This window comes from Streptomyces oceani, assembly GCF_001751245.1.
GTDB classification, from domain to species: domain Bacteria; phylum Actinomycetota; class Actinomycetes; order Streptomycetales; family Streptomycetaceae; genus Streptomyces; species Streptomyces oceani.
On sequence record NZ_LJGU01000127.1, the window covers coordinates 534,683 to 578,064 of the forward strand.

Below are 43,382 nucleotides of genomic sequence, written 5' to 3' on the forward strand. Positions count from 1 at the left end.
GAGCCATACCCGCGGGTCGCCGCCCTCCCCGGGGCGCGCCCCCATGCCCTGAGCGCCTCGCCCGTCCGTGGGTCGCCAGCCCTCGTACGTACGCCGCCGGTTGACCGGATGACCGAACGGGTCTGCCGGTCGGCCGCCGGGTCAGCCAGACTGTCCCCGCCCACCCCTCGTCGGGGTCCCGGGCCGGGCCCGCCCGCGGCCCCGGCCACGGTGCCCGGCCGGGCCGGCACGGAACACCACCGCGCGTGTGAACCTCCAGGAGGATGCGTTGTCCGATCTCGCCACTCTGACCGCGACCCAGTTGCTCGCCGGATATGCCGCCGGGGACTTCACCCCGCTCGACGCCACCCGTGCCGCGCTCGCCCGCGCCGAGGCCGCGCAGCCCGTGCTGAACGCCTTCGTCCGGATCAACCACGAGGAAGCCCTCCAGCAGGCCGAGGCCAGCACCGAGCGGTGGCACCGTGGCGCGCCCGAGGGACTGCTGGACGGCGTGCCGGTCACGGTGAAGGACATCCTGCTGCAGCGTGGCGTGCCCACGCTCAAGGGCTCCTGGTCCGTGGCGGAGCAACAGGACTGGCGTGAGGACGCCCCCTCGGTCGCACGGGTGCGCGAGCACGGCGCGGTGCTGCTGGCCCGTACGACCACCCCGGAGTTCGGCTGGAAGGGCGTCACCGACAGCCCACGGCACGGAGCGACGGGCAATCCGTACGATCCAGCGCGCACCTCGGGCGGCTCCAGCGGGGGTGGCGCGGCGGCCGTCGCGGTCGGCGCCGGACCGCTCAGCCTGGGCACCGACGCGGGCGGCTCGGTGCGCATCCCCGCGTCGTTCAGCGGGATCTTCGCGTTGAAGCCGACCTACGGGCGCGTGCCGATGTATCCGGCCAGTGCCTTCGGCACCCTGGCACACGTGGGACCGATGTCCCGGGACGCGGCGGACAGCGCGCTGCTGCTCGATGTGATCTCCGGAGCGGACGCGCGGGACTGGTCCCAACTCGGCCCGGTGCGTGGCAGCTTCCGGGACGGGCTGGACGAGGGGGTGGCGGGGCTGCGGGTGGCGTACTCGCCCACTCTCGGCGGACAGGTGGACGTGGCGCCGCAGGTTGCCGCCTCGGTGCGCCGCGCGGTGGACCGTCTCACGGCCCTCGGGGCCCGAGTGGAGGAGGTCGATCCGGATCTGCCGGACCCGGTCGAGGCGTTCCACACGCTGTGGTTCAGCGGAGCGGCCAGGATCACCGAGGACTTCACCGCCGAGCAGCGGGAGTCGATGGACCCGAGGCTGCGTGCCGTGTGCGAGGAGGGCGCGCGGGCCAGCGCGCTGGACTATCTGGCCGCGGTGGACGTGCGGATGGCCCTCGGCAAGCGGATGGGCGACTTCCACCAGACGTACGACCTGTTGGTGACCCCGACCATGCCGCTGACCGCCTTCGAGAAGGGCCTCGAGGTGCCGGCCGGCTCCGCACCGCCGCGCTGGACGAGTTGGACACCCTTCACGTACCCGTTCAACCTCACCCAGCAGCCCGCCTGTTCGTTGCCCTGTGGAGTGGACTCCGACGGCCTGCCGATCGGCGTCCAGTTGGTCGGCGCCCGGCACGCGGACGCCCTCGTCCTGCGGGCGGCGCACGCGCTCTACGGGGCGGGCGCCGCCGACATCCCCGACCCGCCGGAGCTTACGCTCGCCGGTAGTTGAGGGTTTCGCCGATCGCGCCGGCGCGCCAGAGGTCCTGGCAGGCGTCGGCCATCCGGTCCAGGCCGTCCACGACGGTGCCCCAGACGATGCCGGGCACCCAGCCGGCGTCGCCGTTGATCAGCAGGTTGTTGCGTTCGTAGAAGAGCGCCAGGTCGACCACCGTCTTACGGCCCTGGTGCGCGGCCTCGGTCTCGTAGCCGTACGAGGCCGTGGCCAACTGCGTCTCAGTGAAGGTGAAATAGCACAGATCCCCCGGAATGGGCGTGATGGTGGGATTCTCCAGAGGCGGCTCCTCCGGTGCGAACGGCGGGACCAGGGCGTAGATCTCGTTCCGGGCGTACTTCGCGTGATAGACGTCGCCGCCAAGCGGCAGCGCGTCCCACACGGCCGCGCAGGTGACCGGCGCGCGGTCGTCCAGCAGCTTCGCGGTGCAACTCACGCCACGCTTGTCCAGGGACACTTCGATGAATCGGTCCGGCATCATGCCTCCCAGGGCTGGTCGCCTACGTGTCACGCGCTCCGGCACACGACGCACGGTGCCGTACGCAAGGCGCGGCCGGACGATGTCCGACCCCGGGACGCCTTCCACCGCCGAAGCGCTTTACGGACTCTCGGCCAGCACCGACGGCCGCCCGCGAGTCCGTTCTCCCATGCGGCGGCCAGCGTATTGCATCACGCGCGGCCACACGCTGAACTGCTCGTCGATCAGCGGATTTCCGGGAGCCGTTGGCCCAGGAACGAGAGGAGCGGAAGCCGGCCGCTCGCGCTGGGGGCGCGGCATTCTTCGCTGTCGGTGACGCCCGAACAACAATGCGCTCGCACACGAACGGAACGTGTCAGTCCACACCTGCGGGATGCCAAATGTGCCGAGTTGGACATAGGCGCGCTTGTCCGGATGGATTGCGGAAGGTTTCCTCGCCCGAGATCGGTGGTCAATACCGTGACGACTGGATCAAGTGCTAGAAACGACCCGCATAACTCCGTCCGGTCTGGGTAGCCGCGCGGCTATGGCTCCACCACTGAGGGCGAGTACGCCATTCAACGGAAGAGGAATCAGTCGCCGCTCGCTGTTCGCGGGTGCGGCGGCGCTGGGTGCGTTCGGTGTCGTCGGATGCAGCAGGGCGCCGGAGGAGGGAAAGGTAGAGGGGGGCGATCTCCTGGAGCGGCTTCGAGATAAGGGAACCGTCCGCGTCGGCATCGCCAGTGAGCCTCCGTTCGGCTACATCAACGACGAGGGTGAGGCGACCGGAGAAGCTCCGGAGATCGCCAAGGTCATCTTCAAGCGTCTCGGGATCTCCGAAGTGAAGGCGATTCCCGTGGAGTTCGGTGCGCTCATCCCCGGGCTCAAGGCACAGCAGTTCGATGTGGTATCCGCGGGAATGTACATCAACCCGACGCGGTGCGCACAGGTGCTCTTCGCCGATCCGGAATACATCATGAAGGACGCCTTCATCGTGAAGAAGGGCAATCCGCATGGCATCAAGACATACAAGGACGTGAAGAAGAAGGGTCTGCGGATCGGTTCCGGCGAGGCGTACGCGGAAATCGCCTACGCCGAGTCGTACGGCCTGGACGTGAAGATCTACCCAGACCAGGTCGCCGGTCTGAGCGCGGTGAAAACCGGCCGGATCGACGCCTTCGCGGGCACCAACGTCACGGTCGAGACCGTGGTGAAGGGCAAGGCGGCGGTCGACGCCACCGAGGCGTTCCAGCCCATCGTGGACGGCGAACCGGCCTACGGGGCCGGAGGCTTCGCGTTCCGACTCTCCGAGAAGAACTTCCGTGACGAGTTCAACAAGGAGCTGCACAAGCTCAAGCGGAACAACTACGAAGAGTTGCTGGAAATCGTGAAGCCCTTCGGGTTCGGCATGACGGAGATGACCGACATGACGGCGAAGGAGCTGTGCGGCTGATGATGACATCAGGCATGTTCTGGACGTGGTTCCTTCCGGGAATCTGGGTCACCATCCAGGTGACCATCTACAGCGCGGCGCTCGCCGCCGCCGTCGCCTTCATCGTCGGCCCTCTGCGGACCTCCAGGTTCTGGATCGTGCGCTTCCTCGCCGGCACCTACTTCGAGATCTTCCGCGGCACCTCGGCTCTGGTGCTGATGTTCTGGATGTTCTTCGCCCTGCCGCTCTTCGGCTGGCAGCTCGTGCCGATGTGGGCCGGCGTGAGTGCCCTGGGCCTCACCTACGGGGCGTACGGCTCGGAGATCGTGCGCGGCGCGCTCGCCGCGGTGGATCCGGCACAACGCGAGGCCGGCATCGCCCTGAGCTTCACCCGGTTCCAGCGGCTGCGCCGGATCGAACTCCCGCAGGCCTGGCCGGAGATGATCCCGCCGTTCAACAACCTGCTGATCGAACTGCTGAAGGGCACGGCCCTGGTCTCGGTCATCACGGTGGCCGACATGACCTTCGCCGGAAACCTCGTACGGCTGGGCAGCAACGAGAGCGCCCCCATCTACACCCTGCTGCTGGTGCTCTACTTCGTCATCGCCTTCGTCCTCACCCGCGGCATGCGGGTCGTCGAACGGCACGCCAAGGCCAACATCGGCCAGGCGCCGGAGAAGCAGCCCGGCTTCCTGAGCCGCAAGCTCAGCGCACGCGGTGAGAGCGCGCAGGCCGGCACCCAGTCCGCGGGAGGTATCGGATGAACAGCTGGGATTGGTCGAACGTCGACACCTTCATGCCCCGGTTCTGGGACGGACTGCTGGTCACCCTGCAGGCCCTGGTCCTGGGCACGCTCATCGCCTTCAGCCTCGGGCTGGTCTGGGCCATCGCCCAGCGCTCCGAGAACACGTGGATTCGCTGGCCGGTGACCGCGGTCACCGAGTTCATCCGGAACACGCCCCTGCTGGTGCAGCTCTTCTTCCTGTTCTACGTGCTCCCCGAGTGGGGCCCGGCGATGAGCCCGCTGACCACCGGCATCATCGGCCTGGGGCTGCACTACTCGACGTACACCGCCGAGGTGTACCGCGCGGGCATCAACGGCGTGCCGATCGGCCAGTGGGAGGCCGCCACGGCCCTCAACCTGCCGAAAACGCGCACCTGGACGGCGGTCATCCTGCCGCAGGCCATCCGCCGGGTGGTGCCCGCCCTGGGCAACTACGTCGTGTCGATGCTCAAGGACTCGCCGATGATCGCGGTCATCGGCGCCTTCGAGATGCTCGGCGAGGCCCAGGCCTACAGCAACGAGACCTTCACCACCGAGGCCATCACCATCGTCGGGGTCGCCTTCATCTGCATCGCCTACCCGGCTTCTCTTCTGATCCGAGTCCTGGAGCGTCGTCTTGTCCAGTGAGAACAGCCTCTCGAAAGAGGACCAGAACCCCGCTGTCGACGGCAGCGAACTCATCCGGTTCGACTCCGTGACCAAGCGCTTCGGCAGCAACGTCGTCCTGGACGAGATGGACTTCACCGTCTCCTCCGGGAAGCACGTCACCCTGATCGGGCCGTCCGGCTCCGGCAAGACGACCATCCTGCGGCTACTGATGACGCTGCTGAAACCGGACGATGGCACCATCAAGGTGGCCGGCGACTACCTCACGCACGAGGAGCGCGGCGGCCAGCTCGTCCCCGCCAGTGAGAACCACGTGCGCGAGGTGCGCAAGAAGATCGGGATGATCTTCCAGCAGTTCAACCTCTTCCCCAACATGCGGGTGCTGCGGAACGTCACCGAGGCCCCGGTGCACGTGCTCGGCGTGCCCAAGGAGCAGGCCGAGGAGCGGGCCCTGGAACTCCTGGAGATGGTCGGGCTCAGCGAGCACGTCAACAAGTATCCGACCCAGCTCTCCGGCGGCCAGCAGCAACGGGTCGCGATCGCCCGCGCGTTGGCCATGAAGCCGCAGGTGCTGCTGATGGACGAGGTCACCTCTGCCCTGGACCCGGAGCTGGTGGCGGGCGTGCTCGACGTCCTCCGGGACATCGCGCACACCACGGACATCACGATGCTGTGCGTCACGCACGAGATGAACTTCGCCCGGGACATCTCGGACGACGTGCTGATGTTCGACGCGGGTCGGGTGATCGAGTCCGGCGCCCCGGAGAAGATCTTCTCCGATCCGGAACACGAGCGGACCCGCGAGTTCCTCAGCGCCGTGCTGTGAGTACGAGCCGCCCGCGGCGCTGAGCCGCCGGGGGCGCCACCGGAACACCCGGGACACCCTGGGCGTACGGAATCGGGAGCCCTGCCGTACGCCCGCACCGGTCCCTCGTGGCCCGGTCACCCACGAACGGGTGACCGGGCCACATCCGTCAGTGGCATATGCCGATGAGGCCAACACCCGGCCACCGGACCCCGCCTGACCGCTATGGTGAGAAGCGAGCACGTGTGACCCACGGGTCACGAGGCAGCGGGTCACGACGAAACGGTCACAACCTCCAGGGGGACACCGTGGCGCTCAAGCCGGAATCCACGGCGCCGTTCCACTCGGTGCGGTACGCACTGCGCGCACTCGAGGCGGTCGCCGGACACCGGGACGGCGTGTCCGAGGCACGGCTCGCCCAGGTCACCGAACTACCGCCCGGACAGCTGTCCAGGCTGCTGCTGATGCTGCGCCGGGAGGGCTACGTGACGCAGCTGGCCGACGGCAGCTACACGGTGGGCGAGACACTCCTGCTGCTGGGCAGCAGCGGCGACCGCGATCGGGCGCTGCGGGAGCGGCTCGATCACACCCTGGCCGAGCTGCGGGACACCCTGGGCGCCGCCGTCTATCTCAGCCGGTACACGGACGGCGAGATGGAGGTCATGCACTATTCGGACAGCCCCAGCACACCCGTGGTGAACGAGTGGGTGGACTTCCGTTCCGCCGTGCACGCCACCGCGATCGGCAAGTGCCTGCTCGGCCAGCTGGACCACGACGGCCGCAAGGACCACCTCACCCGGCACCGTACGGCCCGGCTCACCTCGCGCACGATCACGGACGAGCGCCTCCTGCTGAACTCCCTGGACCAGCAGCCGGCCACGGTGCCGGTGCTGGACCTCCAGGAGTACGCCGTCGGCACGGTCTGCGCGGCCGTCCCGGTCACCGCGGGCTCCGCCGTGGGCTGTCTGGCGCTGTCCCTCCCGTTGGAGGCGGCGCACCGGCTGCGGAGCGCCGCCGAGACGCTCAACCAGCAGGCCGCGCCCGTGATGCTCTCGCTGGCGATCTGACGAGGCACGCCGCCGCTCCCGCCGGTACGCACCCGCGCCGGGCCGGTACCGGTGGCTGGTACGGCTGGACGGTACGGCTGGCTGGTGGTCGGGAGCACTCCTCACCGGCCGGTAGCATGGAGGGGCAGCGGGCGCCGCTAGCTCAGTTGGTTAGAGCAACTGACTCTTAATCAGTGGGTCCGGGGTTCGAGTCCCTGGCGGCGCACCGAGACGGAAGGCCCTCGCGTGGGTTCACGCGAGGGCCTTCCGTACGCACGCGCCCGTACCTCCGCGTGCCGCCGCGAGCGCGGGCTCAGTCCGGGACGATGCTCTGGACGAAGGTGTGCCGGGTGACGGTGCTGGCCTTCAGCCCGGGGAAGTTCTGCACCCGTTCCCACTCGTCTGTGGGCGAGCCGCCGTCGCCCGGTCCGGCCAACCACTCGACGTGCGCCTGCTCACTCTCCCACTCCGCGTAGTTGAGGACGCGGGTCCCGTCCGTACTGACGTGGAACTGCGCTCAGATACCGCCAGGATGCGGCTTCGGGTCGCTGTCCAGTGCCGTGTACACGGCATCCACCCAGGCGCGCTGGCGCTCCGCGTCGGAGTCCACGAACTCCACCTCGACGGTGACGATACAACCGGCATGGCGTGCCGGGTCGTTCGCCGACTCCGGGGCGCCGCCCCGGTAACGGGTGTAGAGGCCCAGCCCCAGCCGTTCGGCCTCCGGCACCGCGGCGAAGATCTCCTCAAGGCGCTCGTCCCGCTGGTCTCGCTGGAAGTCGCGCAGCGCCCGCTCGTCGGCCCACTGTGAGTAGTGCATCAGGGTCCGGCCGTCGTTGCTGGCGTAGAGGTTGTACGAGCGCAGGTCGGGCGTCGGCCAGGGCCGCGAGCGCCAGGCCCGCGCGATGGCCTCGAGCGTCGCGGACTGCCGCTCCGGACTGCCCACGTGCCAGCGACTGAAGGCCGCGAGGCCCACGTCCGTACGGTTCGGGCGGGGCAGGGTGTGCACAACGGCGGTCATGAGGACTCCTTGAGGAGACGGTCTCTGCTGTCGCCCCTCATCCTGCTTCTTCAAGTCTGGTTGAAGTCAACGGTCGTCGAGTGACCGGTGCCGCGCGAGCACGGCTCGTGCCGCGAGGTGCCGTGCCGGGCGCCTCGCCGATGCGGCCTTCCCCCGCCTGCCGCGGACCCCCGGGACCATCGGCCACCGGGGGTCCGGACCGCTCAGAACTCCACGTCGGCGCAGGAGTAGAAGGCGTTACCGGTGTCGTCGACGTTCCACACCGCGAAGATGAGGTGGCGTCCCGACTTGTCCGGAAGGGTGCCCGTGTGGCTCTCCTCGGGCTGAGGCCGCTCGCCGTTCATGGGCACCGTCAGGAAGGGCTTCGCCTCCAGGTCGGCGCGAGTGAGCTTGCTGCTCGGGTCCCAGCCGTCCTTGGTGACGTAGTACTGGTAGTCGGTGGTCGAGTGCATGGCGGTGTTGGTCCAGGTGAAGGTGTGCTCCGCGCCCGCGGTCAGCTTGGTGGTCGGCCACTCGCCGTTCCGGGGGTCGTCCAGCTCGGCAAAGCCCTCGTTGCCGCCGGCGCACAGCAGGCCGTCCTTCGGCCCCGCGGCCGGGAAGCCCTTGGGGCCCTCGACGCTCTGCGGTTCGTGCTGGATGGCCCCGCAGCCGCTCACGGTGCCGTCGGCACAGTAAGCCTGGCGGCTCGTCGGCGAGGAGGCGTAGCCGTGTGCCTGGGCGGTGCCGGTGGTGGCGAGGATGCTCGCCCCGGCGACTCCGAGCACGGCCAGCGTGGTGCTGATTCTCTTCCGCATTCCTGCTCCAGGTGAGAGTGGGGGTGTCAGCGCGCGAAACATGAAGACAGCCCGGCCGGTTGGACCAGGCTGGCCAGTTGGTCCAGACCAGTTACGAAGCTAGCTCGCCACTCTGGTCATGTCCAGACCAATGACGAACCGACAGGCGACCGTGCCGGCACGCCGCTCACCACGCAGCCCGGACGGCTGAATCCGCACCGCCAGACGGGCCGTACACGGCCGCACTTCCGCGAACCGCCTCCACATATCGACAACACTTCCCGCACAACCATGAATCCAGAACAACCCAAAACCGGGTCAAACCTCCCTGTGCACCCTTGCGATCACGCCCTTTCCCGGAGACCGTGCCGTAGAGTTGGCACGTCCCGACGAGATGCGGGAGCAGCGGCAGCACCCCACACATGCACAGCGAGTCGGCACGGCATGGAACCAGGCCCGGTGTTCTCTCGTCTCGGCGGGTATCGGCGTGGAACACCGTCGTTCCACTGCCGAGGGGGAGACGGCGTGGGTGAGAGCGAGACGCGTGTAGCACGCGTGGGGGGATGAAGCATGACCTCGATGCCCGACGGCACCGAACGGCCACCGGACGCCCAGGACCCGGCCCAGACCACACGGCTGCGAGTGCCTCGTGTCCAGCGCCAGGGCGGCGGGCCGTCGCTCGGTCGTGGGCTACGCTGGCCGCGCAAGGCTCTGCCTCGCTACGACTACGAGCACTACAGCCGACTCGCCGGGCCGCTCAGCCAGCCCGAGCCGAACAAGCCCTATCGGGTGGCGTACCGAAGCCTGCTCGCCGACGAACCGCACCGGTTCCGCGCGGCGTTCCTCCTCTGCCTGGCCCCCCTGCTCTCCGCCGGCCTGTTGATCTGGCTGATGCAGCCGCAGCACTGGACCGAGCGGGACAGCGGCGAGGTCTCCGACCTGGTGCTGAAGCTCGACATCGTGATGCTGGTCGCCATCGGCCTGATCGAGCTGTTCCGCACGATGAACGTCATCTCCAACTCGCACGCCACGCTGGTCGCCAGGGACCCGATCCCGGTGGTGCCGGAGGCCGACACCAAGGTGGCCTTCCTCACCTCGTTCGTCCCCGGCAAGGAACCGATCGAGATGGTCACCAAGACCCTCGAGGCGGCCGTACGCATCCGGCACCGCGGTCTGCTGCACGTCTGGCTGTTGGACGAGGGCGACGACCCGGAGGTGAAGGAGGTCTGCCGCCGGCTGGGCGTGCACCACTTCAGCCGTAAGGGCGTGCCGCACTGGAACCAGTCGAAGGGCGCCTTCCGGGCCAAGACCAAGCACGGGAACTACAACTCCTGGCTGGACGCGCACGGCGACGACTACGACTACTTCGCCTCCGTCGACACCGACCACGTGCCGCTGCCCAACTACCTCGAGCGCATGCTCGGATATTTCCGGGACCCGGACGTCGGCTTCGTCATCGGCCCTCAGGTGTACGGGAACTACGACAACTTCGTCACCAAGGCGGCCGAGAGCCAGCAGTTCCTCTTCCACGCGCTGATCCAGCGCGCCGGCAACCGGTACGACGCGCCCATGTTCGTCGGCACCAGCAACGCCGTGCGCATCAAGGCGGTCAAGGGCATCGGCGGCCTGTACGACTCCATCACGGAGGACATGGCCACCGGCTTCGAGATGCACCGCGCGAAGAACCCGGTGACGGGGAAGAGGTGGCGTTCCGTCTACACCCCGGACGTGCTCGCCGTCGGCGAGGGGCCGAACGCCTGGACGGACTTCTTCACCCAGCAACTGCGCTGGTCCCGGGGTACCTACGAGACCATCTTCAAGCAGTACTGGCGCGGGATCTTCACCCTGGGTCCGGGCAAGCTCTTCAACTACACGATGTTGATGATCTTCTACCCGATCTCCGCGATGAACTGGATTCTCGCCGCTGTCAGCTGTGCCCTCTTCCTCGGACTCGGCGCCTCGGGCGTGCAGATCGACCCGACCGTCTGGATGATGCTGTACGGCAACGCGACTGCCCTGCAGATCGGCCTGTACGTCTGGAACCGCCGGCACAACGTCTCACCGCACGAGCCGGAGGGCTCCGGGGGGCTGGCCGGAATGCTGATGTCCGCCCTGTCCGCGCCGATCTACGCGCGCTCGCTCTTCGACACGGTGCTGCGACGTAAGAGCAAGTTCGTCGTCACCCCGAAGGGGGACTCGGCCAGCCCGGACACGCTCTTCGGGACCTTCCGGGTGCATCTGCTGTTCATCGTGATCTTCGGTGGCTCGCTGGGCGGGTCCTTCTATTTCGGCCACGATCACCCGGCGATGCTGACCTGGGCGACCCTCGCCATGCTCATCACCGCCGCGCCCATCATCGGCTGGCGCGTCACGCTCAGACACGAACGCAAGAAGCGCAAGCATGGCCGAAGCGGATCAGCGGGGGCAACGGGCCCACACCCGGACGTGGAGCGGCTCCAGGAGCTGGACGCCTCGAAGGAACCTGCCGGACCACCACCACAGCCCGGCACCGGCGCGCACCGCCCTAGCTGGTCCACCACCGCAGATTCGACCATGCACTCCGCATTTGGGGGACGCGAAAGATGAAGTACCGCCCGAGCCGTCGCACCCGCCGCCTGGCGATCGGTGCGGCGGCGGTTCTCGTGCTGGCGGGTTTCAATGGCCCGGCGTTGTACAACTTCGCCTCGGAGGAGTACCACGACTACAAGATCAACCAGCCCGAGTACAAGGCCGAGAACGGCCAGTGGGAGATCGTGGACATCCCCGAGGAGTTCCGGATCAACACGATCCACGCGGCTCTGCTACACACCGGCAAGGTGCTGCTGGTGGCCGGGTCCGGGAACGACGCCAAGATGTTCGACGCGGGCACGTTCCGTACGGTGTTGTGGGACCCGAAGAAGAACACCTTCAAGAACATCCCCACTCCGGCCGACCTCTTCTGTGCCGGCCACACCCAGCTCCCGGACGGCAAGCTGCTGGTCGCCGGCGGCACCCAGCGCTACGAGACCCTCGAGGGTGACGTGGAGAAGGCAGGCGGTCTGATGATCGTCTACAACGAGAATCCGGACAAGGCGAAGACCCTCAAGAAGGGCACCCGCTTCACCGGCAAGAAGAACGGCAAGACCTTCGTCGCGCAGAACAACATCCTGGTGCCGCGGGCGGAGAAGAAGATCGACCCGCAGACTGGCGAGGCCACCGTCACGCCGAGCAGTTCCCGGGTGTACGTCGAGGCGCCGAAGAAGGGCAAGAAGCACCAGACGGGTGCCCAGGACCAGTACCAGGTCAGCGGCCTGAAGGGCCAGGAGAAGGAGAACATCTACGGCATCGCGCAGAAGTTGTCCTTCGACAAGAAGGACTTCCAGGGCATCAAGGACGCCTACGAGTTCGACCCGGTGGCCGAGCGCTACATCACGGTCGACCCCATGGGCGAGGCACGCTGGTATCCGACCCTCACCACGCTCGAGGACGGATCGGTGCTGTCGGTCTCCGGGCTGGACGAGATCGGCCAGGTCGTGCCGGGCAAGAACGAGATCTACGATCCGCGGACGAAGAAGTGGGAGTACCTGCCCAAGACCCGCTTCTTCCCCACCTACCCGGCGCTCTTCCTGGCCCGGGAAGGCAAGATCTTCTACACCGGCTCGAACGCCGGCTACGGTCCCGCGAACAAGGGCCGTACCCCCGGGATCTGGGATCTCAGCACGAACGAGTTCACCAAGGTGCCCGGGATGAGCGACCCGGACATCCTGGAGACCTCCATGTCGGTGCTGCTCCCCCCGGCCCAGGAGCAGAAGTACATGGTGCTCGGTGGCGGCGGCATCGGCGAGAGTCGCAAGTCGACGAACAAGACCCGCATCGTGGACCTCAACGACAAGAACCCGCGGTTCAAGGACGGCCCCGAGCTGTACGCCGACGCCCGCTACCCGACCAGCGTCATCCTGCCCAACGACAAGGTGCTGACCACCAACGGCTCGGACGACTACCGCGGACGCAGCGACAGCAACATCCTCAAGGCCAGCATGTATGACCCGGAGAAGCGGGAGTTCGAGGATGTCGCGGACCCGCTGGTGGGCCGCAACTACCACTCCGGCGGCCTGCTGCTGCCGGACGGCAGGGTCATGACCTTCGGCTCCGACTCGTTGTACGCCGACGAGGCCAACACCAAGCCCGGCGAGTTCGAGCAGCGCATCGAGATCTACACGCCGCCGTACCTCCACCAGGACGGCGAGCGGCCGCAGCTGAAGGACACCGGGAAGACCCGGGAGACGGTGAAGCTGGGTGGCAAGGCGAAGTTCAGCTCCAAGGACGCGAAGTCCATCGAGAAGATGCGACTGATCCGCCCCGGTTCCTTCACCCACGTCACCAACGTCGAACAGCGCTCCATCGCGCTGGACTACAAGACGACGAAGGACGGAGACATCACGGTCACCCTCCCGGACGACCCCTCGCTGGTCCCCCCGGGCTGGTACATGGTCAACGCCGTGGACGACAAGGGCGTCCCGTCCAAGGCCGCGTGGGTGAAGGTCCCGGTCGATCCCTCGGCGGATAAGCACCAGACCACGGAGGAGCCGCCAGCGGTCCAGCCCGGCGCCTGAGTGTGCGGTGCGCGCCCGCCCCGGGCGCGTACCGCCACCGTCAGTGCCCCCGAGCCCCGGAGTGCTTACCGGGTTCGGGGGCACTGACGCGCTGTTCGCCCGCTCTCGTACGTACGAGGAGCCGACCGCGTCCCCACGGGGCCGCGGTCCAGGGCGACTCGGCGGTCGGGTACGCCTTACCAGGCGGCGTTACGCGCCAGCTCCAGGGCGTACTCCGGATACCAGGCGCCCGCCTTCGGTCCGCCCTTGCACTCGCCGTCCGACTCCCCCGGGCGCTTGATCCAGAGGAAGGCGTCCACGGACTTCTCGCCGGTCTTGCTCGTCGGCTTCTCTCCCAGCCCGCGCCCGGGCGGGTTGCACCAGGACTCCTCGCCGGTGCCCTTCGCCGGGCCCTTGCCGTTCCGGCTGGTGTCGATCACGAACGATTTGTTGCCCACCATCGCGGAGAGCTTGCGGCCGTAGGCGATGTTCGACTCGGTGGACTGGTAGTTGGAGACGTTCAGCGCGAAACCGTCCGCCTTGCCGATGCCCGCGCGGTTCAGCGGCTCGACCAGGCCCCCGGGATCGCGAACCCAGTCCGGGTTGCCGGCGTCCAGGTACACCTTCGTGTTCGGCATCGAGCTGAGCTTGCCCACGGTCTCGTTGAGCAGGGTGTAGCGCTCGTCGTGGAACTGCTGGGGGGTGCAGCCCTCCTGCAGGAGGTGCGGCAGCGAGTCCGGTTCGACGATGAACGTCGCCTCGCGGTCCCCGACGCCCTGGACGATCTTGTCGACCCAGGCACGGTACGCGTCCGCGCTCTCGGCCCCACCCTGGGAGTACTGCCCGCAGTCCCGGTGCGGCAGGTTGTAGAGCACCAGCAGCGCGCTGCGGTCGGCCTTCTCGGCGGCCTTGGTGATAGAGCGGGTCTCCTGCTCGGGCGTCTCCACCCCGATCCAGTCGGCGGTCGGCTGGTTCGCGATCTTCTCGATCAGCTTCGCCGACTTGTCGTCGCCCTGCTCGCGGTACTCCGCGACCTGCTTGGCCGCGCTACCCTTCGGGTTGACCCAGTACGGCGTGTTGTTCGACTGCGGGACTTCCTTGTCCCGGTCACCCTCGCCTCCTGAGGAGTCGTCTGAGGAGGACGAGAAGCACCCGGAGAGCACCATGATGGTGGTCACCATCGCGCCGCTCATCGTGAGACGGGCGCGTGCGGATCGGCGTGCGCGAACGGTGCTGGTGGTGCCGTGCATCCACTCCCCCTTGGAGACGACCTCGGGCCCGGACTTGACCATCGTTACACAGTCCGGCCCGCCGCCGGAAAACTTGTCGTTCACCTGTTACTCCGGTTGTCGGTGACCTTGGGGGCAGAAGTACGGCCATTCCCGAGTCTGTTGCGAAGTCCCCGCCCCGGTTACCGTACCGGGCCCGGGTGCCGAGGATCATGCCTGCCGAGTGCCGGTGAGGTACGCCGAGACCAGCACGTAGGAGGAGTACGCGTGCCGCCGCCGATCGTAGTCACCACCGGGCGAGACGAGCAGCAACTCGGCGCGTCCCTCCTCCTCGGCCGCCGACCGGTATCGCCGGGCGTCGAACCGCGCACGTCGCACCACCTCCGTGGACTCGACCATGAACTCGGTGACCACGCCGTCGGAGCCGGTGACCTCGACCGCCGTGCCGGGCCGCGCCCTGCTCAACGGGAAGAACACGGCGTGCCGCCGTGCGGTGTCCACCCGGCCCGCCAACATCGCCACGCCACGCGCCCCGGGGACCGTACCGCCGCGCCGCCAGCTCACCTCGTCCGCGTCGGGGGGCGGCCTGGGCGGACTGGCGTCCTCCGCCCCGGCTTTCCCGGGCACGACGGGAGCGCGCACTCCGAGCGCGTCGATCGCCAACCGTACGGGGCGGGTCGAGGAGTTCACCGGGTCGTGCGCGTACGGCATCGGCCGGTCGTCGGCCGACCGGTCGTCGGCCGACGCCGCGGTCGCCGGTGATCCGGTCGCCGGTGAGCGGACGGACTCGCCGCGGCCCGCACCGCTGAACGAGGTGATTTCCCACCCCCACAACCACAGCGTCAACAACACCACCGCCCATACCAGGCCGGTGACCAGCCACCGGCGCTCCCGCGACCCCGGGTCGCGCCCAAACCGCTCAGCTGCCACGGCGTCGGCCGGCCGCCGCGGCGAAGAGGACCGCGCCCAGGGCGAGGGTCAACCCCGCCTCGCCCGCCACCCCGTCGCGCTGCCGCCGCTGGTCCGTGCGGGGTGCGGGGCTGTGCTGGCCGGCTGGCGTGGCGTGGACGAGGTCCGCCGCCAGCGTGCCGGCCTCCGCGCCCGGCACCGTTGCCCAGGCCCCCGGCCCGGTGCGCTGCCCCGCGTGCCCCGACCCCGCTACCTGCGCCGCCTGGGCCGCCTGGGCCGGCAGCGCGCACATCCCCAGCAGGACCGAGACCGCGCAGGCGCACCCGACGGCCCGCGTCGCGCGCCTGAGGGGGCCGCGGGCCGGTTCCACGGCGCGGGAGGAGGGCCGTACGACATGCTGCTGTGCTGGACGGGACATGGGTACCTCCGGGTCGCTCCACCGAAGATCCCGCAGGCGCTCCGCCCCACGGAGCGGGACAGCCCGGAATGCTCCATTCGGCCCGTCCGCGCGACCCGGACGGCTGACCATCGGCGACGGGCCACCGGCGACGCGCTGACCAACCGGCCCGAACACCCCACTCCCTGACCGACCTACACCCGGTCGACCAGGTCAGCGATGGAGTCCACCACCGTCGAGGGACGGAAGGGATGCCGGTCGACCTCCTCGGGCCGGGTGAGCCCGGTCAGCACGAGGAAGGTCTCCATGCCGGCCTCGAGTCCGGCGAGCACGTCGGTGTCCATCCGGTCCCCGATCATGGCGCTGGTCTCGGAGTGCGCTCCGATGGCGTTCAGTCCGGCGCGCATCATCAACGGGTTCGGCTTGCCGACGAAGTACGGCTCGCGCCCCGTCGCCTTGGTGATCAGCGCGGCCACCGACCCGGTCGCCGGCAGCGCGCCCTCGGTCGACGGACCGGTCTCGTCCGGGTTGGTGGCGATGAACCGGGAGCCGTTGTTGATCAGCCGGATGGCCTTCGTCAGCGCCTCGAAGCTGTACGTGCGCGTCTCGCCCAGCACCACGTAGTCCGGCGCGTGGTCGGTCAGCACATACCCGATGTCGTGCAGCGCCGTCGTCAGGCCGGCCTCGCCGATGACGTACGCGGTGCCGCCCGGGCGCTGCTCGTCCAGGAACTGGGCGGTGGCCAGCGCGGAGGTCCAGATGTTCTCCAGGGGGACCTCGATGCCCATCCTGGCCAGCCGCGCGTGCAGGTCCCGGGGGGTGTACATGGAGTTGTTGGTCAGCACGAGGAAGGGTCGGGCGGACTCCCGCAGACGCTGGATGAATGCCTCCGCACCGGGGACCGGAACCCCCTCGTGCATCAGCACACCGTCCATGTCGGTGAGCCAGGACTCGATCGGCTTGCGCTCTGCCACGTGACGGCTCCTGACGCGTGTGGTGGTGACGAATCCGTTCCGGCGTGGGAACGTCCCGGCCCCGCGGTCCGCGACGTTCCCCGTTCAGCGTAGCCGGGCGTGCGGACAGCGCATCCACGGCTGCTCCGCTCGGCGTTGGGACGCGTACGGGCGCGGGCGTCGTACGGAGCGCCGGCGCGGGAGTCGGCCGAACGGGCCCGAGTGGGCCCGAGCGCGCGCCATGCCGTGTGCGAGAGTGGGCGCATGCACGCAGCGCCCAATGACCTGCGGGTCGGGTTGATCGGCTACGGCCTGGCTGGTTCCGTCTTCCACGCTCCCCTGATCGCGGCCACCGACGGCCTGACCCTCGACGCGGTGGTGACCTCCAGTCCGCACCGGCAGGAACAGGCCCGCGCCGAACACGGCCCGCGGCTCCGTACGCTGGCCAGCGCGAACGAACTCTGGGCGCGCGGCAGCGACCGGCCGGACCTGGTCGTCCTCGCCTCACCGAACCGTACGCACGTCCCGCTGGCCCGGCAGGCGCTGACCGCGGGCGTCCCGGTCGTCGTCGACAAGCCGCTGGCCGGCACCGCGGCCGAGGCGGCGGAGCTGGACGCGCTGGCCACCGACCGGGGGCTGCTGCTCTCCGTCTTCCAGAACCGCCGCTGGGACAACGACTTCCGTACCCTTCGGGCGCTCCTCGAACAGCGGGCCCTCGGCCGGGTGCTGCGCTTCGAGTCGCGTTTCGAGCGCTGGCGCCCGCAACCCAGGGGCGGCTGGCGCGAGTCGGGAGATCCGGCGGAGATCGGCGGGCTGCTCTACGACCTGGGCAGTCACCTGGTCGACCAGGCGTTGACGTTGTTCGGACCGGCGGAGTCGGTCTACGCGGAGTCGGACGTGCGGCGTACGGCCGCCGAGGCGGACGACGACACGTTCCTCGCGGTCACCCATCGCGGCGGGGTGCGCTCGCACCTGTGGATGAGCGCGACCGCGGCACAACTCGGCCCGCGCTTCCGGGTGCTGGGCAGCCGGGCGGCGTACGTGAAGCACGGGCTGGACCCGCAGGAGGCGGCCCTGCGGGCGGGCTCCCGCCCCGGACACGACGACGCGCCCTGGGGCGTGGAGCCGGAGTCCGCCTGGGGCACGCTCGGGACGCTGGAGGGCACCGAGCAGGTGCCCACCCTTCCCGGGGCCTATCCGGACTACTACGCCGGGATCGCGCGGGCGCTGCGCGAGGGTACGCCGCCGCCGGTCACCGCCGCCCAGGCGACGGCCGCGCTCCGGGTGATCGAGGGCGCGCGCCGCTCCGCCCGGGAGGGCCGGACGGTGCGACTGGCCCTCGGCGACGGCGGGTCGGACCGACCGGACCAGCCCGACCAACTGGCCCAGCCGGACCAGCCAGGTCAGGCGGCGCGTAGCTCCTGACGCTGCCGGCCGAGCCCGTCGATCTCCAGTTCCACGACGTCCCCGGCTCGCAGGTAGGGCTTCGGCTCGGGATGTCCCATCGCGACGCCGGCGGGCGTCCCGGTGTTGATGACGTCTCCGGGATAGAGGGTCATGAACCAGCTGAGGTAGCGCACCACCTCGGCCACCGGGAATATCTGCTCGGCCGTGCTGCCGTCCTGGCGCAGCGTGCCGTTGACCCACAGCCGGAGCCCGAGCGTCTGCGGGTCCGCGATCTCGTCCGGGGTGACCAGCCAGGGACCGAGGGGGTTGAAGGTCTCGCAGTTCTTCCCCTTGTCCCACTGGCCACCGCGCTCCAGTTGGAACTCACGCTCCGAGACGTCGTGCGCGACGGCGTAGCCGCCGACCGCGGCCAGCGCCTCTTCGTCCGTCTCCAATCGACGGCTGGTACGCCCGATCACGACGGCCAACTCCACCTCCCAGTCCGTACGCACGCTGCCGCGCGGCACGAGCACCGGGTCGTGGGGGCCGACCACCGTGTCCGGCGCCTTCATGAAGAGGATGGGCTCCGTAGGGATCGGAGCGCCGGTCTCCCGGGCGTGGTCGTGGTAGTTCAGGCCGATGCAGACGATCTTGCCGATCCGGGCGAGTGGCGGCCCGAGGCGCGTGCCCGGCTCCACCACCGGCAGGTCACCGGCCGCCGCCCGGGAGGCCGTACGCGCCAGTGCGGCGTCGTCCGCGAGCAACGCGCCGTCGACGTCCGGCAGTATCCCGGACAGATCGCGCAACGTACCCGTTTCGTCGAGCAGTGCCGGGCGCTCCGTCCCCGTCGTTCCGACACGCAACAGCTTCACCATGAGTCTCCAAAGAGCTGGCCCGCGATCCCCGGTGGATCAGCGAGCGGCGTTCAGTGCGGTGCGTCGCAAGGCGAAGAGTCGTCCGCATACCGGGCGTACGTGGGCGACTCGACAACGCAGCGAGGTGCCGTGCTGAGCGACGCGAGCCCGCCGGGGACTGCGGGACAGCCCTACGGTCGTGGGCTCGAGTCGGTACACGATGGGGACGGCCATCGAGCCTGCGTCGATCGATGCTCCAGGCTCGGTGATGGACGCGCAACGGGGTGTTCAGGAAGTGGGACGGCCGCCACCGGGCGGCGAGCGACCGTCCGACCGGTTCGGCCGCGCCCTACCGGCTCGGCCGACTCCGGTCAGGCGCCGAGCAGTTGGGCCAGGGTGTGGATGGTCAGGCCCGCCAGCGCACCCACCACCGTGCCGTTGATCCGGATGAACTGGAGGTCACGGCCGATGTTCGCCTCGATCTTGCGGGAGGTCTGCTCGGCGTCCCAGCCCGCCACGGTGTCCGTGATCAGACCGGTGATCTCGTGCCGGTAGGTGGTCACCACATACACGGCCGCGCCCTCGAGCCAGGAGTCGACCTTGCCCCGCAACCGGGCATCGTGGGACATCCGGTGGCCCAGTGAGAGAAGGGACGTACGGGCACGCACCCGCAGTTCGCTGCGCTCGTCCTCGGCCGCCGCCACGATCATGGCGCGCACCGAGGACCAGGCGGAGTCGATCAGCTCCTGCACCTCGGCCCGGCCCAACACCTCCCGCTTGAGCCGCTCGACGCGCTCCCGGGTCGCCGGGTCCGCGCGCAGGTCCTGTGCGAAGTCAGCGAGGAAGCGGTCCACCGCGCCGCGCGCCGGGTGGTCCGGCATGTCCCGCATCTCGGTGGCGAACCGCAGGAGTTCCCGGTACACCCGGTCGCCGACCTTCCGGTCCACGAAGCGCGGGGTCCAGCCCGGGGCCCCTCCGCTGACGGCCTCCATCACCGAGTCGCCGTGTGTCTCCAGCCACTCGCAGGCTCGTACGCACACGAGGTCCACGAGCCGACGGTGCCCGCCGTCGGCGACGATCTTCTCCAACATGGTGCCCAGTCCCGGTGCGATCTCCTGGGAGTTGGCGCGCCGGGTGATCGCCTCGCCCACCACGGCCTGCACGTCGGAGTCCCGCAGTACGGTCAAGGCACCGCGCAACGCGGTCGCCAGCTCGTCGGTCACCCGGTCCGCGTGTTCCGGCTCGGCCAGCCAGGCGCCCAGTCGGCTGCCGATGCCCACGCGCCGCAACCGCTCGCGTACGACCTGGCTGGACAGGAAGTTGTCACCGACGAAGTCGCCGAGGCTGCGGCCCAGTTGGTCCTTCTTCGTCGGGATGATCGCCGTGTGCGGGATGGGCAGCCCGAGTGGTCGCCGGAAGAGCGCGGTGACCGCGAACCAGTCAGCGAGCGCGCCGACCATCCCCGCCTCGGCCGCCGCGGCCACGTACCCGGCCCAGGAGCCGGCGCCGGCGTGCTCCGCCCAGGTGGCCAGCGTGAAGATCACGGCCATCGCCACCAACGCGGCGGTCGCGATGGACTTCATACGGCGAACGCCGCGCTGCTTGGCCTCATCGGCGGCGGTGAACGCCCCGGGGCCGCGTGTGAATGCGGTCACAGCACCTCCGCCCCCGGAGGCGATTTCGCCCGAATATTTCTGTTTCATCCTGCTCCACCTGGTCGACCCGCCTCTGCACATTGTCCCTGTAGGTCCCTGTAGGCGTGCCACACGGAACGGTTGACGGGGTCTCTGGCGTCTGTACGTGCGGGAGCCCGCGTCAACCGTGGGATCATGTCATTCGCCGACCGCCCGTAGCCCGGGCTTCGTCTGCCCGAGGGGATTCACCGAGCATGACCAGGAACATGGGTTATGCCCTGCTGGCCGGATTGGCCGCTGTCGTCGTGCTGGTCTCGACCGCGATATTCATCGGGGTCGGCGGCACCGGAAGCGGGGCCGAGAACACCTCGCATCCAGGCGGCGAGGCGGCGCCGGCCTCCTCCGCCGACTGGGTCGGCACCTGGTCCGCCCCGCCCGCCGCGGCGGAGCCGCACACCCGTAAGGGCTTCCCGGACACCTCGATCCGGAACGTCGTGCACACCTCGGTGGGGGGAAGCCGCGCCCGTATCCACTTCTCCAACCTCTTCGGCGAGGCACCGCTGACGATCTCGCACGCCACGGTCGCGCTCGCCGCGGCACCGAGCAGCCCGACCGCCGCCACCGGCAGTATGCGGACCCTCACCTTCGGCCAGAAGCGCTCCGTGACCATCCCGGCCGGCGGCAAGGTCGCCAGCGACGCCGTGTCGCTCAACGTGCCGGCCGCGGCCGACCTGCTGGTCACCTCGTACAGCCCGGACAAGTCGGGCCCGGTGACCTACCACCCCTTCGCCCGGCAGACCAGCTACCTCGCGCCCGGCGACCAGGCCGACTCGGTGCAGGGGCAGTCGTACACCCAGCAGAGCCCGTACTGGCGGTACATCACGGCGGTGGACGTCTGGAGCACCGAGGCGACCGGCGCGGTCGCGGTGCTCGGTGACTCCCTGACGGACGGCATCACCTCAAGCCCCGGCGCCAACCGGCGGATGACCGACTTCCTCGCCGAACGCCTGCGCACGGAGCGCGGCGCACCGCGCTACAGCGTGCTGAACGCCGGCATCAGCGGCAACCGCATCCTCTACGACGGCAACAAGTACGCCCCGAACAACGGTCCCAGCGCGATCAGACGCATCGACCGGGACGCGCTGTCCCGTACGGGCGTACGGACCGTGATCATCGAGTTGGGGCTCAACGACCTGCTGAAGCGACCTCGCCAACTGAACGCCGACCGAATCGTGTCGGGCCTGGAGAACCTCGTGCGGCAGGCACACGCGGCGGACGTACGCGTCATCGGCGGCACGCTCACCCCGCTGGGCAGCCACCAGGGCTTCAGCCAGCGGTTGAACGACGTACGGCAGGAGATCAACCAGCGAATACGCTCGGGCGAGATATTCGACGCGGTGGTGGACTTCGACGCCGCGCTGCGCGACCCCGCCCAGCCACAGCGGCTGCTTCCGGCGTACGACTCGGGCGACGGACTGCACCCCAACGACAACGGCTACCGCGCCATGGCGGAGGCCATCGACCTCAAGCGGTTGAAGGCGGACGCCCCGGCGGACCTCTGACCCGCACTCGCGCCCGCCGGCACGCGCCGTCCGCGCCAGCGCACGCTCTTCCGCTCCGGCGCCCGCGCTGCCACGCCGACACGCGCTCGCACCGCCACTCTCCGCTCCCACCGGGTCAGCCGGGCACGCTTCGCCACGACCTCCGCACGCCCCGCGACCGAGAGCCACCGGCTTCCGCGTCGCTCGACCTCCGGACCATCGACGCCGGCCGACTCCGCGGCACCAGGGGAATTAGGCTGTGCTCGGACGCATCCATTTGCCTCGCTCACCCGTCTTGCTTGTAGCACTGCCGTGTGAAGCCGGTCGGCGAGACTCCCGTGTGTGCTTTCCCTTGGCCGCGGTCACCACGGGCAGGTGACCGCGACTCCCGGGAGTCGCATCCGATACGCCGCGCGTTCGGACGGGTGTGCCCGTGCGCCGGCGGGCGGCACGGACGATGTGACAGTAGTTTTGTGGGCGTACGACACGAATCGCCCGGCGGTGGACGAGGAGTGCCAACAGATGAGCGACTCGATGGACGACGACACGACAGGGCCCCCGCCGGCACAGTCGCCCGCCGCGGGCGGTTCCGGACGACGACGCACCGGCTGGCGACGGCTGATCCCGACCTGGCGTATCACGCTGGGCTCCGCCCTCTTCGTCGTACTGGTCCTGTCCGGTGGCCTGGTGGTCGGATATCTCCTGGTGGACATCCCGGAGCCGAACAAGGCCGCGGCCGCCCAGAACAACGTGTACCTCTATTCCGACGGCACCCAGATCGCCCGGGACGGCGAGATCAACCGGGAGAACATCCCGCTCCAACAGATTCCGAAGACCACCCAGCGCGCCGTGCTCGCGGCGGAGGACCGGGAGTTCTACAACGAGTCCGCCGTCGACCTCACCGCCATGGCCCGCGCCGGCTGGAACATGCTCACCGGCGGCGACAAGCAGTCCGGGTCCACCATCACCCAGCAGTACGTCAAGAACTACTACCTGACCCAGGACCAGACGCTCACCCGCAAGGCCAAGGAATTCTTCATCGCGCTGAAGCTGGACAACGAGGTCAGCAAGGACGAGATTCTCAGCGGCTATCTCAACACCAGCTACTTCGGCCGCAATGCCTACGGCATCCAGGCGGCGGCGCACGCGTACTACGGCAAGTCGGCCAAGGAACTGACCACGGCGGAGAGCGCCTATCTCGCCGCCGTGGTCAACGCACCCAGTTCGTACGACACCGAGGTCGCCCCGGAGAACAAACCGCGCGCCATAGCCCGCTGGAACTACGTGCTGGACGGGATGGTCGAACAGGGCTGGCTCACGGAGACCAAGCGGCGGCAGATGGACTTCCCGGAGCCCGGGCCGATCAAGCCGCCGAACGCGCTCTCCGGCCAGCGCGGCTATCTCGTCGAGGCGGTCAAGAACTACCTCACGGAAAACGACATCATCGACGAGCAGCGGTTGCGCGCCGGTGGTTTCCGTATCACCACCACCATCGACAAGGAGCAACAGCAGCACCTCGTGGACGCGGTGGACGAGCAGCTCATGTCGCAGCTCAGCGACGACCGCGAGGTGGACTCGTACGTCCGGGCGGGCGGCAGCTCCATCGACCCGAAGAGCGGCGAGGTGCGGGCGCTGTACGGCGGCAAGGACTTCGTCCAGCAGTACGTCAACAACGCCACCCGCCGCGACTACCAGGTCGGCTCCACCTTCAAGCCGTTCATCTTCACCTCCGCCCTGGCCAACAACTCCACCACCCAGAGCGGCGAGCCCATCCACTCGGACACCGTCTACGACGGCACGAGCGGACGCGAGGTGATCAGCGACGGTCAGCCCACGGACTACTCCCCGGACAACGAGGACCACAAGGACTACGGCCGGATTCCCGTGAGCACCGCCATGGACAAGTCGGTGAACGCCGTCTTCGCCCAGATGGGAGTCGACGTCGGCCCGCAGAAGGTCAAGGACACCGCCATCGACCTGGGCCTCCCCAAGGAGACCCCGAACATGCCCGCGGACGGCTCGATCGCGCTCGGCGTCTCCACCGCCTCCACCCTGGACATGGCCGAGGCATACGCCACCCTCGCCCGGCACGGCTCCCAGCGTGATCACACGCTGGTCAAGAAGGCCACCCGCGGCGGCGAGGTGATCAAGCTGCCCGAGCGGGAGGCGGAACGCGCCGTGCCACGTGAGGCGGCGGACGCGACCACCGCCATGCTGAAGGGTGTCGTCGAGCAGGGCACCGGCACGGCCGCGCAGTCCGCCGGACGGCCCGCGGCCGGCAAGACCGGCACGGCCGAGGAGGACCGTGCCGCCTGGTTCGCCGGCTACACCCCGGACATGGCGACGGTGATCAGCGTGATGGGTCAGAACCCCGAGGGCGGGCACGAGCCGCTCTACGGCGCGGCCGGCCTGCCCCGGATCAACGGTGGTGGCTTTCCCGCGGAGATCTGGGGCGCGTACACCGCGGCGGCCCTGGAGGGTGAGCCCGTCAAGGAGTTCGACCTCGATGTCAGCCCCTCGGAACCAACCGTCCCCCCGTCCGCGCCGCCCACCGAGGCGCCCTCGGACACGCCGCCCGACAGTGGGGAACCGCCGCCTGGGCCGCCCACCGACGAGGAGCCCAGCATTCCGGAGGAGCCCAGCCCGCCGGACGAGCCCACCGAGGAGCCCAGTGGTCCGGGCATCCCGCCCACCGGCGGCATGGAGGGCGGCACGACGGACGGCCCCACCGGTGGCACGGACGGCGGCACCATAGGCGGGCCGGGCGGCGACACCGGTACGGGCGGCACCGACGGCGGTACGGACGGGGGCACCACAGGCGGGCCCGGCGGAAACACCAACGGCACCGGCGGCACCACGACGGGCATCGACGGCGGCACCACGATGGGACGGCGCGGCAGCTGACCCCTGGGTCGCGTCGAGGGCCCGGCCGAGCCGGTCCGGGTTGGCCCGGCCGGCGGGTCAGGCCCGGCAGGTCAGGCCGAGAGGCTTTGCTACCCTTCAGGAGACCCGACGAGACGCGCCGTACCGGGCCGAGAAAAGACGACGCACCCCGCAAGTGCTCACTCACGGAGGTGCCGTCATGGCCTGGATTCTGCTCACCATAGCCGGTCTGCTCGAGGTCGGCTGGGCGATCGGACTCAAGTTCACCGAGGGTTTCACCCGCCTGTGGCCCAGCGTCTTCACCGTCCTCGGCTTCGCCTCCAGCATGTACCTGCTCGCGCTCGCCACCCGTACGCTGCCGATCGGCACCGCGTACGGCGTGTGGGTCGGCATCGGCGCGGTCGGCGCGGCGGTCATCGGCATGCTGGTGCTCAACGAGCCCGCCACCGCCGCGCGGATCTTCTTCATCTGCCTGCTGCTGGTCGCGCTCGTCGGGCTCAAGATGACCTCCGGTCACTGAGCCGACGCCAGGGCTCGGAAGGCCGACGGGCCCCACCGTTTCGGATACCCGGAGGCGTCCAAGGGTCCCCGGAGGCGCCGAGGGTGTCCAGCGACGTCTAGAGGTACAGGCCCGTCGAGTCCTCCGAGCCCTGCAGTCGCTCCGCCGCCACCGCGTGCAGGTCCCGCTCCCGCATGAGGACGTACGCGACACCCCGCACCTCGACCTCGGCCGTCTCCTCGGGGTCGAACAGCACCCGGTCCGCCGGCTCCACGGTGCGTACGTTCTGCCCGACCGCGACCACCTCGGCCCAGGCCAGCCGGCGCCCGACCGCGGCGGTCGCCGGGATGACGATGCCGCCGGAGGACCGCCGCTCGCCGTCCGGGGTGTCCGTACGCACCAGCACCCGGTCGTGCAGCATCCGGATCGGCAGCTTGTCGTGCGGGGGCGAATCACGCGCGGGGGTCTGAGAGCTCACCGCACGACCGTATCTCAGCCCGGCCACCAGGCGGACCGCGGCGGGAGCGGAACGGCGTCCCGCGTACGGCCGGGTAAACCGGGTCAGCCGGGAGCGCGCCCCGGCCCGGGGTGTCAGCCGCGCCGCCGCCGTGCGCTGAGCAGCGCCACGCCGCCGACCGCCACCACGGCCACCGCCGCCAGCGGCACGACCCGGTCCATCCGCACGGCGCCGCTCTCGTCGACGAACCGCGCCCGTGCGTCCGAGACCGCGCCGTTGGCCGAGACGTACGCCCGGCCCAGGGTCCGGTCCACGCTCGCGGCGACCCGGGCCTTGGCATCTCCCATGATCGTCTTGGGGTGCACCCGGACGGCGATCTCATCCAGCGCTACGGCGAGTTCCTGCCGCCTGCGGACGATGTCCGCCTCGATGTCCACGGGAGTCCTGGCATCCGACACCGCGCGCCTCCGTCACTGTTCCGCGTCATCCTGCGATCTGGGGCTGGTTCTGGGTCCAACCGCTGCACAGTCTGTCAGCTCGGGCCCTCTCGTGTGCCACGGCACCCCCGAGAGAGCGGTCCGCCGGGGCCCGTAGGCTCGATCCCTACCGCCCGATCACCCCTCAGGAGCGATGATGAGCGAACGACTGACACCCGGCGACACCGCGCCGGCCTTCACCCTGCCCGACGCCGACGGCGAGCCGGTCTCGCTGTCCGGTTACGCCGGGCGGAAGGTCATCGTCTACTTCTACCCCGCCGCGCTGACGCCGGGCTGCACCAAGCAGGCATGCGACTTCACCGACAACATCGAGCTGCTCGCCAAGGCGGGTTACGCCGTCGTGGGCGTCTCGCCGGACAAGCCGGAGAAGCTCGCGAAGTTCCGGCAGCGGGAGAACCTCGACATCACGCTCGTCAGTGACCCCGACAAGGGGGTCATGACGGAGTACGGCGCCTTCGGCGAGAAGAAGCTGTACGGCAAGACGGTGACGGGCGTCATCCGTTCGACCGTCGTGGTGGACGAGCAGGGCACGGTCGAACGCGCCCTGTACAACGTCAAGGCGACCGGCCATGTCGCCAAGCTCATCCGGGATCTGGACATCTGACTCCGCTCGCGGGCGAGCTCGCGGCCAGTACGCCTGGCGGCCTCACGGCACGGAATCACCGTACGGGTGGGCCCACCCTGATTCGGGAGCCTCGTTCGCGGTACACATCTGCCATGCAGAGCGAGGCCCCCGACCCGGCCGCATTCAACAGGCACCGCAATCTGTTCCGAGCCGTCCAACGCCGTCTCCAGCCCAAGGTCCGCCGTAGCGACATCACCGTCACCGACGAACGGACCGTCAAACGCGCCGTCACGGCGGCGGCAATCGGCAACGCGATGGAATGGTTCGACTTCGGCATCTACGCCTATCTCGCCGTCACCATCGGCAAGGTCTTCTACTCCGGCGCGAGCGACGGCGTGCAGACCCTCGCGTCCTTCGGCACCTTCGCCGTGTCCTTCCTCGTACGCCCCCTCGGCGGCCTCTTCTTCGGGCCGCTCGGCGACCGGGTCGGCCGGAAGAAGGTCCTCGCTCTCACCATGATGCTGATGGCCGCCGGCACCTTCGCCATCGGGCTCATCCCCAGCTACGCGGCCATCGGCGTCTGGGCGCCGATCCTGCTGATCGTGTGCCGCCTCGTACAGGGCTTCTCCACCGGAGGCGAGTACGGCGGCGCCGCCACCTTCATCGCCGAGTACTCCCCGGACAAGCGCCGTGGCTTCTACGGCAGCTTCCTGGAGCTCGGCACTCTCTCCGGCTACACGATGGCGGCCGGCATCGTACTGATCCTCAGCACGCTGCTGGGCGACGCCGGCATGGAGTCCTGGGGATGGCGGGTGCCGTTCCTCGTCGGTGGGCCGATCGGGGTCATCGGTCTGTACCTCCGAGTGAAGCTCGACGAGACTCCGGCGTTCAAGAAGCAGGAGGCCGAGCGGACGCAACCACGTCGTCCGGAGGCCCGCGGCGACCGGGAGTCGACGTCCCAAACGGCCGAGGGCGAGGGCCCCCACCTGTCCGAGGAGGTGCCGCAGAAGGAGCTGAAGGAGATCTTCGGCACGCACTGGCGCACCATGCTGCAGTGCATCGGTTTGGTGGCGGCGTACAACGTCGGCCACTACATGCTGCTGACCTACATGCCGACGTACGTGAAGGAGAACCTCGGCCGGGAGGAGTCGCTGGAACTGGTCTCCGCGATCATCACCATGCTCGCGATGATGACGGTCATCATCCAGATCGGGCGCCGTAGTGACCGGGTGGGCCGGAAACCGATCCTGATGACCGGAATGATCGGCTTCCTGGTGGTCACCATGCCCGCGTTCCTGCTCTTCCAGCTGGGCGGCAACCTCACCATCCTGCTCGGGATGCTCCTGATCGGGGCGTGCCTGGTCTGTCTGCTCGGCACCATGTCCGCCACGCTGCCCGCGCTGTTCTCCACGGAGGTGCGCTACGGCTCGCTGGCGATCGGCTACAACCTCTCCGCCTCCCTCTTCGGCGGTACGACCCCGCTGGTGATGGAGGCGCTCGTGGACGCCACGGGCAGCAGCCTGGCACCCGCCTTCTACACGTCCGGGTTCGCCGTCATCGGGATCATCTCGGTCGCCAGCCTCCGGGAGACGGCCCGTAAGCCGCTGGACGGTTCGCCGCCGTCCGTCGCCACGCAGGCGGAGGCGGAGGAGCTGGCCCGGGAACAGGCGCCCACACCCAGGTTCTGAGCGTTCCGATAGGCTCACCCGGCCGGCTGAGGACGGTTAGTATGGCGGCGGCATGCGGCCGTGATGGAACAGGTAGACATGCCGGGTTTAGGTCCCGGTGGGGTTGATCCCCCGTGAGGGTTCGAATCCCTCCGGCCGCACCACGCGAGTTCGTGGGTCGGGCGCGGTCGTGTGCCGGCTCGGCCCCGTACGGACGCGGTTACCCGCGGCGGCTCAGTCCAGCAGCTCGCGCAGATGCGGCACGAGCGCGCGGAAGGCACGGCCACGGTGGCTGATGGCGTTCTTCTCCTCCGCACTCAACTCCGCGCAGGTGCGCCCCCGTACGAACTCCGGCGAACCATCCGGCTGCAGGATCGGGTCGTAGCCGAATCCGCCGTCCCCGGCCGGAGAGTGCCGCAGCGTGCCGGTGAGCCGCCCCTCCGCGACGCGCTCTGTCCCGTCCGGCAGGGCGAGTGCGGCGGCGCAGGCGAAGTGGGCGGCGCGGTGCGCGTCGTCGATGTTCGCGAGCTGGCCCAGCAACAGGTCCAGGTTCGCCCGGTCGTCCCCGTGCCGGCCCGCCCAGCGGGCGGAGAAGATGCCGGGGGCGCCGCCCAGTACGTCCACGCAGAGCCCGGAGTCGTCCGCGATCGCCGGGAGACCGGTCGCCGCCGCGAGGGCGCGCGCCTTCAGCAGAGCGTTCTCGGCGAAGGTCACGCCGGTCTCCCGGACGTCCGGCACCTCGGGGTAGGCGTCCGCTCCCACGAGTTCACGGTCGAGCGACTCCGCGCTGAGGACGGCACGGAGTTCGGTGACCTTGTGGGCGTTGCGGGTGGCGAGGATCAGGCGCTGGCTCATGGCGCACGATTCTCGCAGGCGGCGGCTCGAGCCGGCTGGCTCGGGTACTCAAGCGCTCGGGCGTGCGAACGCCCGGGGGCCCGGTTCGCTCCCGGTCAACGGGGGGCGGCTTCCGGTCAACCCGGCTTGCAGACCTTTGTGATCTCGTCGGCGGCGTCCACCACGGGCCCCACGTCCGGGTCTCGGCCCTGGTCAAGGTCCTGGTGCACCGAGTCGACAGCCTTGTTCAGTTTGCCCACCGAGGCGCTGAGGTCGCCCTCGTCCGTCTCCTTCTCCAGCTTGTTGAGGTTCTTCTCGATCTGGTCCAGGGCGTCCCTGGCCGCGGCGGGGTCCTCGGACGAGCCTGAGACGGCCTCCTGTAGGTCGTTCACCGTCTCCGATATCGTCACGGCGGTGTTGGCGCAGTCCAGCGCCTTGTCCAGGGCTCCGCAGCCGGCCGTGAGTCCGACCGTGAGCGTGACGGTGGCGGCGGCGGCTGTACTGACCAGGATGCGACGCACGAGAAGGTCCCTTCGGATGCGGACGGACATACGGACGTGGAGCTGGGTGCCCGGTCAACTCCTCCCCGAGCACGGGCGGTTGCGCGTGCCGGGCCGACCGGGCCGCCGGACGGGCCGCACGGCGTGACGCGTGCGGCCCGCACTTCCTCAGACGCGTGGAGTGCGAGCAGAGTTGCCGGTGCGGGTCCGACCGGACGCGCGGGCACCCCCACTCGCCCCGCCGAGCGCGCGTGCGGGCTTGACCGGCCTGATACCCCGCCTACTCGGCGGCAAGCGCCGCGCGTTGGGCGTCGTCCAGCCGCGCACAGCCCTGGACGGCCAGGTCCAGCAGCTCGTTCAGTTCCGTACGGGCGAACGGCACCCCCTCCGCCGTGCCCTGCACCTCGACGAAACGACCGTCGTCGGTGCAGACGACGTTCATGTCGGTCTCGGCCCGTACGTCCTCCTCGTAGCACAGGTCGAGCATCGGCACCCCGCCGATGATGCCGACGCTGACCGCCGAGACCGCGCCGGTGAGCGGCTGCGCCTTGGCCCTGACGAGCTTCTTGCGCTGTGCCCAGTCGATGGCGTCAGCCAGCGCGGCGTACGCGCCGGTGATCGCGGCGGTACGGGTGCCCCCGTCGGCCTGCAGGACGTCGCAGTCCAGCACGATGGTGTTCTCGCCCAGAGCCTTGAAGTCCACGACCGCGCGCAGCGAGCGCCCGATGAGGCGGGAGATCTCGTGCGTCCGTCCGCCGATCTTGCCGCGTACGGCCTCCCGGTCGCCGCGGGTGTTGGTGGAGCGCGGCAGCATGGAGTACTCCGCGGTCACCCAGCCCGTACCGCTGCCCTTGCGCCAGCGTGGCACTCCCTCCGTGACGCTGGCGGTGCAGAGGACTCTGGTGTCACCGAAGGAGACCAGGACGGAGCCTTCGGCGTGCTTGCTCCAGCCGCGTTCGAGCGTGACGGGACGCAGCTGGTCTGGTGTCCGCCCGTCGATGCGGGGAACCTCGGATTCTGACATGAGGAGGAGCCTAGACGAGCGGGCCGTCCGTCGTCCTCCCGCGCTGCGCGGCTTCGCCGGCGGGCGGCTGCGAGCGCCGGGAGGCGACGGCGGGGCCAACGGCCCGTCGGTCACCTCCGGTTCGGGACGTGGATCCGTTCGGCGGCCGGCCCGGCCCCGACGGCCACGGCTGAATCCCCGTCAGAGCATGTCCTCGATCTCGGCGGCGACGGGGTCCGCGTCCGTCCCGATCACAACCTGGATCGCCGTGCCCATCCTCACCACGCCGTGTGCCCCGGCGGCCTTGAGCGCGGCCTCGTCGACGAGCGCGGCGTCGCCGACCTCCGTACGCAGCCGGGTGATGCAGCCTTCCACCTCTTCGATGTTGTCGATGCCGCCGAGCCCGGCGACGATCTTCTCAGCCTTGCTGGCCATGTACTTCTCCCGGTCTGGAACGCTTCGGCGCTGACGGTGGCCAGAGCCCGGACAACGGTAGTCGACCCGCGTACGGCGTGCGCGCCGCACCCGCGGCCACCCCACGCGCGCCCGGCCGGTGGAGCAGGCACCACCGGCCGACTCGTGTGGTCCACACCACTTGAGAGGATGGGACGGCGCATTCCGTAGACCACCGTGATCGTGCTAGGAATGGTCTAAACCACTTAGTGGATTAGACCATTATGCCACGGCCACGTCCCACACCCGGCGGGGGCCCAAGCGTCATCAGGAGGGAAGTCGTGTCCAGCACCAATCCTTCGGCGAGTGCCGACGGAAAGAAGCGCGGCGCGGGCGCCATGGCGGTCGCCCAGCGGATCGGCCGCAGCCTGATGCTGCCGATCGCCACACTGCCGGCCGCCGCCCTGATGCTCCGGCTGGGCGAACCGGACATGCTCGGGCGGGACAACTTCCCGGGCTTCCTGAACCGTATCGCCGAGTTCCTGGGCGCCGGCGGCAGCGCGCTGCTGGACAACCTGCCGCTGCTGTTCGCCGTCGGTATCGCGGTGGGCTTCGCCAAGAAGTCGGACGGCTCCACCGGGCTCGCCGCGGTGGTGGGCTACCTGGTCTTCAAGAACGTCCTCGAGGTGTTCACCGACGACAGCCTGCCCAAGGAGGAGCAGGTGGTGGACGGCAAGATCGTCGAAGTGGCGCCACCCGTGGACGCCGGCGTACTCGGCGGTATTGTCATGGGCATCGTCGTCGCGCTGCTGTATCAGCGCTACCACCGCAAGAAGCTGCCCGACTGGCTGGGCTTCTTCGGCGGTCGGCGCCTGGTGCCGATCCTCTCCTCCTTCGCCGGCCTGCTGATCGGCGTCGCCTTCGGCTACGTCTGGCCGGTCCTCGGCACCGGTCTGCACAACTTCGGCGAGTGGCTCGTCGGCTCCGGCGCGACCGGCGCGGGCATCTACGGAGTCGCCAACCGCGCGCTCATCCCGGTCGGCATGCACCACCTGCTGAACTCCTTCCCCTGGTTCCAGGCCGGCTCCTTCGAGGGCGAGAAGGGCGACATCGCCCGCTTCCTCGCCGGAGACCCGGAGGCCGGGCAGTTCATGACCGGCTTCTTCCCGATCATGATGTTCGCCCTGCCCGCCGCCTGCCTCGCGATGTACCACTGCGCCCGTCCCGAACGGCGCAAGGCCGTGGGCGGCATGATGTTCTCGATCGGGCTCACCGCGTTCGTGACCGGTGTGACCGAGCCGATCGAGTTCACCTTCATGTTCATCGCGCCCGTTCTGTACGGTATCCACGCGATCCTGACCGGTGTCTCCATGGCGCTGACCTGGGCGCTGGGCATGAAGGACGGCTTCGGCTTCTCAGCCGGCGCGATCGACTTCCTGTTGAACCTGGGCATCGCCACCAAGCCCTGGCTGCTCATGCTGGTGGGCCTGTGCTTCGCGGTGGTCTACTACGCGATCTTCCGCTTCGCGATCACCCGGTTCAACATCCCGACCCCGGGCAGAGAGAGCGACGAGGAGATCGCGGAGGAGGACAAGGCCCAGTACAAGGCGTGATCCGACGTACGACCGCGGCCGCACGCGCCGCGCCCGAGCGGCCGCGGGCTGCTGTACNTCCCCTGGTTCCAGGCCGGCTCCTTCGAGGGCGAGAAGGGCGACATCGCCCGCTTCCTCGCCGGAGACCCGGAGGCCGGGCAGTTCATGACCGGCTTCTTCCCGATCATGATGTTCGCCCTGCCCGCCGCCTGCCTCGCGATGTACCACTGCGCCCGTCCCGAACGGCGCAAGGCCGTGGGCGGCATGATGTTCTCGATCGGGCTCACCGCGTTCGTGACCGGTGTGACCGAGCCGATCGAGTTCACCTTCATGTTCATCGCGCCCGTTCTGTACGGTATCCACGCGATCCTGACCGGTGTCTCCATGGCGCTGACCTGGGCGCTGGGCATGAAGGACGGCTTCGGCTTCTCAGCCGGCGCGATCGACTTCCTGTTGAACCTGGGCATCGCCACCAAGCCCTGGCTGCTCATGCTGGTGGGCCTGTGCTTCGCGGTGGTCTACTACGCGATCTTCCGCTTCGCGATCACCCGGTTCAACATCCCGACCCCGGGCAGAGAGAGCGACGAGGAGATCGCGGAGGAGGACAAGGCCCAGTACAAGGCGTGATCCGACGTACGACCGCGGCCGCACGCGCCGCGCCCGAGCGGCCGCGGGCCGATGGACGGGCGGCCGGCGGCCGGCGTACGAACCGCCGACCCGCCAGCTCACCACTCGTACACGGCTCCCGGGCGGGCCAGTTCGGTCGGCCCGCCGAAGACCGCCTTGGCGTCCCGTAGGTTCACCTGACCGTCCGTCCAGGGCGGGACATGGGTCAGCACCAGCCGACCGACCCGGGCACGCTCGGCGCACTCGCCGGCCTGACGTCCGTTCAGGTGCAGCTCGGGCACGTCCTCCTTGCCGTGCGTGAAGGACGCCTCGCACAGGAAGAGGTCCGCGTCCACGGACAACGTGTCCAGCCTGGAACAGGGACCGGTGTCACCGGAGTAGACGAGCGTCGCGCCCGTGGCCCGCTCGGTGACCCGGAAGGCGTAGGCGGTCACCGGATGCACGACGCGTTTCGTACGGATGTCGAACGGGCCCAGCGGGAAGTCCGGCTCGGCGGCCAGACTCCGGAAGTCGAAGACCTCGCTCATGGCGCGCTCCGAGGGCACGTCGTCATAGGCCGTGGTCAGCCGTTTCTCCGTGCCCTCCGGCCCGTACACCGGAATGGCCGGGCAACGGCCGCCCTCGTGCCGGTAGTAGCGCGCGACGAAGTAGCCGCACATGTCGATGCAGTGGTCGGCGTGCAGGTGACTGAGGGCGACGGCGTCCAGGTCGTACAGGCCACAGTGGCGCTGCAGCTCGCCGAGGGCGCCGTTGCCCATGTCCAGCAGCAGTCGGAAGTCGTCGGCCTCGACGAGGTAACTCGAACAGGCCGATTCCGCGGAGGGAAACGATCCGGAACAGCCGACGACGGTGAGCTTCATCGAGCGGGGACCTCCGTGGACAGCGACCGATGGGGCTTCCCCGCCGGGCGATGGCTGGGGTTTTTCGAGCGTAAGCGGCGGGCGGCGCCGTGGCTCGCCCTGAGGCCGTGGTGTGGGCGGAATCACCAGCGCGAGGTACGGTCGGCAGCCGGGAACACTCGCACTGTCATCCGGTAGCGAGCCGTGTGCTCGTGGGACGTGGGTGAAGGAGGGTCCCCGGGCCGAGGGGAGCGCGGTGTGCTGCGCCGACGATCGGCAACGCGGCGGGGGCGGGCGTGCCGCACGCTCCGGAACAGACAGGGCTTCTCACACGCGCCATGGGAGCTGGCTTGGACACCTGGTGGTGGATCGCGCTGGGCGCGGTGATGCTGCTCGCCCTGACGGCGACGCTGGTGGACGGCGCCGGACGGCTCGCCCGTCGCCGGGACCGGGGCGATGGGCGGGTGCGCGCCGCCCGTACGGTACGCCGCCCGCCCGGGGAGGCCGAGGGAGCCGGGCAGGCCGAGGGGGCCGCACCGCCGCGCACAGGGGAGGTGCCCTGCCCGGGCGAGATCTGGACCGGTGTACTGCCGACGGGCTCGGCGCCGGCGGCAGATTCGCCGGCGGCCGGTGCCGCGCCGGCGGCGCGCGGGGACGGCGCCTGCCTGGTACTGGCGGTGGGCGCGGACGCGGTGCGCGCCGTGGTCGTGCTGACTCCCGGCGGTGGCGCCGCCCTGGACACCTCCGCGAAACCGGACGGGGTCGCCGAGCTCGCCGGACTCGACGGCCTGGCGCGCGCGGAGCGGCTGGCGAGCGACACCGTGCTCACGGTGCCCTGGGCCGACCTGCGACAGCGGGTGGGCGTGGTGGACCCGGCGCTGTGGGACCGGGTGCGGTACCTCGCCGGTTGAGCCGGCCCGGCACCCCGTGGAGGTCGCCGGGCCGTCGGTGCACCGCTGGCACCGGTCAGGCCCGGGACCCGTGGACTCCGATGCCCGAGCCAGTCAGGCCCAGAGCTGCCCCTGCAGGGCCTCGACCGCGGCATCCGTCGTGGGCGCGGTGTAGGCGCCGGTGGAGAGGTACTTCCAGCCGCCGTCCGCCACGACGAAGACGATGTCCGCCTGCTGCTCCGCCCGTTGGGCGCGCCGGCCCACGCCCAGCGCGGCGTGCAGCGCTGCGCCGGTGGAGATCCCCGCGAAGATGCCCTCCTCCGCCAGGAGTTGCCGGGTACGGGTCACCGCGTCCTCGGAGCCGACGGAGAACCGCCCGGTCAGCACGGACTCGTCGTACAGCTCGGGCACGAAGCCCTCGTCGAGGTTGCGCAGCCCGTAGACCAGGTCGTCGTAACGCGGCTCGGCCGCGACGATCCGCACCTGCGGCGACTGCTCGCGCAGATACCTCCCGACGCCCATCAGGGTGCCGGTGGTGCCGAGACCGGCCACGAAGTGGGTGACGGAGGGCAGGTCCGCCAGGATCTCCGGGCCGGTGCCGAGGTAGTGCGCGCGAGCGTTGTCCGGATTGCCGTACTGGTAGAGCATCACCCAGTCGGGGTGCTCGGCGGACAGCTCCTTGGCGACCCGCACGGCGGTGTTGGAACCGCCCGCCGCCGGCGACGGGATGATCTCGGCGCCCCACATCGCCAGCAGTTGGCGGCGTTCCTCGCTGGTGTTCTCCGGCATCACGCAGACGATCCGGTAGCCCTTGAGCCGGGCTGCCATGGCGAGGGAGATGCCGGTGTTTCCCGAGGTGGGCTCGAGGATCGTACGCCCCGGAGCGAGCCGTCCGTCCTTCTCCGCCTGCTCGATCATGTGCAGCGCGGGCCGGTCCTTGACCGAGCCCGTCGGGTTCCGGTCCTCCAGCTTGGCCCAGAGGCGCACGTCCTCGGAGGGGGACAGCCGCGGCAGGCGGACCAGCGGGGTGTTGCCGACGGCCGCCAGCGGGGAGTCGTAGCGCATCAGCGCTGGCTCACGCGTGCTGCTTCGCCCCGGGTGGCGTGCTGGGCGGAGCCCTGGGTGGATCCCTCAGCGGAGCCCGAACCACCGGCCACGGCGGGCAGGATGGTGATGCTGTCGCCGTCGCTGAGCTCGGTGGAGATGCCGTCCAGGAAGCGGACGTCCTCGTCGTTGAGGTAGACGTTCACGAAGCGGCGGATCTGCCCGTCGTCGACCAGCCGCTCCTGGATGCCCGCGTGCCGGGACTCGAGGTCGGAGAACAGCTCGGCGACGGTGCCGCCGTTCCCGGAGACGGACTTCGCGCCGTCGGTGTACGTACGCAGGATGGTCGGGACGCGGACATCGATGGCCATGGGAGTACTCCTGTGGGAAAGAAGGCGGGCGGAACCGGGACGTACGCCGCGGCTCAGACGCGGTCGGCAGGGACTGCCCCGCGGGGACACGTCGCGCCAGCGATGCGGCAGAGGTCGACGTGCAGCCGCTCCGCTCCGCGTCCGAAGGCTCCGAGGAACCCCGAGGCGGAGCGCGGCGAAGCGGGCCGGACGCCCGGGTGCTTCTCGGAGGCGCTCACGTCAGGGACAACCATGAGCGCATCGTATCGATTCCCGCGAGGCGAAATCCGCCGGCATCCCAGGATGCGGACATCACCGTCTCATCCACGCCCCCAGCGCCGGCGGACACCGGCCTCAGCTGTCGTAGGACGGCACGATACGGACGTCCTCCTCCGTGACCACACCGTCCACGATGCGGTACGAACGGAACGGCGCGGGCCCCTCCTCGCCGCCGCACTCCGCCGTGGAGACCAGGACATAGTGCGCGCCCGGCTCCATGGCCAGCGAGATGTCCGTACGGGAGGGGTACGCCTCGGTGGCGGTGTGCGAGTGGTAGATGACGATCGGCTCCTCGTCCCGGTCGTCCATCTCGCGGTAGAGCCGCAGCAGGTCGCTCGAGTCGAACTCGTAGAAGGTCGGCGAGCGGGCGGCGTTCAGCATCGGCACGAAGCGCTCCGGCCGGTCGCTGCCGGCCGGGCCGGCGACCACCCCGCACGCCTCGTCCGGGTGGTCCTGGCGGGCGTGCGCGACGATCCGGTCGTGCAGCTCCTGGGTGAGAGTCAGCATGCCCAGAGCATAAGCCGGGCCCGGCCCGGGACCCGAGAGTGTTCGGATCGCGGACCGGGCCCCGGACAGGACCGTTCGGCTCGGGCGTCAGGCGGTTCCGGCGGACGACGCGTCGCCGTCGGTCGTACCGACCTTGCCGCTGGCCGACTGCTCCGTGCCCTGGGCGGCCCAGCTGGCCTCGATCGCCTCCTCCGACTCACCGGCGTCCCGGCGCCGGGTGTACTCGATGACCTTCTTCAGCTCCTTCTTGACGACCGGCATCAGGAAGTAGAGGCCGATGATGTTGAACAACGCCGCCGCGAAGAGCGTCGCGTCCGAGAGGGACACCAGCGTGCCGAGCGACAGCATGGCGCCCATGATGACGATGAAGCAGAAGCAGACCTTGTAGATCGTCTCGGAGGTCTTGCCCCCGCCGAAGAGGTAGGTCCAGCTCTTCATCCCGTAGTAGCTCCACGTGATGAGCGTGGAGAAGGCGAAGAGGATGACCGCCACCGTCAGGACGGACGGGAACCACGGCAGCGCGGTCTCGAACGCGTCGGAGGTCACCGAGATGCCGTTGCTGGTGCTGTCGTCCACCGCCTTGCCGGCCGCCGCGTCGTCGCGCAGCTGCTCGTACATGGGGCCGCCGGCGATGACGATGGTCAGGGCGGTCATGGTGCAGACGATCACCGTGTCGACGAACGGCTCGATGGTCGCCACCAGGCCCTCGGTCGCCGGGTGCTTCGTCTTGACCGCCGCGTGCGCGGTGGGGGCGGAGCCGATGCCCGCCTCGTTGGAGAACGCGGCACGCTGGAAGCCGACGATGAGCGCGCCGATCATGCCGCCGGCGACGCCCTCGGGGTTGAACGCCTCGCCGACGATCGTGCCGAGCGCGCTGGGTACGTCGCCGATGTTGAAGCCGATGACCGCCAGACAGGCGGTGACGTAGATGACGCCCATGGCCGGGACCAACCGACTGGTCACGTTTCCGATCGCGCGGATGCCGCCGAGGAGAACGAGCGCCACCATCACGGCGGCGATGACCCCGAAGAGGAGCGAGCCCCCGGAGCTGCTGAAGAAGCTGTCCTCGTCACCCGTCACGGTGGTGAGCTGCTCCAGCGACTGGTTCACCTGGAAGAGGTTGCCGCCGAAGAACGTGAATCCCAGGATCATGATGCAGGAGCAGTACGACAGCACCTTGCCCAGTCCGGCGTACCCACGCTCGGCCATGCCCTTGCGGAGGTAGTGCATCGGACCGCCGGACACCGTGCCGTCCGCGTGCACTTCCCGGTATTTGACCCCGAGGGTGCATTCGACGAACTTGGTGGCCATACCGAGGACTCCGCAGAGAACCATCCAGAACGTCGCGCCGGGACCGCCGATGGAGACGGCGATGGCGACACCCGCGATGTTGCCCAGCCCAACCGTCCCGGAGACAGCCGAAGTAAGGGCCTGGAAGTGCGTGATCTCGCCGGGTGCGTCCTTCTGCTCGTACTTGCCACGCACGAGTTTCAGTGCTGTCTTGACGTATCTGAACTGGACGAATCCGAAATACGCGGACAGAATAATACCGGCGGCGACCAGCCAGCCGACAATCAACGGGAAGTCTGTGCCGAAAAGCGGCACGGCGTAGAAGACCACATCACTCAGGAACGTCGAGATCGGTTCGACGAACTCGTTGATGCTCTCGTCTACCTGGTCTGTCCAGGAGTCATTTGCCATGAATACCTCAGGCTAGGTGGCCGCGGGAACGGATTGACACATTCCCGTTCGTTCAGCGGACGCTTCAGTTCAGTTATCTTGATCGTGGTGCAGGATTCTTGCACGGGGATCTACGGGCGTCAGGTGTCAGGGGCCGCACGTTAGCGTCACAGCAAGGTAACGGGCCCATTTTTCCGGACAATTGAGACAGTCATCCCGGCACATCACGACCTCTGGCACCACATGCGCATATCTCCCCGTTCAGCGCACGCGGACCGCCCACCGCGGAACGACGCGTCCCGCGACGGCGCGGCGGTCCAGCGGCGGTCGGCTCAGACCGACAGCGTCTCGATCAGGGTCTCCTGCAGCGCGCCCAGCCAGAGGTAGGCCATCACCATGGGCTTACGCGGATCGTCGTCCGGCAGCGCGTACAACCCGCCGCCGTCGTCCTCGTCGGTGACCTCCAGCCGGCTGCCGATCGCCAGCCGTAGGTCGTTCAACGCGCCGAGCCACTGCCGGGACTCGTCGCCGTCCAGGGTGAGCACCGCGCCACCGTGCGCGCCCACGTCCAGCCCGTCCAGCTTCCGTACGACCACGAGGGCGTCCGCGCGCTTACGGGCGCGCAGGTCGTTCTCCGTGTACCGGCGGAAATCGGCGGAGGCGGCGTGTGTCTCCTCGTCCACCCGGCCCGGGTCGACGTCCGGCCCCTGGTAGGCGTCCGGGAGCAGCCGTGCGAGCGCCGGGTCCGAGGGCGGCTCACTGGGGCCCTCTGTGAAGAGCGCCGCCAGCGGGTCCTCGCCGTGCGCGGGCTCCTCCCCCGGGCCGAGCAGTTCCAGCAGCTGGACGGCGAGGCTGCGCAGGATGGAGATCTCCACCTCGTCCAGTGGTACGGCCGCCCCTCCGTCGCCCGTCGCGGTGAACTCGGCCGCCATCAGCGCTCCTGGGTCAGGGTCGCCCACAGCCCGTAACCGTGCATCGCCTGCACGTCACGCTCCATCTCCTCGCGGCTGCCGGTGGACACCACCGCGCGACCCTTGTGATGGACGTCCCGCATCAGCTTCTTGGCCTTCTCCTTCGGATAGCCGAAATAGCTCTGGAAGACGTAGGTCACGTAACTCATGAGGTTCACCGGGTCGTTGTGCACGACCGTCGCCCAGGGGACGTCCGGTTCGGGCACCTCGACCGGTACCTCGCTGGACTCCGGACGCTCGATCTCCGTGGGTGCGACACTCACGCCTCCCATGCTGCCACCCCGGGGGTGCCAGCGCGCAATCGGCCGCCGTACGGCACCCCGACCGGCCGAGATCCGACGCATATCGTCACCCTGACGAAATCTGGGATAGGATGACCGCATGAACACAGCGGATCTGGAACTGCCGGTGTCCGTGCCGTCCACGGCGCTCTTCACCGACCAGTACGAGCTCACGATGCTGCAGGCGGCGCTGCGCGGCGGCACGGCCGGACGACGCTCCGTCTTCGAGGTCTTCACCCGACGCCTCCCGGAGGGCCGCCGGTACGGCGTCGTGGCCGGCACCGGGAGGGTGCTGGACGCCGTGGAGAACTTCCGCTTCGACCCGGAGATCCTGGAGTTCCTGCGCACGCAGCGGGTGGTGGACGAGACCACGCTGGACTGGCTCGCCGACTTCCGCTTCCGTGGCGACATCCACGGCTACCCGGAGGGCGAGGTCTACTTCCCCGGCTCCCCGATCATGCGGGTCACCGGCACCTTCGCCGAGTGCGTGGTGCTGGAGACGGTGATCCTCTCCATCCTCAACCACGACTCCGCCGTCGCCGCCGCCGCGTCCCGGATGGCGGTGGCCGCCGGCGGCCGGCCACTGGTCGAGATGGGCGCCCGACGCACGCACGAACTCGCCGCGGTCGCCGCCTCCCGCGCCGCGTACGTCGGCGGGTTCGCCAAGACCTCCGACCTGGCAGCCGGCTTCCGATACGGCATCCCCACCTCCGGGACCAGCGCGCACGCCTTCACCTTGCTGCACGACACCGAGCGAGACGCCTTCCAGGCCCAGGTCGACTCCCTGGGCAGCGACACCACGCTGCTGGTCGACACGTACGACATCGCCGAGGCCGTCCGAACGGCCGTCCAGGTCGCCGGGCCGGAGTTGGGCGCGGTGCGGATCGACTCCGGTGACCTGCTACTGATCGCCCACCGGGTACGGCAGCAGCTCGACGAGTTGGGCGCGCGCCAGACCCGGATCGTGGTGACCAGCGACCTGGACGAGTACGCCATCGCCTCGCTGGCCGCCGCGCCGGTCGACTCGTACGGCGTGGGCACCCGGTTGGTGACCGGCAGTGGGCACCCGACCTGTTCGATGGTCTACAAGCTGGTCGCGCGCGCGGACAGCGACGCGCCGGACGCCCCGCTGCGGCCGGTCGCCAAGAAGGGGCTGGGCGGCAAGTCCACCATCGGCGGGGCGAAGTGGGCCGCCCGGGGGCGGGACGCCGAGGGCATCGCGGAGACCGAGGTGGTGGGCGGTGGCGAGGTGCCCGAGCATCTCCTCGACGCCCAACTGCAGGTCCCGCTGGTACGCCAGGGGGCGGCCGTCGCCCGGGAACCGCTGGACGCCGCGCGTGACCGGCACCGGGCCGCGCTCGCCGGGCTGCCGCTGTCGGCGGCACAACTCTCCCGTGGCGAGCCGGTGCTGCCGACGGAGCACCGGTGACCTGACGACGACCTGACGACGACCTGACGACGACTGCCGAGGGATGGCCACCGGCGCCCCGGTACGGGACTGGACCGGCGCTGGACCGGCGCTGCCGTACGGGACGGTTCGGTACTGACGTACGGGCGCGCCGTCGGAGCACGTCGTCTAGTCTCGGCCGTGGTGGCTGGTACGCCGCCACGCGCCGGCCGCACGCCTGGTGCTGTGGCCCACCAGCGTCCACGGCTGTCCGTACCGCCGAGCCGGAGCGTACGACGCGGAGCGCGCGTGGCTCCCGCACACGCCCCCGCACCGCGCCTCCGCACCGCACCGCAGCACCAACCGCCCAACCCCCAACCCCCCAACCCGCTTCCAGCCGAAAGGTGTGCACCATGCACCGGGCACTGATCGTCGTTGACCTGCAGAACGACTTCTGCGAGGGCGGCAGCCTCGCGGTCGCGGGCGGCGCCGACGTCGCCGCCGCCATCACCGAACTCATCGGCAACGCCACCGCCGGCTACCGCTATGTCGTCGCGACCCGGGACCGCCACATCGATCCGGGCGCGCACTTCTCCCGGCAGCCGGACTTCGAGCACTCCTGGCCCGCCCACTGTGTGGCCGGCACCGAGGGCGTCGGCTTCCATCCGAACTTCACCCCGGCCGTGGCCTCCGGGGCGCTGGACGCCGTCTTCGACAAGGGCGCGTACACCGCGGCGTACAGCGGCTTCGAGGGCGAGGACGAGAACGGTCGCTTGCTCGCCGACTGGCTGCGGGCACACGAGGTGCGCGAGGTCGACGTGGTGGGCGTCGCCACCGACCACTGTGTACGGGCCACCGCGAGGGACGCCGCGCGGGAGGGGTTCCGGACCCGGGTGCTGCTTGACCTGACCGCGGGAGTCGCCCGGGACAGCACCGAGCGCGCGCTGGAGCAGCTGCGGGAGACGGGCGTGACGCTGACAGGCGAGCCGGTGCTACGGGCCGCCACCGGCTGAGCCCGCGCGACGCTTCCGCCCCTCTGCCGCTACGGGCGACATGTCCGCGGCCCGCGCCGTACGGTCCAGGAGCCCCGTACGATCCACCGGCCGCGTACGGTCCAGGAGCGCCGTCGTCAGGCGGTACGCCGCGACCGTGGCCGGTGTCGCAGCAGCGCGGCGATCGGATGCCAGGACTCGGTGTCGTCTCCCGGCGAGGCCCGCCAGACCAGCCCCTCCGGGTGATGCAGCACCGCCGTGATCTCGTCCGGGGTCGGCGGCTCGGCGTTGCCCCGGAGGTAGACCGCGCGCAGCCCGAGATTCCGCAGCCGGGTCAACGCGCGAGCGCGGTTCGCGGAGTGCACGAGCACTCGCACCCGGGGCTCCACCCGACCGTCCGCGCCGGCGCGTGCCGCGCCACCGGTACTCGCGGCCCGTACGGTGTGCGGCTCGTCGGCGTGCGCGGACCAGCGGTGCCGCTCCGGCTCCTGGCGCCCCACGGCAGCCAAGGACCGGCGTCTCCCGGGTGCGGCCCCGCCCGGACCCGGGCCGGCGGG

The 43,382-nt window shown here is 69.7% G+C and carries 43 protein-coding genes, 2 tRNA genes, 1 pseudogene and 1 riboswitch; of the genes and pseudogenes, 21 read left to right on the plus strand and 25 right to left on the minus strand.

Features of this window, described 5'->3' with window-relative positions:
- The first annotated feature begins 268 nt into the window (after positions 1 to 268).
- On the plus strand, positions 269 to 1,687 hold the full coding sequence (locus AN216_RS15500; protein ID WP_070197333.1) for an amidase: 1,419 nt from the start codon (positions 269 to 271) through the stop codon (positions 1,685 to 1,687).
- On the opposite strand, the gene AN216_RS15505 is transcribed toward AN216_RS15500, so the two are convergent.
- Positions 1,668 to 2,168, minus strand: coding sequence for a DUF3830 family protein (locus tag AN216_RS15505; RefSeq protein WP_070197332.1), 501 nt, complete (start codon positions 2,166 to 2,168; stop codon positions 1,668 to 1,670). The two genes, AN216_RS15500 and AN216_RS15505, sit on opposite strands and share 20 nt — an antisense overlap.
- A 526-nt stretch (positions 2,169 to 2,694) precedes the next feature.
- On the opposite strand from AN216_RS15505, the gene ehuB reads away from it, so the two are divergent.
- From ehuB to AN216_RS15535, 6 genes are all read left to right on the plus strand, one after another.
- Positions 2,695 to 3,600, plus strand: a complete 906-nt coding sequence (gene ehuB, locus AN216_RS15510) for an ectoine/hydroxyectoine ABC transporter substrate-binding protein EhuB (protein WP_070197231.1) — start codon at positions 2,695 to 2,697, stop codon at positions 3,598 to 3,600.
- On the plus strand, positions 3,600 to 4,343 hold the full coding sequence (gene ehuC, locus AN216_RS15515) for an ectoine/hydroxyectoine ABC transporter permease subunit EhuC (protein WP_070197334.1): 744 nt from the start codon (positions 3,600 to 3,602) through the stop codon (positions 4,341 to 4,343). The genes ehuB and ehuC overlap by 1 nt, the downstream gene beginning before the upstream one ends.
- On the plus strand, positions 4,340 to 4,990 hold the full coding sequence (gene ehuD / locus AN216_RS15520; RefSeq protein WP_070197232.1) for an ectoine/hydroxyectoine ABC transporter permease subunit EhuD: 651 nt from the start codon (positions 4,340 to 4,342) through the stop codon (positions 4,988 to 4,990). Before ehuC ends, ehuD begins: the two co-directional genes overlap by 4 nt.
- A complete protein-coding gene (ehuA, locus tag AN216_RS15525) occupies positions 4,980 to 5,795 on the plus strand; it encodes an ectoine/hydroxyectoine ABC transporter ATP-binding protein EhuA (RefSeq protein ID WP_070197233.1) in 816 nt (271 codons plus the stop codon). Before ehuD ends, ehuA begins: the two co-directional genes overlap by 11 nt.
- Positions 5,796 to 6,082: 287 nt before the next feature.
- A complete protein-coding gene (locus AN216_RS15530; protein ID WP_070197234.1) occupies positions 6,083 to 6,841 on the plus strand; it encodes an IclR family transcriptional regulator in 759 nt (252 codons plus the stop codon).
- 131 nt (positions 6,842 to 6,972) lie between these two features.
- Positions 6,973 to 7,046: transfer RNA gene (locus AN216_RS15535), tRNA-Lys, on the plus strand.
- A gap of 87 nt (positions 7,047 to 7,133) precedes the next feature.
- On the opposite strand, the gene AN216_RS30875 is transcribed toward AN216_RS15535, so the two are convergent.
- The 3 genes from AN216_RS30875 to AN216_RS15545 form a co-directional block, all read right to left on the minus strand.
- Positions 7,134 to 7,256, minus strand: a complete 123-nt coding sequence (locus AN216_RS30875) for a hypothetical protein (protein WP_338059250.1) — start codon at positions 7,254 to 7,256, stop codon at positions 7,134 to 7,136.
- Between the two features lie 81 nt (positions 7,257 to 7,337).
- Complete coding sequence (locus AN216_RS15540; protein ID WP_338059251.1) at positions 7,338 to 7,841, minus strand: antibiotic biosynthesis monooxygenase; 504 nt, start codon at positions 7,839 to 7,841, stop codon at positions 7,338 to 7,340.
- 203 nt (positions 7,842 to 8,044) lie between these two features.
- The gene (locus tag AN216_RS15545; protein ID WP_070197235.1) at positions 8,045 to 8,635 is read right to left on the minus strand and encodes a lytic polysaccharide monooxygenase auxiliary activity family 9 protein; all 591 of its coding nucleotides are present in this window, start codon (positions 8,633 to 8,635) and stop codon (positions 8,045 to 8,047) included.
- 549 nt (positions 8,636 to 9,184) lie between these two features.
- Between AN216_RS15545 and AN216_RS15550 the strand changes: the two genes are divergently transcribed.
- Both AN216_RS15550 and glxA read left to right on the plus strand, forming a co-directional pair.
- Positions 9,185 to 11,200 carry a glycosyltransferase family 2 protein gene (locus AN216_RS15550; protein ID WP_070197236.1) on the plus strand — a complete coding sequence of 672 codons (2,016 nt, stop codon included), beginning with the start codon at positions 9,185 to 9,187 and terminating at the stop codon, positions 11,198 to 11,200.
- Positions 11,197 to 13,206 carry a radical copper oxidase GlxA gene (gene glxA / locus AN216_RS15555; protein ID WP_070197237.1) on the plus strand — a complete coding sequence of 670 codons (2,010 nt, stop codon included), beginning with the start codon at positions 11,197 to 11,199 and terminating at the stop codon, positions 13,204 to 13,206. The genes AN216_RS15550 and glxA overlap by 4 nt, the downstream gene beginning before the upstream one ends.
- A 176-nt stretch (positions 13,207 to 13,382) precedes the next feature.
- On the opposite strand, the gene AN216_RS15560 is transcribed toward glxA, so the two are convergent.
- The 4 genes from AN216_RS15560 to AN216_RS15575 all read right to left on the minus strand — a co-directional run bounded on the left by AN216_RS15560 (position 13,383) and on the right by AN216_RS15575 (position 16,694).
- Positions 13,383 to 14,435 (minus strand): glycoside hydrolase family 6 protein, encoded by a 1,053-nt coding sequence (locus tag AN216_RS15560; RefSeq protein WP_070197335.1) that lies wholly within the window; start codon positions 14,433 to 14,435, stop codon positions 13,383 to 13,385.
- A gap of 189 nt (positions 14,436 to 14,624) precedes the next feature.
- Positions 14,625 to 15,344, minus strand: a complete 720-nt coding sequence (locus AN216_RS15565; protein ID WP_139140930.1) for a class F sortase — start codon at positions 15,342 to 15,344, stop codon at positions 14,625 to 14,627.
- Entirely contained in the window at positions 15,334 to 15,741 is a 408-nt protein-coding gene (locus tag AN216_RS15570; protein ID WP_070197238.1) for a hypothetical protein, read from the minus strand. Before AN216_RS15570 ends, AN216_RS15565 begins: the two co-directional genes overlap by 11 nt.
- A gap of 173 nt (positions 15,742 to 15,914) precedes the next feature.
- Complete coding sequence (locus tag AN216_RS15575; RefSeq protein WP_070197239.1) at positions 15,915 to 16,694, minus strand: HAD-IIA family hydrolase; 780 nt, start codon at positions 16,692 to 16,694, stop codon at positions 15,915 to 15,917.
- 243 nt (positions 16,695 to 16,937) lie between these two features.
- Here AN216_RS15575 and AN216_RS15580 point away from each other — a divergent pair, with 243 nt between their 5' ends.
- Positions 16,938 to 18,098 (plus strand): Gfo/Idh/MocA family oxidoreductase, encoded by a 1,161-nt coding sequence (locus AN216_RS15580; protein ID WP_079166617.1) that lies wholly within the window; start codon positions 16,938 to 16,940, stop codon positions 18,096 to 18,098.
- Here the strand turns inward: AN216_RS15580 and AN216_RS15585 are convergent.
- Complete coding sequence (locus AN216_RS15585) at positions 18,077 to 18,931, minus strand: fumarylacetoacetate hydrolase family protein (RefSeq protein WP_070197337.1); 855 nt, start codon at positions 18,929 to 18,931, stop codon at positions 18,077 to 18,079. The genes AN216_RS15580 and AN216_RS15585 overlap by 22 nt on opposite strands.
- Positions 18,932 to 19,284: 353 nt before the next feature.
- Entirely contained in the window at positions 19,285 to 20,616 is a 1,332-nt protein-coding gene (locus AN216_RS15590; RefSeq protein WP_070197240.1) for a DUF445 domain-containing protein, read from the minus strand.
- A gap of 185 nt (positions 20,617 to 20,801) precedes the next feature.
- Here AN216_RS15590 and AN216_RS15595 point away from each other — a divergent pair, with 185 nt between their 5' ends.
- The 3 genes from AN216_RS15595 (at position 20,802) to AN216_RS15605 (ending at position 25,491) form a co-directional block, all read left to right on the plus strand.
- Positions 20,802 to 22,109, plus strand: a complete 1,308-nt coding sequence (locus AN216_RS15595; RefSeq protein ID WP_070197241.1) for an SGNH/GDSL hydrolase family protein — start codon at positions 20,802 to 20,804, stop codon at positions 22,107 to 22,109.
- A 501-nt stretch (positions 22,110 to 22,610) separates the two neighbouring features.
- Positions 22,611 to 24,992 (plus strand): transglycosylase domain-containing protein, encoded by a 2,382-nt coding sequence (locus AN216_RS15600; RefSeq protein WP_079166637.1) that lies wholly within the window; start codon positions 22,611 to 22,613, stop codon positions 24,990 to 24,992.
- Between the two features lie 87 nt (positions 24,993 to 25,079).
- Positions 25,080 to 25,140: riboswitch (guanidine-III (ykkC-III) riboswitch) on the plus strand.
- A 30-nt stretch (positions 25,141 to 25,170) separates the two neighbouring features.
- Positions 25,171 to 25,491 carry a DMT family transporter gene (locus AN216_RS15605; protein WP_070197243.1) on the plus strand — a complete coding sequence of 107 codons (321 nt, stop codon included), beginning with the start codon at positions 25,171 to 25,173 and terminating at the stop codon, positions 25,489 to 25,491.
- Between the two features lie 97 nt (positions 25,492 to 25,588).
- Here the strand turns inward: AN216_RS15605 and AN216_RS15610 are convergent, their stop codons facing one another.
- The gene (locus AN216_RS15610) at positions 25,589 to 25,891 is read right to left on the minus strand and encodes a GroES family chaperonin (RefSeq protein ID WP_070197244.1); all 303 of its coding nucleotides are present in this window, start codon (positions 25,889 to 25,891) and stop codon (positions 25,589 to 25,591) included.
- A gap of 170 nt (positions 25,892 to 26,061) precedes the next feature.
- A complete protein-coding gene (locus AN216_RS15615; protein WP_070197245.1) occupies positions 26,062 to 26,385 on the minus strand; it encodes a DUF3618 domain-containing protein in 324 nt (107 codons plus the stop codon).
- A gap of 175 nt (positions 26,386 to 26,560) precedes the next feature.
- Here AN216_RS15615 and bcp point away from each other — a divergent pair, with 175 nt between their 5' ends.
- The 3 genes from bcp (at position 26,561) to AN216_RS15630 (ending at position 28,820) form a co-directional block, all read left to right on the plus strand.
- Positions 26,561 to 27,028 (plus strand): thioredoxin-dependent thiol peroxidase, encoded by a 468-nt coding sequence (bcp, locus tag AN216_RS15620; RefSeq protein WP_070197338.1) that lies wholly within the window; start codon positions 26,561 to 26,563, stop codon positions 27,026 to 27,028.
- A 113-nt stretch (positions 27,029 to 27,141) separates the two neighbouring features.
- Positions 27,142 to 28,677, plus strand: coding sequence for an MFS transporter (locus tag AN216_RS15625; protein ID WP_070197246.1), 1,536 nt, complete (start codon positions 27,142 to 27,144; stop codon positions 28,675 to 28,677).
- Positions 28,678 to 28,731: 54 nt separating this feature from the next.
- A tRNA-Leu gene (locus AN216_RS15630) sits at positions 28,732 to 28,820 on the plus strand.
- A gap of 70 nt (positions 28,821 to 28,890) precedes the next feature.
- Here the strand turns inward: AN216_RS15630 and rdgB are convergent.
- The 4 genes from rdgB to AN216_RS15650 all read right to left on the minus strand — a co-directional run bounded on the left by rdgB (position 28,891) and on the right by AN216_RS15650 (position 31,428).
- Entirely contained in the window at positions 28,891 to 29,511 is a 621-nt protein-coding gene (rdgB, locus tag AN216_RS15635; protein ID WP_070197247.1) for an RdgB/HAM1 family non-canonical purine NTP pyrophosphatase, read from the minus strand.
- 116 nt (positions 29,512 to 29,627) lie between these two features.
- Positions 29,628 to 30,011 carry a hypothetical protein gene (locus tag AN216_RS15640; protein WP_079166638.1) on the minus strand — a complete coding sequence of 128 codons (384 nt, stop codon included), beginning with the start codon at positions 30,009 to 30,011 and terminating at the stop codon, positions 29,628 to 29,630.
- Between the two features lie 259 nt (positions 30,012 to 30,270).
- Entirely contained in the window at positions 30,271 to 31,014 is a 744-nt protein-coding gene (gene rph, locus AN216_RS15645; protein ID WP_070197249.1) for a ribonuclease PH, read from the minus strand.
- A 180-nt stretch (positions 31,015 to 31,194) separates the two neighbouring features.
- Complete coding sequence (locus tag AN216_RS15650; RefSeq protein ID WP_070197250.1) at positions 31,195 to 31,428, minus strand: PTS sugar transporter subunit IIB; 234 nt, start codon at positions 31,426 to 31,428, stop codon at positions 31,195 to 31,197.
- Between the two features lie 356 nt (positions 31,429 to 31,784).
- Between AN216_RS15650 and AN216_RS15655 the strand changes: the two genes are divergently transcribed.
- A complete protein-coding gene (locus AN216_RS15655; RefSeq protein WP_079166639.1) occupies positions 31,785 to 32,999 on the plus strand; it encodes a PTS transporter subunit EIIC in 1,215 nt (404 codons plus the stop codon).
- A gap of 60 nt (positions 33,000 to 33,059) precedes the next feature.
- A pseudogene (locus tag AN216_RS15660) lies at positions 33,060 to 33,605 on the plus strand (PTS transporter subunit EIIC); the annotation flags it as partial.
- Positions 33,606 to 33,703: 98 nt separating this feature from the next.
- Here the strand turns inward: AN216_RS15660 and AN216_RS15665 are convergent.
- Positions 33,704 to 34,465 carry an MBL fold metallo-hydrolase gene (locus AN216_RS15665; protein WP_070197252.1) on the minus strand — a complete coding sequence of 254 codons (762 nt, stop codon included), beginning with the start codon at positions 34,463 to 34,465 and terminating at the stop codon, positions 33,704 to 33,706.
- 317 nt (positions 34,466 to 34,782) lie between these two features.
- Between AN216_RS15665 and AN216_RS15670 the strand changes: the two genes are divergently transcribed.
- Complete coding sequence (locus AN216_RS15670) at positions 34,783 to 35,355, plus strand: type II toxin-antitoxin system PemK/MazF family toxin (protein ID WP_244502473.1); 573 nt, start codon at positions 34,783 to 34,785, stop codon at positions 35,353 to 35,355.
- Positions 35,356 to 35,448: 93 nt separating this feature from the next.
- Here the strand turns inward: AN216_RS15670 and AN216_RS15675 are convergent, their stop codons facing one another.
- From AN216_RS15675 to clpS, 7 genes are all read right to left on the minus strand, one after another.
- Complete coding sequence (locus AN216_RS15675; protein WP_070197253.1) at positions 35,449 to 36,399, minus strand: PLP-dependent cysteine synthase family protein; 951 nt, start codon at positions 36,397 to 36,399, stop codon at positions 35,449 to 35,451.
- Complete coding sequence (locus AN216_RS15680) at positions 36,399 to 36,749, minus strand: MoaD/ThiS family protein (protein WP_070197254.1); 351 nt, start codon at positions 36,747 to 36,749, stop codon at positions 36,399 to 36,401. Before AN216_RS15680 ends, AN216_RS15675 begins: the two co-directional genes overlap by 1 nt.
- A gap of 53 nt (positions 36,750 to 36,802) precedes the next feature.
- Positions 36,803 to 36,982 carry a putative leader peptide gene (locus tag AN216_RS30880; RefSeq protein ID WP_079166620.1) on the minus strand — a complete coding sequence of 60 codons (180 nt, stop codon included), beginning with the start codon at positions 36,980 to 36,982 and terminating at the stop codon, positions 36,803 to 36,805.
- A 100-nt stretch (positions 36,983 to 37,082) separates the two neighbouring features.
- The gene (locus AN216_RS15685; protein WP_070197255.1) at positions 37,083 to 37,514 is read right to left on the minus strand and encodes a M67 family metallopeptidase; all 432 of its coding nucleotides are present in this window, start codon (positions 37,512 to 37,514) and stop codon (positions 37,083 to 37,085) included.
- Between the two features lie 87 nt (positions 37,515 to 37,601).
- Positions 37,602 to 39,215: an alanine/glycine:cation symporter family protein gene (locus AN216_RS15690; RefSeq protein ID WP_070197256.1), complete on the minus strand. Its 1,614-nt coding sequence runs from the start codon at positions 39,213 to 39,215 to the stop codon at positions 37,602 to 37,604.
- Positions 39,216 to 39,526: 311 nt separating this feature from the next.
- On the minus strand, positions 39,527 to 40,126 hold the full coding sequence (locus AN216_RS15695; protein ID WP_070197257.1) for a DUF2017 domain-containing protein: 600 nt from the start codon (positions 40,124 to 40,126) through the stop codon (positions 39,527 to 39,529).
- Positions 40,126 to 40,437, minus strand: coding sequence for an ATP-dependent Clp protease adapter ClpS (gene clpS / locus AN216_RS15700; protein ID WP_070197258.1), 312 nt, complete (start codon positions 40,435 to 40,437; stop codon positions 40,126 to 40,128). Before clpS ends, AN216_RS15695 begins: the two co-directional genes overlap by 1 nt.
- A 109-nt stretch (positions 40,438 to 40,546) precedes the next feature.
- Here clpS and AN216_RS15705 point away from each other — a divergent pair, with 109 nt between their 5' ends.
- Together AN216_RS15705 and AN216_RS15710 are read left to right on the plus strand one after the other, a co-directional pair.
- On the plus strand, positions 40,547 to 41,875 hold the full coding sequence (locus tag AN216_RS15705) for a nicotinate phosphoribosyltransferase (protein ID WP_070197259.1): 1,329 nt from the start codon (positions 40,547 to 40,549) through the stop codon (positions 41,873 to 41,875).
- A 371-nt stretch (positions 41,876 to 42,246) separates the two neighbouring features.
- Positions 42,247 to 42,846, plus strand: a complete 600-nt coding sequence (locus tag AN216_RS15710; RefSeq protein WP_070197260.1) for an isochorismatase family protein — start codon at positions 42,247 to 42,249, stop codon at positions 42,844 to 42,846.
- A 116-nt stretch (positions 42,847 to 42,962) separates the two neighbouring features.
- Here AN216_RS15710 and AN216_RS15715 read toward each other — a convergent pair whose 3' ends face one another.
- Complete coding sequence (locus tag AN216_RS15715) at positions 42,963 to 43,214, minus strand: hypothetical protein (protein ID WP_070197340.1); 252 nt, start codon at positions 43,212 to 43,214, stop codon at positions 42,963 to 42,965.
- Between the last annotated feature and the right edge of the window lie 168 nt (positions 43,215 to 43,382).

What these genes read in the sequence shown, in the direction of transcription:
- AN216_RS15665 (WP_070197252.1), bottom strand. Translation starts at nt 34,465, where the DNA reads ATGAAGCTCACCGTCGTCGGCTGTTCCGGATCGTTTCCCTCCGCGGAA.
- AN216_RS15685 (WP_070197255.1), bottom strand. Translation starts at nt 37,514, where the DNA reads ATGCTGACTCTCACCCAGGAGCTGCACGACCGGATCGTCGCGCACGCC.
- AN216_RS15580 (WP_079166617.1), top strand. Translation starts at nt 16,938, where the DNA reads ATGCACGCAGCGCCCAATGACCTGCGGGTCGGGTTGATCGGCTACGGC.
- AN216_RS15560 (WP_070197335.1), bottom strand. Translation starts at nt 14,435, where the DNA reads ATGCACGGCACCACCAGCACCGTTCGCGCACGCCGATCCGCACGCGCC.
- AN216_RS15680 (WP_070197254.1), bottom strand. Translation starts at nt 36,749, where the DNA reads ATGGCCATCGATGTCCGCGTCCCGACCATCCTGCGTACGTACACCGAC.
- AN216_RS15505 (WP_070197332.1), bottom strand. Translation starts at nt 2,168, where the DNA reads ATGCCGGACCGATTCATCGAAGTGTCCCTGGACAAGCGTGGCGTGAGT.
- AN216_RS15600 (WP_079166637.1), top strand. Translation starts at nt 22,611, where the DNA reads ATGAGCGACTCGATGGACGACGACACGACAGGGCCCCCGCCGGCACAG.
- AN216_RS15670 (WP_244502473.1), top strand. Translation starts at nt 34,783, where the DNA reads ATGGGAGCTGGCTTGGACACCTGGTGGTGGATCGCGCTGGGCGCGGTG.
- AN216_RS15655 (WP_079166639.1), top strand. Translation starts at nt 31,785, where the DNA reads ATGGCGGTCGCCCAGCGGATCGGCCGCAGCCTGATGCTGCCGATCGCC.
- bcp (WP_070197338.1), top strand. Translation starts at nt 26,561, where the DNA reads ATGAGCGAACGACTGACACCCGGCGACACCGCGCCGGCCTTCACCCTG.
- AN216_RS15595 (WP_070197241.1), top strand. Translation starts at nt 20,802, where the DNA reads ATGACCAGGAACATGGGTTATGCCCTGCTGGCCGGATTGGCCGCTGTC.
- AN216_RS15590 (WP_070197240.1), bottom strand. Translation starts at nt 20,616, where the DNA reads ATGAAACAGAAATATTCGGGCGAAATCGCCTCCGGGGGCGGAGGTGCT.
- rph (WP_070197249.1), bottom strand. Translation starts at nt 31,014, where the DNA reads ATGTCAGAATCCGAGGTTCCCCGCATCGACGGGCGGACACCAGACCAG.
- AN216_RS30880 (WP_079166620.1), bottom strand. Translation starts at nt 36,982, where the DNA reads ATGGTTGTCCCTGACGTGAGCGCCTCCGAGAAGCACCCGGGCGTCCGG.
- AN216_RS15675 (WP_070197253.1), bottom strand. Translation starts at nt 36,399, where the DNA reads ATGCGCTACGACTCCCCGCTGGCGGCCGTCGGCAACACCCCGCTGGTC.
- ehuB (WP_070197231.1), top strand. Translation starts at nt 2,695, where the DNA reads ATGGCTCCACCACTGAGGGCGAGTACGCCATTCAACGGAAGAGGAATC.
- AN216_RS15650 (WP_070197250.1), bottom strand. Translation starts at nt 31,428, where the DNA reads ATGGCCAGCAAGGCTGAGAAGATCGTCGCCGGGCTCGGCGGCATCGAC.
- clpS (WP_070197258.1), bottom strand. Translation starts at nt 40,437, where the DNA reads ATGGGAGGCGTGAGTGTCGCACCCACGGAGATCGAGCGTCCGGAGTCC.
- AN216_RS15570 (WP_070197238.1), bottom strand. Translation starts at nt 15,741, where the DNA reads ATGTCCCGTCCAGCACAGCAGCATGTCGTACGGCCCTCCTCCCGCGCC.
- AN216_RS15625 (WP_070197246.1), top strand. Translation starts at nt 27,142, where the DNA reads ATGCAGAGCGAGGCCCCCGACCCGGCCGCATTCAACAGGCACCGCAAT.
- AN216_RS15690 (WP_070197256.1), bottom strand. Translation starts at nt 39,215, where the DNA reads ATGGCAAATGACTCCTGGACAGACCAGGTAGACGAGAGCATCAACGAG.
- glxA (WP_070197237.1), top strand. Translation starts at nt 11,197, where the DNA reads ATGAAGTACCGCCCGAGCCGTCGCACCCGCCGCCTGGCGATCGGTGCG.
- AN216_RS15710 (WP_070197260.1), top strand. Translation starts at nt 42,247, where the DNA reads ATGCACCGGGCACTGATCGTCGTTGACCTGCAGAACGACTTCTGCGAG.
- ehuD (WP_070197232.1), top strand. Translation starts at nt 4,340, where the DNA reads ATGAACAGCTGGGATTGGTCGAACGTCGACACCTTCATGCCCCGGTTC.
- AN216_RS15550 (WP_070197236.1), top strand. Translation starts at nt 9,185, where the DNA reads ATGACCTCGATGCCCGACGGCACCGAACGGCCACCGGACGCCCAGGAC.
- AN216_RS15540 (WP_338059251.1), bottom strand. Translation starts at nt 7,841, where the DNA reads ATGACCGCCGTTGTGCACACCCTGCCCCGCCCGAACCGTACGGACGTG.
- AN216_RS15695 (WP_070197257.1), bottom strand. Translation starts at nt 40,126, where the DNA reads ATGGCGGCCGAGTTCACCGCGACGGGCGACGGAGGGGCGGCCGTACCA.
- AN216_RS15705 (WP_070197259.1), top strand. Translation starts at nt 40,547, where the DNA reads ATGAACACAGCGGATCTGGAACTGCCGGTGTCCGTGCCGTCCACGGCG.
- AN216_RS15610 (WP_070197244.1), bottom strand. Translation starts at nt 25,891, where the DNA reads ATGCTGCACGACCGGGTGCTGGTGCGTACGGACACCCCGGACGGCGAG.
- AN216_RS15545 (WP_070197235.1), bottom strand. Translation starts at nt 8,635, where the DNA reads ATGCGGAAGAGAATCAGCACCACGCTGGCCGTGCTCGGAGTCGCCGGG.
- AN216_RS15605 (WP_070197243.1), top strand. Translation starts at nt 25,171, where the DNA reads ATGGCCTGGATTCTGCTCACCATAGCCGGTCTGCTCGAGGTCGGCTGG.
- ehuC (WP_070197334.1), top strand. Translation starts at nt 3,600, where the DNA reads ATGATGACATCAGGCATGTTCTGGACGTGGTTCCTTCCGGGAATCTGG.
- rdgB (WP_070197247.1), bottom strand. Translation starts at nt 29,511, where the DNA reads ATGAGCCAGCGCCTGATCCTCGCCACCCGCAACGCCCACAAGGTCACC.